Source organism: Escherichia sp. E14S1, from assembly GCF_004211995.1.
GTDB lineage: Bacteria > Pseudomonadota > Gammaproteobacteria > Enterobacterales > Enterobacteriaceae > Escherichia.
In genome coordinates this window covers 1-57671 of sequence record NZ_RHJQ01000029.1, presented here as the reverse complement: position 1 = coordinate 57671, position 57671 = coordinate 1, and the positions used below count along the sequence as shown (strand labels likewise).

The following is a 57671-nucleotide window of genomic DNA, read 5'->3' as shown; positions in this document are numbered from 1 at the left end:
TCCAGGCCTCGTTTCTCTGATAATCGGCAAACGCTTCTGCGGAAGTAACCAGCATTCCCGCCGCCCCGGACGGGCGTAGCCGTGCATCCACTTCGTACAAAATACCGGAAGACGTGCGCGTGCTGAACAAGTGCATAATGCGTTGCGCCAGACGCAGGTAAAACTGCCGCCCGTCGATTTCCCGCTCGCCGTCCGTCATTACATCCATCGGGCAATCATGGAGGAAGATCAGGTCAAGATCGGAACTGTAGCCTAACTCCCAACCGCCCAGCTTACCGTAGCCAACCACCGCAAAGCCTCGACCTTCACGTTCGTTCAGGTGGGTCGGTTTTCCGTAACGGGCGACCATTTGAACCCATGCCTGCTGAACGACGGCATCTATCATGGCTTCTGCCAACCAGGTTAAGTGATCGCTCACTTTCATTACCGGTAACGTACCGGCAATATCCGCAGCGGCAATGCGTAACAGCTGCGCCTGTTTGAACTGACGCAGCGCCTCAAGCTGTTGTTCTTCGTCATCTTCTGGCACGCGCAGCAAATACTGGCGCAATTCGTCGCGATAGGCATCCGTCGCTGTCGGCTGGTAGAGGGTGTTCGGATCGAGCAGTTCATCCAGCAATAATGGATAACGCGCCAGTTGACTGGCAATCATCGGCGATGCGGCACACAGAGAAATCAAATGCTTAAGCGCCGCGGGGAATTCACTGAGCAATTCTAAATAGGTGGTGCGGGTAACAATCCCCACCAGCAAGGCGGTAATGCGCGACAGCGTGACAGCAGCGTCTTCACGCGCACATACGTCACTTAACAAATGTGGCATGAGATGGTCGAGCACCTGACGCCCGCGCGGGCCAATGGTGCGCTTATCCAGCTCTTTGCGGAAATCGGCAATCAGCGTCAGCACCTGTTTGCGATCATCTTCGCTAAGATGCGCCAGCACTGGCGTGGTGTCATCTTCCTGCAATGCATCCTGCCACAGCTCACGCCACTGCTCCGACAGTGTCTCTTCCTGGGTTTCGCTTTCGTCGTCACCAATCAGATCGTTAAATACCCGACGCACATTAGCCATATGTCCGCCCAGCGCTCCGGTCAGTTGCTGCCAGTCAGCGAACTCCATCGCCCACGCCAGCCGCGCACGGTTAAGCTCATCTGCAGGAAGCGTCTGGGTTTGTTCGTCATTAATGCTTTGCAGCAGGTTTTCCAGGCGCCGCAGGAACAGATACGCCACTCGCAATTGTTCGGCATCTTTCTCAGAGAGCAGATGCAATGCCGCAATGGCGTTGAGGGTAGGCAATAATGAACGCGATTGCAGCGACGGCTCGCGCCCGCCGCGAATAAGCTGGAACACCTGGACGATAAATTCAATTTCGCGAATGCCGCCTGCGCCAAGTTTGATGTTGTCGGTCAAACCGCGGCGACGCACTTCACGGGCAATCATCCCTTTCATGTTGCGCAGAGACTGAATCACACTGAAATCGATGTAACGACGAAAAACAAACGGGCGCAGCATCGAACGCAATTCGTTAGCATAAGCGCCGTCGCTATCGCCCATAATCCGCGCCTTGACCATCGCGTAACGCTCCCAGTCACGCCCCTGCTCCTGGTAATAATCTTCCAGCGCCGCAAAGCTCAGCACCAGCGGGCCACTTTCGCCAAACGGACGCAGCCGCATATCTACGCGATAGACAAAGCCATCTTGCGTTGGTTGATCCAGCACTTTAATCAACCGCTGCCCCATGCGGGTAAAGAACTGAGCGTTGTCCAGTTCCCGGCGTCCGCCCTGCGTACAACCATGTTCAGGCCAGGCAAAAATCAGATCGATATCTGAGGAGAAATTCAGTTCCCCTCCACCCAGCTTACCCATGCCTAAAATCAGCAGCGGTTGCGCTTCGCCCTGCGCATTGCACGGCGTTCCCCACTCGCGGCAGCATGCGTCATACAACCAGTCACGCGCCGCAACAATCAGCGTCTCCGCCAGATGGCTGAGCTGCTGCAATATGCTCTCTTCAGTAACCAGTGCCAGCGTTTGCGCCCAGGCGATACGTACCATGATGCGCCGCCGGAATAGCCGCAGTTCACGCATTAACCCAGCCTCGTCACTCACGTTACTGAGCGCCTCCTGTAACCACTCGCCGTAATACTGCCATTCATCGGCTTGTGGCGGCTCGCTTTCCAGCTCCGTCAGCCACTCTGGATGCGCAATTACACTGTCCTGCACAAAATCACTAAAAGTAAGTACTGACTTCGCCTGTGCGCTAAGTGATTCCTTGGCTAAAGGCGCTGGCAGCCGCTCAACAACGGTCTGCCAGTACTGCTGTAACGGTGAAGAGAGCGGCTTCATAAGCGATTTTATCCTTGCCTGATTAACGTTTTCCGCTGTGCAACCAGAACGGTTCCTGATTGTTTGCTTCATTACGGAAATGTTCAATTTCAATGCGTTGCCCGGTCGCAATAGCGTGACGCAGCCCCTGCCAATTCTCCAGCCAGGCTTGCGCGACGACAGGATCGTAGTAACCCGCCAGTAACAGTATTGAGTCAATGTCACGTGTCAGGCGTGGCAACTGGTCACGGTAGCGATCGCCCAACGGCTGGCAAAAAACGCTTTTCAGTTCAGCGGCATGGCGGGAAAGATGGATATCGGCAAAGCGTTTGAAGGAATCGCTGATTTTGCCCTGTGCTTTGGCATCTAAAAACGGCTGCCAGGCTTTGCTTACCAGCCATTCGGTCAACGCCAGTTTCGCCATTGCCGTTTCGGTAGAATAGACCGCCGTCACGGCAGAAACCGCAGAAGCAATGGTCGCCTCGCATTGAGTCAGCAGATCACGTAAGTGAGTGCTCGCTTTACGCGGCACGATACCGCCGAACAGCATCAGAGTATGGCGAACCAGGCCGATTGCTGCCAGCACCTGCTCTTTCGCCGCCTCGTTGCCGCGTATCCACAACTCTTCATGGTACTGCCATTGTGCTAACGCCAGCTCGAGCGCCGCTTCCAGCCCCTGTTCCACATCGGCTTTTGCCGCAACATGCAAAATGGTGGTGGGTTTGATTTCACGCGCGGGATTTCCCTGCGCCAGATGATAGCCACGCGCCGCCTTGCTCAGGCTGCCCTGGCGTAAACCAGTTTGCGATACCAGTTGGTTTGCCAGTTTCAGCACCGCGCGCGTTTCGCCGCTAAGCAGTTCCAGTTCAAGCTCGCAGATAGGCTCAGCAAATTCCCCAGCTTTCACTTCCCCCTGGTCGAGGGCAATTTCAATCTGACTGCCATCGACCTCCACCAGCCATTTTTCGCGATAAAAATCGGTGCTGAACAGCGGTTGTACGCGGGAAGCGAGATCGGCAGGTAACTCGCCGTTCGGCCAGACTTCCGTCGGAAACTGCGCCAGGTCGAGCGTCGGTTCGCTCAACGCCACATTATATTCCGGGCGCTGGTGTAAACCGCCAGTCACTCGCCCGGCGACTTTCATCGTCATTTCATAGCGACCATTTTCGCCACGAATACGCAAGCCCATATCGTGCCCACGCAGCCAGTTATCCGACGTTTCGTAGTAAATATTCAGCAACTGCACGGGGTCATGGTGCTCGCCGCCCAGCGTATTGAGATGGTCACGCAACGCCTCAACGGCACTGTGATTAACAATAAACTTTAATTCGATTTCCTGAGCCATGGCCTTTACTTATCCGGTTATGTCACATTAGTGACGATGAACGGCGAACTTAATGCGATCTTTTTTGTCAGTAGATAGTATTTTGCGCCAAATTGCCATGCAACGGGCAATTTGACGGGCGTAAAAGATTGAAGCTGTGGCAAGACCTGACACAGAGGATTCCGATTGATAGCGAATGCTTTGCGTAGCGACACTGATGCCACTACTATCGTTCCACTTTTCCCAGACAATAACGACAGCCTGATGCCAAAATTACGCCTGATCGGATTAACTATACTTGCACTTAGCGCCACTGCCGTCTCGCACGCCGAAGAAAAGCGCTATGTTTCTGACGAACTGAACACTTGGGTCCGCAGTGGTCCGGGGGATAATTATCGCCTCGTGGGCACAGTTAACGCGGGCGAGGAAGTAACCTTATTACAAACTGACGCCAACACCAATTATGCCCAGGTGAAAGACAGCTCCGGCCGTACCGCCTGGATCCCGTTAAAAGAACTTAATACCGAGCCAAGCCTGCGCACTCGTGTACCGGTGCTGGAAAATCAGGTCAAAACGTTGACCGATAAGCTCACCAATATTGATAACACCTGGAATCAGCGCACTGCTGAAATGCAGCAAAAAGTGGCGCAGAGCGACAGCGTGATCAACGGGTTAAAAGAAGAAAATCAGAAGCTGAAAAACGAACTGATTGTCGCTCAGAAAAAGGTCGATGCCGCCAGCGTGCAGTTAGATGACAAACAGCGCACCATCATCATGCAATGGTTTATGTATGGCGGCGGTGTACTAGGTCTTGGCTTGCTGCTCGGACTGGTATTACCGCACCTGATCCCAACGCGCAAACGCAAAGATCGCTGGATGAACTAAATCGCCTTCTTCGTTGCACTGTCTTATTATTAGGAATTGTGTATTTGACGAAGGGAAGATGGCGTGAAGATTTATCTGGTCGGTGGTGCGGTACGGGATGCATTGTTAGGGCTACCGGTCAAAGACAGAGATTGGGTGGTGGTCGGCAGTACGCCACAGGAGATGCTCGACGCGGGCTACCAGCAGGTAGGCCGCGATTTTCCTGTTTTTCTGCATCCGCAGACGCATGAAGAGTATGCGCTGGCACGTACCGAACGGAAATCCGGCTCCGGTTACACCGGTTTTACCTGCTATGCCGCACCGGATGTCACGCTGGAAGATGATCTTAAGCGTCGTGATCTGACCATTAATGCGCTGGCCCAGGACGATGACGGCGAGATTATCGACCCGTACAACGGTCTGGGCGATCTGCAAAATCGTCTGTTACGCCATGTTTCCCCCGCTTTTGGCGAGGATCCGCTACGCGTGCTGCGCGTGGCACGTTTTGCTGCGCGTTATGCCCACCTCAGTTTTCGTATTGCTGATGAAACCCTGGCGCTGATGCGCGAGATGACCCACGCGGGCGAACTGGAACATCTTACGCCTGAACGGGTGTGGAAAGAGACGGAAAGCGCCCTCACCACCCGCAATCCACAAGTGTTCTTCCAGGTGCTACGCGATTGCGGCGCACTGCGCGTTTTATTCCCGGAAATTGACGCCCTGTTCGGCGTTCCGGCCCCCGCCAAATGGCATCCGGAAATCGACACCGGGATTCATACCTTAATGACGCTCTCCATGGCGGCGATGCTAAGTCCGCAGGTCGATGTCCGTTTCGCAACGTTATGCCATGATCTCGGTAAAGGACTGACGCCGCCAGAACTTTGGCCACGTCATCATGGACATGGCCCGGCAGGTGTTAAGTTGGTGGAACAACTATGTCAGCGTCTGCGCGTGCCAAATGAAATTCGCGATTTAGCCAAACTGGTGGCTGAGTTTCACGATCTCATTCACACCTTCCTCATGCTGAACCCGAAAACCATCGTCAAATTATTCGATTCCATCGATGCCTGGCGTAAACCGCAGCGTGTAGAGCAACTGGCGCTGACCAGCGAGGCAGACGTGCGCGGCAGAACCGGTTTTGAATCGGCGGACTACCCGCAAGGACGCTGGTTATGCGAAGCCTGGGAAGTGGCGCAGTCAGTGCCGACAAAAGCCGTCGTTGAAGCGGGATTTAAAGGTGTAGAGATTCGCGAAGAGCTGACCCGCCGCCGAATTGCAGCGGTAGCCAGCTGGAAGGAACAGCGTTGCCCAAAGCCTGAGTGAGTGTTGGGCACTTTGCCGGATGCGGCGTAAACGCCTTATCCGGCCTACGCAATCGTGGACAATTCCAGGCATCCGACACTATTCTTCACATCAAAAGAACACGACGTACACCGCAGCCGCCACAATAAAGCGATAAATGGCGAACGGGATAAACGAAATGCGCTTAATCAATTGCAGGAAGGTTTTAATCGCTATCAGCGCCACTACGAAGGCAGTGATAAACCCAACAGCAAACATCGGGATATCGCCGGTTGTCAGGAAGCCCCAGCTTTTGTAGAGATCAAGCGCCGTTGCGCCCATCATCATCGGCACCGCCAGCAGGAACGAGAACTCAGAAGCCGCGTAACGGCTCACCCCCATCAGCATCCCACCTGAAATGGTCGCCCCGGAGCGAGAGAATCCCGGCCACAGCGCCAGACACTGAAAGCAGCCAATCATAAACGCCTGGCGATAGGTCATATCATCCAGACCCGGCGCACGCGGCTCTTTCGGCTTCAGGCATTCGGCGGCAATCAGCAACAAACCGCCGACAACCAGCGCATACATGACATTTATCGGGTTAAACAATGATTTAATCATGTCGTGGAACAACAGTCCCAGCACCACCGCTGGGATCATCCCCAGCAAAATGTGGATCAGCGTTAAACGACCTTTGCTTTCTCCTTCGTGCTGCAACGGGCGTCCAAAGTGAATGCCAATCAGACCAAACAGACGCCGCCAGAACATCACTACTACCGCCAGAATTGATCCTAACTGGATCACGACTTCAAAGGTTTTCGCCGTGTCGCCCTCAAACCCCAACAAGTGACCGACAATAATCATATGGCCCGTGCTGGATACCGGCAGAAATTCTGTCAATCCTTCGACCACACCCAATATTGCCGCTATCAGCAGCGAGTGCATATCGCTCATCAATAAACCCCTAAATTATTAAAATGTACCGCTTGTCCGAACTACTGCAGTATGACCAGGTTATAACCGTTTGGTTTAACAGCTGTAAAATTAATTATTTTCTTTCAGATTATTGCCACGCTCAATGATTACGCCAACATTCGCCGCCCGCGCCACTGCGCCTGGCTTGCTAAGTTTGATGCGAACCCACGGCGAATTAAAGCGAGTTAACAGCAGTTCCGCCACCTCTTCCGCCACGCGTTCCACCAGTGCAAAACGCGCCCCCTCAACGTGGCTGACTATCGTTTCTGCAATGTCAGCGTAACTGAGGCAATCCGCCACATCATCACTTTTCGCCGCTTTACGGTTATCCCACGCCATTTCGATATCGAACACCAGCTTCTGTTCGATGATCTGTTCCCAGTCGTAAACACCAATAGTGGTGATTACCGAAAGTTGCTCTATAAATACAATATCCATCACGTCCTGCCTGCTTTTTGGCTAACCGGATACCACTTCCGGCGAAATGTGCGTATTATCCACAGATTCATCGTTGAACACGAATTTTCAAAACGGAACAGCTTATGAGTGCAATCGCGCCTGGAATGATCCTCATCGCGTACCTCTGCGGCTCCATTTCCAGTGCCATTCTGGTTTGCCGCCTTTGTGGCTTGCCCGACCCGCGAACCAGCGGCTCCGGTAATCCTGGCGCGACCAACGTTTTACGCATGGGTGGCAAAGGAGCAGCCGTAGCAGTGCTGATCTTTGACGTTCTAAAAGGTATGTTGCCTGTCTGGGGAGCATATGAATTAGGCGTCAGCCCATTTTGGCTGGGATTAATTGCGATTGCCGCCTGTCTTGGACACATCTGGCCCGTTTTCTTCGGTTTTAAAGGGGGAAAAGGCGTTGCCACCGCTTTTGGCGCTATTGCTCCGATCGGCTGGGATTTAACGGGCGTGATGGCGGGGACTTGGCTGCTTACCGTGCTATTGAGTGGATATTCGTCGCTGGGGGCGATTGTCAGCGCGCTGATTGCTCCGTTTTATGTCTGGTGGTTCAAGCCTCAATTCACCTTCCCGGTTTCGATGCTCTCTTGCCTGATCCTGCTGCGTCATCATGACAACATCCAGCGTCTGTGGCGTCACCAGGAGACAAAAATCTGGACGAAATTCAAAAGAAAGCGTGAAAAAGATCCCGAGTGATTTATGACGAGCCTACATAACCTGATAGCCCTCGTCAGGTTTACCCAGCCGTTGCTGGCACCACGCCGCCAAAAATTCCACGCAGACACGTAATTTCATGCTGCGATAGAGCGGCTCCCGGTAAACAGCCCAGATATTGGCGCTTTGTGCATACTCCGGCAATACTCGCACCAGTTTGCCACTCTCCAGAAACGGCAAAACATCCCACTCGGAACGCAGCATAATCCCTTTGCCCTCCAGCGCCCATTGCAGCACAATCTCGCCGCTGTTGGAGGAAAGATGCCCACTAACCTTCACCGACTTTTTCTCCTGACCGTTCCCTAACTCCCATATTCCGTGGGTCATGTCACGCTCTTTAGTCACCAGACAGTCATGGCGACTTAATTCCTGTAATGATTGTGGCGGGGAATATTTTTTCAGATACTCAGGTGCTGCGCATAATATTCTTCTATTTTTCGTTAACAGATGCGCAATATAATAATCAGGAATGTCATCATTAATACGAATATCAAGATCAATATTATCCTGCACTAAATCAATTTGCCGATCGAACAATTCAAAATACACCTGTAATTCAGGGTAATTGCGCATCAGTTCGGTAATGGCTGGCGCAATATAACTGCGCCCAAAGCCAAAGCTGCAACCAATACGAATCATCCCCTCCGGGCGCGTTTTGATTTGCGTGACGTCATCGACCAGTCGCTGATATTGGGTGAGGATTTCCAGCGCATGTTCGTAACAACGTTGGCCACTTTCAGTCAGTGCCACGCCTCGGGCAGAGCGGTTCAGCAGTGTGGTTGCCAGCGTATTTTCAAGGATTTGGATCCGCTTGGTGACAAATGCAGGCGTTTGCCCAAGCGTTGCCGCAGCGGCGCTAAAACTCCCGCTATGGACGATTTCCACCAGTACCTGCAAGTCTTTGGCTAAAGGCCAGCTATTTAGCATTGTTAAATATCCGCAGTTTTGATAAACGCAGTGTATTTCGCAAAACATTGCCATTCCCTGCTCTGGCGCAATATTCGTTCTTATTTTCGTGTTGATTAACGAACTGTTAATTACATATTCACGGCGGCAAAAAATATAAAACCACATTTTTAGTGGTAGTTTGTGACGGTGAATTTTTCCAGACAAATACAGAAACTGGAGTTGCCATGATGAGCGAAAGTAATAAGCAACAGGCAGTGAATAAGCTGACGGATATTGTCGCTAACTTTACCGCTATGATATCTACCCGGATGCCTGATGACGTGGTGGATAAACTAAAACAGCTAAAGGATGCCGAAACATCGTCGATGGGAAAAATCATCTACCACACGATGTTCGACAACATGCAAAAAGCGATCGACCTGAATCGTCCTGCCTGTCAGGACACCGGGGAGATTATGTTCTTCGTTAAAGTCGGTTCCCGTTTCCCGCTGCTTGGCGAGCTGCGAAGCATTCTTAAGCAAGCTGTGGAAGAAGCAACCGTCAAAGCGCCACTGCGCCACAACGCGGTGGAAATTTTTGACGAAGTGAACACCGGCAAAAATACCGGCAGCGGCGTACCGTGGGTTACCTGGGACATCATTCCCGACGGTGACGATGCGGAAATCGAAGTTTACATGGCTGGCGGCGGCTGCACACTGCCTGGTCGCTCGAAAGTATTAATGCCTTCGGAAGGCTACGAAGGCGTAGTGAAATTCGTCTTTGAAAATATCTCTACTCTCGCTGTAAACGCCTGTCCGCCAGTACTGGTAGGCGTGGGCATCGCCACCTCAGTGGAAACCGCCGCCGTGCTCTCGCGTAAAGCCATTTTGCGCCCGATTGGCAGCCGCCATCCTAATCCAAAAGCGGCAGAGCTGGAGGTACGCCTGGAAGAAGGACTCAACCGTCTGGGGATTGGTCCACAAGGGCTGACTGGCAACAGTTCAGTGATGGGCGTACATATCGAATCTGCCGCCCGCCATCCGTCAACCATCGGCGTTGCTGTTTCTACAGGCTGCTGGGCGCATCGTCGCGGCACACTGCTGGTTCATGCCGATCTCACCTTTGAAAATCTGTCTCACACCCGGAGCGCGTTATGAAAAAGATCCTGACAACCCCGATCAAAGCTGAAGATCTGCAAGATATTCGCGTCGGCGATGTGATCTACCTGACCGGTACACTGGTGACCTGCCGTGACGTTTGTCACCGCCGCTTGATCGAACTGAAACGTCCGATCCCTTACGATCTCAACGGCAAAGCGATTTTCCACGCTGGCCCCATCGTGCGCAAAAACGGCGACAAATGGGAGATGGTGTCCGTTGGCCCGACAACCAGTATGCGTATGGAAAGTTTTGAACGTGAGTTTATCGAGCAGACCGGCGTGAAACTGGTGGTTGGCAAAGGCGGAATGGGGCCGCTGACCGAAGAGGGCTGTCAGAAATTCAAGGCGCTGCATGTGATTTTCCCGGCTGGCTGCGCGGTGCTGGCAGCAACTCAGGTGGAAGAAATTGAAGAGGTGCACTGGACAGAACTCGGGATGCCGGAGTCGTTGTGGGTCTGCCGGGTCAAAGAGTTCGGCCCGCTGATTGTCTCTATAGATACCCACGGCAACAACCTGATAGCCGAAAACAAAAAGCTGTTCGCCGAACGCCGCGAGCCCATCGCGGAAGAGATCTGCGAGCACGTCCATTACATCAAATAACCCTCACGGAGAGGCTCGCCCCCTCTCCTTTTTCGCAGGCATAACACGATGAAACCTTCCACTGAATGGTGGCGATACCTTGCGCCGCTGGCGGTCATCGCCATTATTGCTCTAATTCCGGTTCCCGCAGGGCTGGAGAGTCATACCTGGCTCTACTTTGCCGTTTTTACTGGCGTGATCGTTGGGCTGATCCTCGAACCCGTGCCGGGTGCCGTGGTGGCGATGGTGGGTATCTCCATCATCGCCATTCTCTCCCCCTGGCTGCTGTTCAGCCCGGAGCAGCTCGCCCAGCCAGGTTTTAAATTCACCGCCAAATCTCTTTCCTGGGCGGTTTCTGGTTTTTCTAATTCGGTTATCTGGCTGATTTTCGCCGCCTTTATGTTTGGCACTGGCTATGAAAAAACCGGTCTTGGACGTCGCATCGCGCTGATTCTGGTGAAAAAGATGGGGCATCGCACACTGTTTCTCGGCTATGCGGTGATGTTCTCCGAGCTGATCCTGGCACCTGTAACACCGTCCAACTCGGCGCGCGGTGCGGGGATTATCTATCCCATCATCCGTAACCTGCCGCCGCTCTATCAATCACGGCCGAACGACAGCAGTTCGCGCAGTATTGGCTCGTACATCATGTGGATGGGGATTGTTGCCGACTGCGTGACCAGCGCCATTTTCCTGACGGCAATGGCACCAAACTTGCTGTTAATTGGACTGATGAAAAGCGCATCTCACGCCACGCTGAGTTGGGGCGACTGGTTCCTCGGGATGTTGCCGCTCAGTATTTTACTGGTTCTGCTGGTTCCCTGGCTGGCTTACGTACTGTACCCGCCGGTATTGAAGTCTGGCGATCAGGTGCCGCGCTGGGCAGAGACGGAACTGCAGGCAATGGGCCCGCTCTGTTCGCGTGAAAAACGGATGCTGGGGCTGATGGTGGGCGCGCTGGTGCTGTGGATTTTTGGCGGTGATTATATCGATGCCGCGATGGTCGGTTACAGCGTAGTGGCACTGATGCTGCTTCTGCGCATTATCTGCTGGGACGATATTGTCAGTAATAAAGCGGCGTGGAACGTTTTCTTCTGGCTGGCATCACTCATCACCCTTGCCACCGGACTCAACAACAACGGTTTTATTAGCTGGTTTGGCAAACTGTTAGCAGGCAGCTTAAGTGGTTATTCGTCGACGATAGTGATGGTGGCGTTGATTGTGGTCTTTTATCTGCTGCGCTACTTTTTTGCCAGCGCCACGGCGTATACCTCCGCCCTCGCACCGATGATGATTGCCGCCGCGCTGGCGATGCCGGGAATCCCGCTGCCGGTGTTCTGCCTGATGGTTGGCGCGGCAATTGGTCTGGGGAGCATTCTTACGCCATACGCCACCGGACCCAGCCCGATTTACTACGGTAGTGGTTATCTGCCAACGGTGGATTACTGGCGACTGGGGGCGATTTTTGGGCTGATATTCCTCGTGTTGCTAGTGATTACCGGCTTGCTGTGGATGCCCGTGGTGTTGCTTTAAGAAAGGAAGGTGCCGGAAGAGACTATCCGGCACCTGATAGTTTTACGCAGCCGGTAACTCCGCCAGCGGCCAGCGCGGGCGCACGCTAACGCCGAGATCCGCCGTCGCGCCTGCTTTAAACCGCACCATTCCGGCATAGGCGATCATCGCGCCGTTATCAGTACAAAATTCTGGACGCGCGTAGAACACTTCTCCACGGCGTTTTTTCATCATTTCCGCCAGTTTCGCCCGCAGCGTGCGGTTAGCACTCACGCCGCCTGCCATTACCAGTCGCTTAAAGCCCGTCTGATCCAGTGCTCGCTTACACTTAATCATCAGCGTATCGACCACCGCATCTTCAAAGGCGCGGGCGATATCAGCACGCGTCTGGTCGTCGGTGCCGTTGTCACGAATCGTGTTCGCGGCGAAGGTTTTCAGGCCAGAGAAGCTGAAATCCAGCCCCGGACGGTCGGTCATCGGGCGCGGGAAGACAAAGCGCCCGGCAGTACCCTGAGCCGCCATTTTCGACAGTAACGGCCCGCCTGGGTAATCCAGCCCCAGCAGCTTTGCGGTTTTGTCAAACGCTTCCCCGGCGGCATCATCGATAGACTCGCCGAGCAGCTCGTACTGACCAATGCCAGTCACGCTGATTAACTGCGTATGACCGCCGGAAACCAACAGCGCGACAAACGGAAATTCTGGCGGGTTATCTTCCAGCATCGGCGCTAACAGATGCCCTTCCATATGGTGTACCGGGATCGCCGGAACGTCCCAGGCAAACGCCAGAGAACGCCCCACGGTCGCGCCAACCAGCAGCGCGCCGACTAATCCAGGACCTGCGGTATAGGCCACAGCGTCAATGTCTTTTGCCGTTAAACCAGACTCCTTCAGCGCAGCCTGGATCAACGGTACGGTTTTACGCACGTGATCGCGGGAAGCCAGTTCAGGCACGACGCCGCCGTAGTCAGCGTGCAATTTCACCTGACTATACAATTGGTTGGCTAACAAACCTTTTTCATCGTCGTAAATGGCGATGCCAGTTTCATCGCAGGAAGTTTCAATACCCAGTACACGCATGACTTGTTTTACCTCGCTTTATTACCGCGCAGTGTAGGACCAATGCGGGTTGATGTAAAACTTTGTTCGCCCCTGGATAAAGCCTCGTGTATACTCCCCACCCTTATAAAAGTCCCTTTCAAAAGAGGCCGCGGTGCTTTACAAAGCAGCAGCAATTGCAGTAAAATTCCGCACCATTTTGAAATAAGCTGGCGTTGATGCCAGCGGCAAACCGAATTAATCAAAGGTGAGAGGCACATGCCGGTAATTAAAGTACGTGAAAACGAGCCGTTCGACGTAGCTCTGCGTCGCTTCAAGCGTTCCTGTGAAAAAGCAGGTGTTCTGGCGGAAGTTCGTCGTCGTGAGTTCTATGAAAAACCGACTACCGAACGTAAGCGCGCTAAAGCTTCTGCAGTGAAACGTCACGCGAAGAAACTGGCTCGCGAAAACGCACGCCGCACTCGTCTGTACTAATTCCTCGAGAGCGTTGCTCTCCGATCAGACCGAGTTGTAGTTGTAAGGCCGTGCTTCCGAAAGGAATGCGCGGCTTATTTTCGTTTATGAATTGCTAAAAATCGGGGCCTATGGCTGGACGAATCCCACGCGTATTCATTAATGATCTGCTGGCACGCACCGACATCGTCGATCTGATCGATGCCCGTGTGAAGCTGAAAAAGCAGGGCAAGAATTTCCACGCGTGTTGTCCATTCCACAACGAGAAAACCCCGTCATTCACCGTTAACGGTGAGAAACAGTTTTACCACTGCTTTGGATGTGGCGCGCACGGCAACGCGATCGACTTCCTGATGAACTACGACAAGCTCGAGTTCGTCGAAACGGTCGAAGAGCTGGCGGCAATGCACAATCTTGAAGTGCCATTTGAAGCAGGCAGCGGCCCCAGCCAGATCGAGCGCCATCAACGGCAAACGCTTTATCAGTTGATGGACGGTCTGAATACGTTTTACCAACAATCTTTACAGCAACCTGTTGCCACGTCTGCGCGCCAGTATCTGGAAAAACGCGGATTAAGCCACGAGGTTATCGCCCGCTTTGCGATTGGTTTTGCGCCCCCCGGCTGGGACAACGTCCTGAAACGGTTTGGTGGCAATCCAGAAAATCGTCAGTCATTGATTGATGCGGGTATGTTGGTCACTAACGATCAGGGTCGCAGTTACGATCGTTTCCGCGAGCGGGTGATGTTCCCTATTCGCGATAAACGCGGTCGGGTGATTGGTTTTGGCGGGCGCGTGCTGGGCAACGATACCCCCAAGTACCTGAACTCGCCGGAAACTGATATTTTCCATAAAGGCCGCCAGCTTTACGGTCTTTATGAAGCGCAGCAGGATAACGCTGAACCCAATCGTCTGCTTGTGGTCGAAGGCTATATGGACGTAGTTGCGCTGGCGCAATACGGCATTAATTACGCCGTTGCGTCGCTGGGTACGTCAACCACTGCCGATCACATACAGCTGTTGTTCCGCGCAACCAACAATGTCATTTGCTGTTATGACGGCGACCGCGCAGGTCGCGATGCCGCCTGGCGAGCGCTGGAAACGGCGCTGCCTTACATGACAGACGGTCGTCAGCTACGTTTTATGTTTTTGCCTGATGGCGAAGACCCTGACACGCTGGTGCGCAAAGAAGGTAAAGAGGCGTTTGAAGCGCGGATGGAGCAGGCGATGCCGCTCTCCGCATTTCTGTTTAACAGCCTGATGCCGCAAGTTGATCTGAGCACCCCAGACGGGCGCGCGCGTTTGAGTACGCTGGCACTGCCATTGATATCGCAGGTGCCGGGCGAAACGCTGCGAATATATCTTCGTCAGGAATTAGGCAATAAGTTAGGCATACTTGATGACAGCCAGCTTGAACGATTAATGCCAAAAGCGGCAGAGAGCGGCGTTTCTCGTCCTGTTCCGCAGCTAAAACGCACGACCATGCGTATACTTATAGGGTTGCTGGTGCAAAATCCAGAATTAGCGACGTTGGTCCCGCCGCTTGAGAATCTGGATGAAAATAAGCTCCCTGGACTTGGCTTATTCAGAGAACTGGTCAACACTTGTCTCTCTCAGCCAGGTCTGACCACCGGGCAACTTTTAGAGCACTATCGTGGTACAAATAATGCTGCCACCCTTGAAAAACTGTCGATGTGGGACGATATAGCAGATAAGAATATTGCTGAGCAAACCTTCACCGACTCACTCAACCATATGTTTGATTCGCTGCTTGAACTGCGTCAAGAAGAGTTAATCGCTCGTGAGCGCACGCATGGTTTAAGCAACGAAGAACGCCTGGAACTCTGGACATTGAACCAGGAACTGGCGAAAAAGTGATTTAACGGCTTAAGTGCCGAATAGCGATCGGGAAGCCCCCGACAGCCGCACTGAGAGGCAGCGGCAAATATATAAGTACGCCCTCGTAATTATCGTTGGCGGTAAACAGCCGTTGGATTTCAGCGTTAACACCTGAAGGACATCGGGTCAATCGCCCAACACCAACCTCATGAAATAAGTGTGGATACCGTCTTATGGAGCAAAACCCGCAGTCACAGCTGAAACTTCTTGTCACCCGTGGTAAGGAGCAAGGCTATCTGACCTATGCCGAGGTCAATGACCATCTGCCGGAAGATATCGTCGATTCAGATCAGATCGAAGACATCATCCAAATGATCAACGACATGGGCATTCAGGTGATGGAAGAAGCACCGGATGCCGATGATCTGATGCTGGCTGAAAACACCGCGGACGAAGATGCTGCCGAAGCCGCCGCGCAGGTGCTTTCCAGCGTGGAATCTGAAATCGGGCGCACGACTGACCCGGTACGCATGTACATGCGTGAAATGGGCACCGTTGAACTGTTGACCCGCGAAGGCGAAATTGACATCGCTAAACGTATTGAAGACGGGATCAACCAGGTTCAATGCTCCGTTGCTGAATACCCGGAAGCGATCACCTATCTGCTGGAACAGTACGATCGTGTGGAAGCAGAAGAAGCGCGTCTGTCCGATCTGATCACCGGCTTTGTTGACCCGAACGCAGAAGAAGATCTGGCACCAACCGCCACTCACGTCGGCTCTGAGCTTTCCCAGGAAGATCTGGACGATGACGAAGATGAAGACGAAGAAGATGGTGACGACGATACCGCCGACGATGACAACAGCATCGACCCGGAACTGGCTCGTGAAAAATTTGCGGAACTGCGCGCTCAGTACGTTGTAACGCGTGACACCATCAAAGCGAAAGGCCGTAGCCATGCAGCCGCTCAGGAAGAGATCCTGAAACTGTCTGAAGTGTTCAAACAGTTCCGCCTGGTGCCGAAGCAGTTTGACTACCTGGTCAACAGCATGCGCGTCATGATGGACCGCGTTCGTACGCAAGAACGTCTGATCATGAAGCTCTGCGTTGAGCAGTGCAAAATGCCGAAGAAAAACTTCATCACCCTGTTTACCGGCAATGAAACCAGCGATACCTGGTTCAATGCGGCAATTGCGATGAACAAGCCGTGGTCGGAAAAACTGCACGATGTCTCTGAAGAAGTACATCGCGCCCTGCAGAAACTGCAACAGATTGAAGAAGAAACCGGCCTGACCATTGAGCAGGTTAAAGATATCAACCGTCGCATGTCCATCGGTGAAGCGAAAGCCCGCCGTGCGAAGAAAGAGATGGTTGAAGCGAACTTACGTCTGGTTATTTCTATCGCCAAGAAATACACCAACCGTGGTTTGCAGTTCCTTGACCTGATTCAGGAAGGTAACATCGGCCTGATGAAAGCGGTTGATAAGTTCGAATACCGCCGTGGTTACAAGTTCTCCACCTACGCAACCTGGTGGATCCGTCAGGCGATCACCCGCTCTATCGCGGATCAGGCGCGCACCATTCGTATTCCGGTGCATATGATTGAGACTATCAACAAGCTCAACCGTATTTCTCGCCAGATGCTGCAAGAGATGGGCCGCGAGCCGACGCCGGAAGAACTGGCTGAACGTATGCTGATGCCGGAAGATAAGATCCGCAAAGTGCTGAAGATCGCCAAAGAGCCAATTTCCATGGAAACGCCGATCGGTGATGATGAAGATTCGCATCTGGGTGATTTCATCGAGGATACTACCCTCGAGCTGCCGCTGGATTCTGCGACCACCGAAAGTCTGCGTGCGGCAACACACGACGTGCTGGCTGGCCTGACCGCGCGTGAAGCGAAAGTTCTGCGTATGCGTTTTGGTATCGACATGAACACCGACCATACGCTGGAAGAAGTGGGTAAACAGTTCGACGTTACCCGCGAACGTATCCGTCAGATCGAAGCGAAGGCGCTGCGTAAACTGCGTCACCCGAGCCGTTCTGAAGTACTGCGTAGCTTCCTGGACGATTAATCGGTAGCCGGATAAGGCGTTTACGCCACATCCGGCACTTGTCCCTTTGCACAAACGCCACCTTTTCGGTGGCGTTTTTTATCGCCCACGCACCACCAGTGCCTGATCCAGTTCCCGATACGCCTCCACCAGCTTTTCCAGAGAAACTCGACTTAAACCGCTGGGATTTGGCAGTACCCAGATCTGCGTCGAACCAATAGTGAGCGTTTGTTTCCCCCACTGTGCGCCGCGCTGGCTGAATCCCTGCTCATAGGCCTGTTTGCCCAAAATCGCCAACGCCTGAGGCTGATAATCTTCAATTTTTTCAATCAACTTACGCCCGCCTGCGTGCAGCTCCTGCTTTGAAACTTCATTAGCTTGCACCGTTGGACGGTCAACCAGTTTGGTGACGCCACAACGATAATCCAGCAGATGCTGTGCCTCCTGCGGCTTCAACTGTCTTTCAGTAAACCCGGCCTGATAAATCACCTTCCAGAAACGGTTCGCCGGATGAGCAAAAGGAAAGCCAGTATCCGCAGATGAAAGCCCCGGATTGATGCCGCAAAACACCACGCGCAACCCTGGTGCAATAATATCTTCAACCATATTAACCCCTGAACAACACAACCTAGGGAAAGTATAACGAATTGAAAACACATTGTTTATAAAAACAGCAGGCGCGCGGTAATGGCTGGATTGCGACACGGAGTTACTTTATAATCCGCTACCATGGCCCCTTAGCTCAGTGGTTAGAGCAGGCGACTCATAATCGCTTGGTCGCTGGTTCAAGTCCAGCAGGGGCCACCAAATACAGTAAAGGCTGACGAGAAATCGTCAGCCTTTTTCTTTTCATATATCAGTTACTTCGCGTGCCAGTAAGCCGCTGCGCGTACCCGTTGAGGGTCATACTGTTCCGCTTCAAAGCAACGGCTTAAATTCTTCACCACCTTCCCTTCACCGGTTATCCAGATGAAGTAATCATCGGCAGGGATTTGCATCTGCGCCAGACGCGCATCTACCGCCTGCTCATCATGCGCCAACCATTCGATATTAAAACCATCAAGGTGCGCGAGATAATCCTGACAGGCGTTATCCCGCACGCTGACCAGCGCGGTAACGTGCGGTTTAGCAGCAAGTTTGCTCAACGTTTCCAGGCGGCGGCGTAGTGCGGGCATCCCGGACTCATCGCAAACATACAGCTGATACGCGTAATCTTCCGGCACCACCAGCGAACCGCGCGGTCCTGCCACCGTGAGTTTATCACCCGGTTGCGCCTGCATCGCCCAGCCGCTGGCGACCCCACCGTCGTGAATAAAGAAATCGATCGCCAGTTCATGGCGTTGTTCGTCATACAGCGGCGTATAGTCACGCGACGGTGCGCGTGGTCCTTCCGGCCAGACGATCCCCTCTTCCGTTACTGTTGGCGGCACAAAGTGAGCGTCAGATTGAGGAAAGAAGAGTTTGCTGTGATCGTCAAAGCCGCGCGACGTAAAGCCGTCCAGCGCCTCGCCGCCGAGGACAATGCGCTGAAAACCGGCGCTGATGCGCTCAACGCGTAACACAGTCAGTTCACGGAAGCGCAGATCATTGCGAACGCGCTGCGGGTAGCGGGGGGAGTTATTCATTGTTATCGCCTTCGTGATGGTAATCAGATATATCTAAATAAATTTCGTAAATGATAATGATTGCTAATCATGATAAATGCAAGCGATTTGTAGAACTGATATATCTGAAGTATGTGAAGGCATTCAGCGCCATAGCAAGGCTGCCGGATGCGGCGTGAACGCCTTATCCGGCCTGGATGTTGAGTACATCTGCGTTTAAAAATCATTTTTACACTTGCAAGAACTCTCACATCAGATATAAATTAGATATATCTAATTAAGCAAAAGGAGGCTGATATGAGCCATCATCACGAAGGGTGTTGTAAACATGAAGGCCAGCCACGCCATGAAGGCTGCTGCAAAGGTGAGAAGCCAGAACACGAGCACTGCGGACACGGTCACCAGCATGAACACGGTCAATGCTGCGGTGGTCGCCACGGTCGCGGTGGCGGTCGTCGGCAACGTTTCTTTGGTCACGGTGAATTGCGTCTGGTGATTCTGGATATTCTCTCGCGCGATGACAGCCACGGCTACGAGTTGATTAAAGCGATTGAGAATCTAACCCAGGGGAATTACACCCCAAGCCCGGGCGTCATCTACCCGACGCTGGATTTTCTGCAGGAGCAGTCGCTAATTACCATCCGCGAAGAGGAAGGCGGCAAAAAGCAGATTGCGTTGACCGAACAAGGCGCGCAGTGGCTGGAAGAAAACCGCGAACAGGTGGAGATGATTGAAGAACGCATCAAAGCGCGTTGCGTTGGCGCTGCGCTGCGCCAGAACCCGCAAATGAAGCGGGCGCTGGATAATTTTAAAGCGGTGCTGGATTTACGCATCAATCAGAGCGACATCAGCGACGCGCAGATAAAAAAGATCATTGCGGTGATCGACCGCGCCGCTTTTGATATTACGCAATTGGATTAATCACCGATTGCCGGATGCGGCGTGAACGCCTTATCCAGCCTACGCGCCCCGTAGGCCTGATAAGATGCGCCAGCATCGCATCAGGCATCGTGCTCCAACCGCCGGATGCGGCATACCGATTAATGCAGCACCGTCACCGCGTCTTCCAGTCGGCTGGCGCGGTGTTTCACCATCGCCGACACCTGCGCACTCTCTTCCACCAACTCGGCGTTTTTCTGCGTGATCAGGTTAAGTTCATCCACCGCACGGGTCAGGCTGGAAAGCCCATCGGCCTGTTCCAGCGTTGAATGGCTAATCTGGGCGATCAACTGCGTGACGTTTTTTACCTGCGCCACAATATCATCCATCGTCCGTCCGGCGGCGTGTACCTGCTGCGAACCGGATTGCACCTTATCAGCACTGGCATCAATTAGCTTGCGGATATCGTTGGCAGCATTGGCGCTGCGGCTGGCTAAATGACGCACTTCCCCTGCCACCACTGCAAAACCTTTGCCCTGTTCTCCGGCACGCGCCGCTTCCACCGCCGCATTCAGGGCGAGAATATTGGTCTGAAACGCAATATCGTTAATCAGCGAAGTAATGGTGCCAATGCGCTGGGTACTGTCGGCGATATCGTCCATCGTCTTGATCACCGTGGTCATCGCTTCCCCGCCCTGCACAGCCGCATTACTGGCGGTGATAGAAAGTTTATCGGCAGCCGATGCTGTGGCTGAGTTCTGTTTCACCGACGCCGCCATCTGGTTCATGGTCGCTACAGTTTGCTGGACATTATCTACCGTCTGCTGAGTATGCTCGTTCAGTTCATCAGTGCCTTTTGCCAGCGCCTCACTACCGTTTCTGACGCTAGAAACCTGGCTTGAGACATCATTAATCAACCAGCGACACATCAGGCCAAGCTGCCCTACCGCGCGTAATGTCAGCCCCAGCTCATCGCTGCGATTCAAATGCTCAACACTATTACGTTCTCCGGTAGCCACCTTCAGTGCCTGGCTGGCGACATTTTCTATCGGGCGTACAATTTGCCATTCAAAACAGGCATTTCCCAACAACATCACTAACGCACAGAGGAAATACGTCACCACCGGGGCAGCGGCAAACCAGAGCATGGCCGCCAGCACGATAAACATCAGTGTCATCACCCCACGCACTCGCCAGCGAAGCGGTAATGACGGCAGTTTTCCCAACCAACCGTTACGTACCACCAGCCCTTTATGCATACGTTTATTGGTACGTCCAGCGTTCAGCGCCTTATACAGCGGCTCTACCGCCGCGATCTCTTCATCCGTCGCCCGGGAGCGAATCGACATATAGCCACTGATTTTGCCCTCGCGCACCATCGGCACCGCATTGGCCCGCACCCAATAATGGTCGCCATTTTTGCGGCGATTTTTCACGATACCGCTCCAGGGTTCCCCTTTTTTCAGGGTGTACCACATATCAGCAAACGCCGCTTTTGGCATATCAGGGTGACGCACCATCTTGTGCGGCTGGCCCTGTAACTCCTGCAAGGTATAGCCGCTTACTTGTACAAAAGAATCATTGGCGTGGGTGATATAGCTTTGCAGATCGGTAGTGGACATCAGGGTAGTATCGTCAGCCAGCGGGGTATTTTGCTGGGTGACATACGGATGAGAAGACATAATCGCGTCCTGTGCAGGTTATATGGTTGTTAACTTCTTGTCGGAGGTTATGTCGGCCCCGGCGCGGTTATCTTTAGCACTTTAATTTGATTTAGATCGCAATTTGCAACTAAAGCACAAAACCTAATCCATTGATTTAAAATACTTTCACTCTGTTATTATCCGAAGCCGTTAATTATCTTGCCCAAAAATCAGGCATTTATTGCCCTGAAAGAGTGCATTTGCACAGCGATCGCAAAATTCCCCCCCGATAAAATCGGGCAAAATAACGGCAATAGTTAACATTTAGCATTAAATGTTACACAAATGATAATGTAATTTATGTTTATCCCGATTTTCGCGATCGCAGCCGGAGTGGCGCAATCCCTGCAATACTTAAATCGGTATCATGTGATACGCGAGCCTCCGGAGCATATTTTGAACAGGTTACCTTCGAGCGCATCGGCTTTAGCGTGCAGCGCCCACGCCCTGAATCTCATTGAGAAGCGAACGCTGGATCATGAGGAGATGAAAGCACTTAACCGAGAAGTGATTGAATACTTCAAAGAGCATGTCAATCCGGGGTTTTTAGAGTATCGCAAATCTGTTACCGCCGGCGGGGATTACGGAGCCGTAGAGTGGCAAGCGGGAGGTTTAAATACGCTTGTCGACACCCAGGGACAGGAGTTTATCGACTGCCTGGGAGGTTTTGGAATTTTCAACGTGGGGCACCGTAATCCAGTTGTGGTTTCCGCCGTACAGAATCAACTTGCGAAACAACCGCTGCACAGCCAAGAGCTGCTCGATCCGTTACGGGCGATGCTGGCGAAAACTCTCGCTGCGCTAACGCCCGGTAAACTGAAATACAGCTTCTTCTGTAATAGCGGCACCGAGTCCGTGGAAGCGGCGCTGAAACTGGCGAAGGCTTACCAGTCACCGCGCGGCAAGTTTACTTTTATTGCCACCAGCGGCGCGTTCCACGGTAAATCACTTGGCGCGCTGTCGGCCACGGCGAAATCGACCTTCCGCAAACCGTTTATGCCACTGCTGCCAGGGTTCCGTCATGTGCCGTTTGGCAATATCGAAGCCATGCGCACGGCTCTTAACGAGTGCAAAAAAACCGGTGATGATGTGGCTGCGGTGATCCTCGAACCGATTCAGGGCGAAGGTGGCGTAATTCTGCCGCCGCCAGGCTATCTCACCGCCGTGCGTAAGCTGTGCGATGAGTTCGGCGCACTGATGATCCTCGATGAAGTACAAACGGGCATGGGGCGTACGGGCAAGATGTTTGCCTGCGAACATGAGAACGTACAGCCGGACATCCTGTGTCTGGCAAAAGCCCTCGGCGGCGGCGTGATGCCGATTGGCGCAACCATCGCCACTGAAGAGGTGTTCTCTGTCCTGTTCGACAACCCGTTCCTGCATACCACCACCTTTGGCGGCAACCCGCTGGCCTGTGCGGCGGCGCTGGCGACCATCAATGTGTTGCTGGAGCAGAACTTACCGGCTCAGGCAGAACAAAAAGGCGATATGTTGCTGGATGGTTTCCGTCAACTGGCGCGGGAATATCCCGATCTGGTACAGGAAGCGCGTGGTAAAGGGATGTTGATGGCGATTGAGTTTGTTGATAACGAAATCGGCTATAACTTTGCCAGCGAGATGTTCCGCCAGCGCGTACTGGTGGCCGGAACGCTCAATAACGCCAAAACGATCCGCATTGAACCGCCACTGACACTGACCATTGAACAGTGTGAACTGGTGATCAAAGCGGCGCGTAAGGCGCTGGCGGCCATGCGAGTAAGTGTCGAAGAAGTGTAATATCAAATCGGATGGCGATACGACGTCGCCATCCGATCTATTTATACGATACGTACTCCCGCAGGCATCATCCGCTCCGGCGTTAACAGCACGCTTTCACTGCCGTCATCGGTTTCCGCACACAACAGCATGCATTCCGACGTTTCACCGCGCATTTTCGCTTTTTGCAGATTGCATAAGACCACCACCGTTTTCCCCATCAGCTCTTCTTCGCTGTAGTACGGCACCAGGCTGGTCACGGTTTGCAGTGTTTTTTCACCCACATCAACCTGTACGATGTACAGCTTGTCGGCGTTTTCATGGCGTTTCACTTCCACAATCTTTCCGACGCGCATTTCCAGACGTGCAAAATCAGCGTAAGCCACGGTTTCCATTGCTTCCTCCCTTCGAGTAAAATTTTACTAAACTATAGCAAAAGTTTTTCTCAATCCTGTAGGCTAAAAATGGAGAATGCAGGCGTGATCACATTCGTAAGCCGCTGTGTTACCGTTACAGCGTCAAAGAAACGCGCTTTATTTACTGAAAACAGGTGACCCGATAAGCACTTCCTCTACAATGGGGGCGCACATCAGGGAAAGTAAAAAAGGTAAACATGGCAACACTAAAAGACATCGCAATCGAAGCTGGCGTATCCCTGGCGACAGTATCCAGGGTCTTAAATGACGATCCGACATTGAATGTGAAAGAAGAGACGAAACATCGCATTCTCGAGATCGCCGAAAAGCTGGAGTACAAGACCAGTAGTGCCCGTAAACTCCAGACAGGTGCAGTCAACCAACACCATATTCTGGCTATCTACAGCTACCAGCAGGAGCTGGAGATCAACGATCCTTACTATCTGGCGATCCGCCACGGCATTGAAACCCAGTGCGAAAAGCTGGCGATCGAACTGACCAATTGTTATGAACACAGCGGCTTACCAGACATTAAAAACGTCACCGGTATTTTAATTGTCGGCAAACCCACGCCCGCCCTGCGCGCCGCTGCCAGCGCGTTGACCGACAATATCTGTTTTATCGACTTTCACGAACCCGGCAGTAATTACGATGCTGTAGATATCGATCTGGCACGCATCAGTAAAGAAATCATCGACTTCTATATCGATCAAGGCGTTAATCGCATTGGTTTTATTGGCGGCGAGGACTTGCCTGGCAAGGCGGATATTCGTGAGGTCGCCTTTGCGGAATATGGCCGACTGAAACAAGTGGTACGCGAAGAGGATATCTGGCGCGGCGGTTTTTCCAGTTCGTCGGGCTATGAACTGGCAAAACAGATGCTGGCGCGGGAAGACTATCCGAAGGCACTGTTTGTTGCTTCCGATTCCATTGCTATCGGCGTACTGCGGGCAATTCATGAACGTGGTCTGAACATCCCACAGGATATTTCGCTTATCAGCGTGAACGACATCCCCACCGCGCGATTTACCTTTCCGCCGCTCTCCACCGTGCGCATCCATTCCGAAATGATGGGAAGCCAGGGCGTTAACCTGGTGTATGAAAAAGCCCGCGATGGTCGCGCGCTGCCGCTATTAGTCTTCGTTCCCAGCAAATTAAAACTGCGCGGCACGACCCGTTAAATCCCCTTACACACTGTCCGGCAATCTTTTTTGCCGGACGGTGCTACCGTTTATTTTCGTGATCCAGTTAAAGTAAATGCATTTACCCGCAACATTTTAGTAAAAATTTTACTAAACTCCCCAGCAATTACACAAACTACCATCACCATGAATGGTTCCGATTTCTCTCTACCGGGAGGCCCTATGAATCGCTGGGAAAACATTCAGCTCACCCACGAAAACCGACTTGCGCCGCGTGCGTACTTTTTTTCATATGACTCTGTTGCGCAGGCGCGTACTTTTGCCCGTGAAACCAGCAGCCTGTTTCTGCCCTTAAGCGGTCAGTGGAATTTCCACTTTTTTGACCATCCGCTGCAAGTGCCAGAAGCCTTCACCTCTGAGTTAATGGCTAATTGGGGGCATATTACCGTCCCCGCCATGTGGCAAATGGAAGGTCACGGCAAACTGCAATATACCGACGAAGGTTTTCCGTTCCCCATCGATGTGCCGTTTGTCCCCAGCGATAACCCAACCGGTGCCTATCAACGTATTTTCACCCTCAGCGACGGCTGGCAGGGTAAACAGACCCTGATTAAATTTGACGGCGTCGAAACCTATTTTGAAGTCTACGTTAACGGTCAGTATGTTGGTTTCAGCAAGGGCAGTCGCCTGACCGCAGAGTTTGACATCAGCGCGATGGTTAAAACCGGCGACAACCTGTTGTGTGTGCGCGTGATGCAGTGGGCGGACTCTACCTACGTGGAAGACCAGGATATGTGGTGGTCGGCGGGGATTTTCCGCGATGTTTATCTGGTCGGTAAACAACTCACGCATATTAACGATTTCACCGTTCGTACCGACTTTGACGAAGCCTATTGCGATGCCACACTTTCCTGCGAAGTGGTGCTGGAAAATCTCGCCGTCTCCCCTGTCGTCACGACGCTGGAATATACCCTGTTCGACGGCGAACGCGTGGTGCACAGCAGCGCCATTGATCATCTGGCAATTGAAAAACTGACCAGCGCCCGCTTTGCTTTTACTGTCGAACAGCCGCAGCAATGGTCAGCAGAATCCCCTTATCTTTACCATCTGGTCATAACGCTGAAAGACGCCGACGGTAACGTTCTGGAAGTGGTGCCACAACGCGTTGGCTTCCGTGATATCAAAGTGCGCGACGGTCTGTTCTGGATCAATAACCGTTATGTGATGCTGCACGGCGTCAACCGCCACGACAATGATCATCGCAAAGGCCGCGCCGTTGGGATGGATCGCGTAGAAAAAGATCTCCAGTTGATGAAGCAGCACAACATCAACTCCGTGCGTACCGCTCACTACCCGAACGATCCTCGTTTTTACGAACTGTGTGATATCTACGGCCTGTTTGTGATGGCGGAAACCGATGTCGAATCGCACGGCTTTGCTAATGTCGGCGATATCAGCCGTATTACCGACGATCCGCAGTGGGAAAAAGTCTACGTCGAGCGCATTGTTCGCCATATTCACGCGCAGAAAAACCATCCGTCGATCATCATCTGGTCGCTGGGCAATGAATCCGGCTACGGCTGTAACATCCGCGCGATGTACCACGCAGCGAAGGCGCTGGATGACACGAGACTGGTGCACTACGAAGAAGATCGCGACGCTGAAGTGGTCGATATTATTTCCACCATGTACACCCGCGTGCCGCTGATGAATGAGTTTGGTGAATACCCGCATCCGAAGCCGCGCATCATCTGCGAATACGCTCATGCGATGGGGAACGGACCTGGTGGGCTGACGGAATACCAGAACGTTTTCTATAAGCACGATTGCATTCAGGGCCATTATGTCTGGGAATGGTGCGACCACGGGATCCAGGCGCAGGATGACAACGGCAATGTCTGGTATAAATTCGGCGGCGACTACGGCGACTATCCCAACAACTATAACTTCTGTCTTGATGGTTTGATCTATTCCGATCAGACGCCGGGACCGGGCCTGAAAGAGTACAAACAGGTTATCGCGCCGGTAAAAATCCACGCGCTGGATCTGACTCGCGGCGAGTTGAAAGTCGAAAATAAACTGTGGTTTACCACGCTTGATGACTACACCCTGCACGCAGAGGTGCGCGCCGAAGGTGAAACGCTCGCGACGCAGCAGATTAAACTGCGCGACGTTGCGCCGAACAGCGAGGCCCCCTTGCAGATCACGCTGCCGCAGCTGGACGCCCGCGAAGCGTTCCTCAACATTACGGTGACCAAAGATTCCCGCACCCGCTACAGCGAAGCCGGGCATTCTATCGCCACTTATCAGCTCCCGCTGAAGGAAAACACCGCGCAGCCTGTACCTTTCGCACCGAATAACGCCCGTCCGCTGACGCTGGAAGACGATCGTTTGAGCTGTACTGTTCGCGGCTACAACTTTGCGATCACCTTCTCAAAAACGAGTGGTAAACCGACATCCTGGCAAGTGAATGGCGAGTCGCTGCTGACCCGCGAGCCAAAGATCAACTTCTTCAAGCCAATGATCGACAACCACAAGCAGGAATACGAAGGGCTGTGGCAGCCGAATCATTTGCAGATCATGCAGGAACATCTGCGCGACTTTGCCGTAGAACAGAGCGATAGCGAGGTGTTGATCATCAGCCGCACGGTTATAGCCCCGCCGGTGTTTAACTTCGGAATGCGCTGCACCTACATCTGGCGCATCGCTGCCGATGGCCAGGTTAACGTGGCGCTTTCCGGCGAGCGTTACGGCGACTATCCGCACATCATTCCGTGCATCGGTTTCACCATGGGGATTAACGGCGAATACGACCAGGTGGCGTATTACGGTCGTGGACCGGGCGAAAACTACGCCGACAGCCAGCAGGCTAACATCATCGATATCTGGCGCAGCACCGTCGATGCCATGTTCGAGAACTATCCCTTCCCGCAGAACAACGGCAACCGTCAGCATGTCCGCTGGACAGCACTGACTAACCGCCACGGCAACGGTCTGCTGGTGGTTCCGCAGCGCCCAATTAACTTCAGCGCCTGGCACTATACCCAGGAAAACATCCACGCTGCCCAGCACTGTAACGAGCTGCAGCGCAGTGATGACATCACCCTGAATCTCGACCACCAGCTGCTTGGCCTCGGCTCTAACTCCTGGGGCAGCGAGGTGCTGGACTCCTGGCGCGTCTGGTTCCGTGACTTCAGCTACGGCTTTACGTTGCTGCCGGTTTCTGGCGGAGAAGCTACCGCGCAAAGCCTGGCGTCGTATGAGTTCGGCGCAGGGTTCTTTTCCACGAATTTGCACAGCGAGAATAAGCAATGAGGATCATCGATAACTTAGAACAGTTCCGCCAGATTTACGCCTCTGGCAAGAAGTGGCAACGATGCGTTGAAGCGATTGAAAATATCGACAACATTCAGCCTGGCGTCGCCCACTCCATCGGTGACTCATTGACTTACCGCGTGGAGACGGACTCCGCGACCGATGCGCTATTTACCGGGCATCGACGCTATTTTGAAGTGCATTACTACCTGCAAGGGCAGCAAAAAATTGAATATGCGCCGAAAGAGACATTACAGGTAGTGGAATATTATCGTGATGAAACTGACCGTGAATATTTAAAAGGCTGCGGAGAAACCGTAGAGGTCCACGAAGGGCAAATCGTTATTTTCGATATCCATGAAGCGTATCGGTTTATCTGCAATAACGCGGTCAAAAAAGTGGTTCTCAAAGTCACCATCGAAGATGGTTATTTCCATAACAAATAACAACTACGGCGGCAAAAGGAGTTTGCCGCCACCGCTACCCTACTCATTTTCGGAGATGTGTTATGTCTGATACCAAACGTAATACAATCGGCAAATTCGGCTTGCTCTCGCTGACTTTTGCCGCCGTTTACAGCTTTAATAACGTTATTAATAATAATATTGAGCTTGGACTGGCCTCGGCACCGATGTTTTTCCTCGCGACGATTTTTTATTTTATTCCCTTCTGTCTGATCATCGCAGAATTTGTTTCGTTAAATAAAAACTCAGAAGCTGGTGTTTACGCATGGGTAAAAAGTTCGCTGGGCGGACGTTGGGCATTTATTACTGCCTATACCTACTGGTTCGTAAATCTGTTCTTTTTCACCTCGCTGTTGCCGCGCGTTATTGCTTATGCTTCGTATGCCTTCCTCGGCTACGAATATATTATGACGCCGGTTGCCACCACCATTATCAGTATGGTGCTGTTCGCCTTCTCCACCTGGGTTTCTACCAATGGGGCGAAAATGCTGGGGCCAATTACCTCCGTCACTTCAACGCTGATGCTGCTGTTAACGCTCTCCTACATTTTACTGGCAGGTACGGCACTGGTTGGCGGCGTACAGCCTGCCGATCCGATCACCGTTGACGCGATGATCCCGAACTTCAACTGGGCGTTCCTCGGCGTTACCACCTGGATCTTTATGGCCGCAGGTGGCGCGGAGTCCGTCGCGGTGTACGTTAACGACGTCAAAGGCGGTTCGAAATCGTTCGTTAAAGTGATCATCCTCGCCGGGATTTTTATCGGCGTACTGTATTCCGTCTCCTCAGTGCTGATTAACGTCTTCGTCAGCAGCAAAGAGTTGAAATTTACCGGTGGATCGGTGCAGGTATTCCACGGCATGGCGGCGTATTTTGGTCTGCCGGAAGCGCTGATGAATCGCTTTGTCGGTCTGGTATCCTTTACCGCGATGTTCGGCTCCCTGCTAATGTGGACCGCAACACCGGTGAAAATTTTCTTCTCCGAAATCCCGGAAGGCATCTTTGGTAAGAAAACCGTCGAACTTAACGAAAACGGCGTTCCGGCGCGCGCGGCGTGGATCCAGTTCCTGATCGTCATCCCGCTGATGATTATCCCGATGCTCGGTTCCAATACCGTGCAGGATCTGATGAATACCATTATTAATATGACTGCCGCAGCGTCCATGCTTCCGCCGTTATTCATCATGCTGGCTTACCTGAATTTACGCGCCAAATTAGATCACCTGCCACGCGATTTCCGTATGGGCTCCCGCCGCACCGGTATTATCATTGTTTCAATGCTGATTGCGATATTTGCCGTAGGGTTTGTCGCTTCGACATTCCCGACTGGCGCGAATATTCTGACCATCATTTTTTATAACGTCGGCGGTATTGTTATCTTCCTCGGATTTGCGTGGTGGAAATACAGTAAATATATAAAGGGATTAACGGCTGAAGAGCGCCATATTGAAGCGACGCCAGCCAGCAATGTTGATTAAGCAGACTAATAAAAAATGAGCAGGCATTTTCCCTCTTCCTGGATGGGGAGAGGGAAAATAGTTTCTGCCTTTCTATTTTTATAATTACAACGATAAAAGGCTGTACTTTTTCTTTAGCTCATGGATTAACACAATGAAATTAATCACTGCACCATGCAGAGCATTACTTGCTCTGCCGTTTTGCTATGCCTTTTCTGCGATGGGCGAAGAAGTACGTCCGGCAGAACATGACGACACAAAAACACCCGCAATTACCTCAACATCTTCTCCTTCATTTCGTTTTTACGGCGAATTAGGGGTTGGTGGATATATGGATTTAGAGGGTGAGAATAAACATAAATACAGCGACGGCACCTATATTGAAGGAGGCCTGGAGATGAAGTACGGCTCCTGGTTCGGCCTGATTTACGGCGAAGGCTGGACCGTGCAGGCCGACCACGACGGTAATGCCTGGGTGCCTGACCATAGCTGGGGCGGTTTCGAAGGTGGGATTAACCGTTTTTATGGCGGTTATCGTACCAACGATGGCACCGAAATCATGCTCAGTCTGCGTCAGGATTCCTCGCTGGATGACCTGCAATGGTGGGGCGATTTCACGCCCGATCTGGGCTACGTCATTCCCAATACCCGCGACATTATGACCGCGCTGAAGGTACAGAACTTAAGCGGCAACTTTCGTTATAGCGTCACCGCCACACCTGCCGGACATCATGACGAAAGCAAAGCCTGGCTACATTTTGGCAAATACGATCGCTACGACGACAAATACACCTATCCGGCAATGATGAACGGTTACATCCAGTATGACCTTGCCGAAGGCATCACCTGGATGAACGGTCTGGAAATCACCGACGGCACCGGACAACTCTATCTGACGGGCCTGCTTACCCCTAACTTTGCCGCTCGCGCCTGGCACCATACCGGACGCGCCGACGGGCTGGACGTACCGGGAAGTGAAAGCGGGATGATGGTGAGCGCCATGTATGAAGCGTTAAAGGGCGTTTATCTCTCCACCGCTTACACCTACGCCAAACATCGCCCTGACCACGCTGATGATGAAACCACCTCTTTCATGCAGTTTGGTATCTGGTACGAATACGGCGGCGGACGTTTCGCAACGGCTTTTGATAGCCGCTTCTACATGAAAAATGCCTCTCACGATCCCAGCGACCAAATCTTCCTGATGCAATATTTCTACTGGTAATAAGGACAGTAATCTCATGAAAATCAAAACTATTTTAACACCAGTAGCCTGTGCCCTGCTGATGAGTTTTTCCGCCCATGCCGCCAACGCCGACAATTATAAAAACGTGATTAACCGTACCGGCGCGCCGCAGTACATGAAGGATTACGATTACGACGACCACCAGCGTTTTAATCCGTTTTTCGATCTCGGAGCCTGGCATGGTCACTTGTTGCCAGACGGCCCGAACACCATGGGCGGTTTTCCGGGCGTAGCGCTGCTGACGGAAGAATACATCAACTTTATGGCCAGCAATTTCGACCGCCTGACCGTCTGGCAGGACGGCAAGAAAGTCGACTTCACGCTGGAGGCATACAGTATTCCCGGCGCGCTGGTGCAAAAACTGACAGCAAAAGATGTGCAGGTCGAAATGACTCTGCGCTTCGCCACGCCGCGCACGTCACTACTGGAAACTAAAATCATCAGCAATAAACCGCTGGATCTGGTGTGGGACGGCGAACTGCTGGAAAAACTGGAAGCGAAAGAAGGGAAACCGCTTTCCGATAAAACCATTGCTGGCGAGTACCCTGACTATCAGCGCAAAATCAGCGCCACCCGTGATGGCCTGAAAGTCACCTTTGGCAAAGTGCGCGCCACCTGGGATCTGCTGACCTCCGGCGAATCGGAATATCAGGTGCATAAATCCCTGCCGGTGCAGACTGAAATCAACGGTAATCGCTTTACCAGTAAGGCACATATCAACGGTTCGACCACGTTCTATACCACCTATTCCCATCTGCTGACCGCCCAGGAAGTTAGCAAAGAGCAAATGCAGATCCGCGATATTCTGGCGCGTCCGGCGTTTTATCTCACCGCCTCGCAGCAACGCTGGGAAGAGTACCTGAAGAAAGGGTTAACCAATCCGGATGCGACGCCGGAACAGACGCGCGTCGCGGTAAAAGCAATCGAAACGCTCAACGGTAACTGGCGCTCACCGGGCGGCGCGGTGAAATATAACACCGTCACGCCGTCGGTGACCGGACGCTGGTTCTCCGGCAATCAGACCTGGCCGTGGGATACCTGGAAGCAGGCGTTTGCGATGGCGCATTTCAATCCGGACATCGCCAAAGAGAATATCCGCGCGGTCTTCTCCTGGCAGATCCAGCCCGGCGACACCGTGCGTCCACAGGATGTGGGCTTTGTCCCCGACCTGATAGCGTGGAACCTTAGCCCCGAGCGTGGCGGCGATGGTGGCAACTGGAACGAACGTAACACCAAACCCAGCCTTGCCGCCTGGTCGGTGATGGAAGTGTATAACGTCACCCAGGATAAAACCTGGCTGGCAGAGATGTACCCGAAACTGGTGGCCTATCACGACTGGTGGTTACGTAACCGCGATCATAACGGCAACGGCGTGCCGGAATATGGCGCGACCCGCGACAAAGCCCACAACACTGAGAATGGCGAGATGCTGTTTACGGTGAAAAAAGGTGACAAAGAAGAGACGCAGTCTGGGCTGAACAACTACGCCCACGTGGTGGAGAAAGGCCAGTACGACAGTCTGGAAATTCCGGCACAGGTCGCTGCGTCGTGGGAATCGGGCCGTGATGATGCCGCCGTCTTTGGTTTTATCGACAAAGAACAGCTGGATAAATATGTCGCTAATGGCGGCAAACGTAGCGACTGGACGGTGAAATTCGCCGAAAACCGCAGTCAGGACGGAACGTTGCTGGGCTACTCGCTATTGCAGGAGTCGGTGGATCAGGCCAGCTATATGTACAGCGATAATCATTATCTGGCGGAGATGGCAACCATCCTCGGTAAGTCGGAAGAGGCTAAGCACTATCGCCAGTTGGCACAGCAGCTCGCGGACTACATCAACACCTGTATGTTCGACCCGACTACACAGTTCTACTATGACGTGCGCATTGAAGATAAACCGCTGGCGAACGGCTGCGCGGGCAAACCGATTGTTGAGCGCGGTAAAGGGCCGGAAGGCTGGTCGCCGCTGTTTAACGGGGCGGCAACGCAGGCCAACGCCGACGCGGTGGTGAAGGTGATGCTCGATCCTAAAGAGTTCAACACCTTTGTTCCGCTGGGAACGGCGGCGTTAACCAACCCGGCCTTTGGCGCGGATATCTACTGGCGCGGGCGCGTATGGGTGGATCAGTTCTGGTTTGGTCTGAAAGGGATGGAGCGTTACGGTTATCGCGATGATGCCCTGAAGCTGGCGGATACGTTCTTCCGGCACGCCAAAGGGTTAACCGCCGATGGCCCGATTCAGGAAAATTACAACCCGCTGACCGGCGCACAGCAAGGCGCACCAAATTTCTCCTGGAGTGCCGCGCATTTGTATATGTTGTATAACGATTTTTTCCGTAAGCAGTAATTTGCAACGGCTGGCGGATGCGGCGTAAACGCCTTATCCGCCCTACATGTACGCTCCCGTAGGCCGGATAAGACGCGTCAAGCGTCGCATCCGGCGTTACCACCGGGCGTATTCTTTTTGAATCCCATCACAAACCCCGCACTCCCCTTTTCCCTTTTCTCCGGCGACGGCTAAATTAGAACTCATCCGACCACATAACAATTATTTTACATACTGGACAATTTTATGAGCTACCCGTCGCTGTTCGCCCCGCTTGATTTAGGTTTTACCACGTTAAAAAACCGCGTGCTGATGGGCTCAATGCACACCGGGCTGGAGGAATACCCGGACGGTGCCGAGCGGCTGGCAGCGTTTTATGCCGAACGCGCCCGTCACGGCGTGGCGCTGATCGTCAGCGGCGGCATTGCACCAGATTTAACAGGCGTTGGCATGGAAGGCGGCGCAATGCTCAACGACGCCAGCCAGATCCCACACCATCGCACCATTACCGAAGCGGTACATCAGGAAGGTGGCAAAATCGCCCTGCAAATTTTGCATACCGGGCGCTACAGCTACCAACCGCATCTGGTCGCTCCCTCCGCATTGCAGGCCCCCATCAACCGTTTCGTTCCTCACGAACTCACCCATGAAGAGATCCTGCAACTGATCGACGATTTCGCCAGCTGCGCACAACTGGCGCGGGAGGCCGGATACGACGGTGTAGAGGTAATGGGTTCCGAAGGGTATTTGATCAACGAATTTCTGACGCTGCGCACCAATCAGCGTAGTGACCAGTGGGGCGGCGATTACCGCAATCGGATGCGATTTGCCGTAGAAGTAGTGCGTGCGGTGCGCGAACTTGTTGGCAACGACTTCATTATTATCTACCGACTGTCGATGCTCGACCTGGTCGAAGGCGGCGGTACTTTTGCCGAAACGGTAGAGCTGGCGCAGGCCATTGAAGCGGCGGGCGCGACCATTATCAACACCGGCATTGGCTGGCATGAAGCGCGTATTCCGACCATCGCCACGCCCGTGCCGCGCGGTGCCTTTAGCTGGGTCACGCGCAAACTGAAAGGCCACGTCTCGCTGCCGCTGGTCACCACCAACCGGATTAACGATCCGCAGGTTGCCGACGATATTCTCTCGCGCGGTGATGCGGACATGGTGTCGATGGCGCGAGCGTTCCTTGCTGATGCCGAGCTGCTATCAAAAGCGCAATCGGGACGAGCCAATGAGATCAACACCTGTATTGGCTGCAATCAGGCCTGTCTCGATCAGATCTTCGTTGGCAAAGTCACCTCGTGCCTGGTGAATCCTCGCGCCTGCCACGAAACCAAAATGCCAATCCTTCCCGCCATGCAGAAAAAAAATCTGGCGGTAGTCGGTGCAGGTCCGGCAGGGCTGGCGTTTGCCATTAACGCGGCGGCGCGTGGTCATCAGGTAACGTTGTTTGACGCTCACAGCGAGATCGGCGGGCAATTTAATATCGCCAAACAGATCCCCGGCAAAGAGGAGTTTTACGAGACGCTGCGCTATTACCGCCGGATGATCGAAGTGACGGGCGTGACGCTAAAACTCAATCACACCGTGACGGCGGATCAGTTACAGGCGTTCGATGAAACGATCCTCGCTAGCGGGATCGTACCGCGAATTCCGCCCATTGACGGGATCAATCACCCGAATGTGTTGAGTTATCTCGATGTACTGCGCGACAAAGCGCCGGTGGGCAACAAAGTTGCCATCATCGGTTGTGGTGGGATTGGTTTTGATACGGCGATGTATTTAAGTCAGCCGGGCGAATCCACCAGCCAGAATATCGCCGAGTTCTGTAATGAATGGGGGATCGACAGTAGCCTGCAACAGGCCGGAGGTTTGAGTCAGCAAGGCATGCAGATCCCCCGTAGCCCACGGCAAATTGTGATGCTCCAGCGCAAAGCCAGCAAACCAGGACAAGGGTTGGGCAAAACTACGGGCTGGATCCATCGCACCACCCTGCTCTCGCGAGGCGTGAAAATGATCCCTGGCGTAAGTTATCAGAAGATCGACGATGACGGGCTGCATGTGGTGATAAATGGCGAAACGCAGGTGTTAGCAGTGGATCATGTGGTGATCTGCGCAGGGCAAGAGCCAAACCGCGCGCTGGCGCAACCGCTGATTGATAGCGGGAAAACTGTGCATTTAATCGGCGGCTGCGATGTGGCTATGGAGCTGGACGCGCGACGGGCAATTGCCCAGGGAACACGGCTGGCGCTGGAGATTTAAATCGTGCATTGAAGCGCCGGATGCGACGCTTGCCGCGTCTTATCCGGCCTCGGGGTAACGTGCTGAACGTAGGCCGGATAAGGCGTTTACGCCGCATCCGGCAGGCCGCGTTAATCAATAAACAATGCAGGGGAAATGCCGAATCGCGTTGCCAGTTTTTTAGCGTGTTCCAGCGTTAATTTTCTCTTTCCGTTCAAAACGCGTGACACCATCGATTTACTGCCAATTTCCGGCAGATCAGAAAGGGTTAAACCGTATTGATCCATCAGTGTACGAATCACAGCAACACCGCCAGGCATGGCTTGAGCCATGGCATTAAATTCAGCAAATTCAGGCGCTGATTCTTCCCACGCGGTTATTTTGGCACACACCAGAGCCAGCAAGGGGTTTTCAGGATCGTTGAGCAGCAGATGATCGACCAGTTCCAGCGCCTGGGCGTATTGTTCTTCGTTCTGGATACCCGCCAGAAAAGGTGCCACAGCGGTTAGCTTTTCTCCTGCTTGCAAGATGTCGGCAATCGCAATCATTTTTTCCCCTTAGTACGATGAACGGCGGTAAAGAAATCGTATTCTTTGTGCGTCATAACTTCACGTATGTAGCACTTTTGCGATTCAAAAAAGACCATTGCTACAACACGTAATTCATTGCCCCCGACATTGAAAACATAATGCTTATCCAGATATTTGAAGTTATCCAGAGATGGGAATACTGCTTTTAATGACTCAGGTTTTTTGAAATATCCCTTAGCAATCGTGTTCCCCAGAGCCACCAACTCCGTTTTATGTTGCGGGTATTTTTCCGCAGCATCTTTCAATGCTTTTTGAGTTATCAGGTGCATTCTTCATCACATCCGTTGACAAATTGGCAATATGATAACACCCGTTGACAGATTGGCAACGGATGATTTTATCTGCGTGACGGAAGAATAAACGTTGAACAACGCTAAACAAGAGAATGCAGAGGATGTGACTGGGATTTTTTGTTTTATGGAAGCGCGATTCCAGAACTGGGCAGACATTGCCGGATGCGACGCTTGCCGCGTCTTATCCGGCCTGGGGGTAATGTGCTGAACGTAGGCCGGATAAGGCGTTTACGCCGCATCCGGCAGGTAACTCCCAATCTTATCGACGACGCCCCAGCTTCACTGCTTTCAGCACCACAAATTTATTATTCGTCGCAATAGTGGTGCAGTTGCCAAAAATTTTCTTCAGTTTATGGAAGTAATCCAGGTGACGGTTGGCAACGATATACAGCTCGCCGTTGATTTTCAGGCAGCGGCGGGCGTGGTGGAACATTTCCCAGGCGACGTTATCGGTTAGCGCATGTTGCTGATGAAACGGCGGGTTGCAGAGCACAGCATTAAAGCGGAAAGGCTCCACGCCGGAGAGCGCGTTGTTGATCATAAACTCGCAGCGATCCAACGCCTCTGGCATGTTGGTTTCGACGTTCAAACGGCTGGAAGCAACCGCCATCGGTGATTCATCGACAAACACCACTTTCGCCTGCGGGTTTTTATCAAGCAGCGTCAGGCCAATAACGCCGTTACCACAGCCGAGATCGACAATCTCCCCTTCGAGATTTTCCGGCAGATGTTGCATAAAGAAGCGCGCGCCAATATCCAGCCCGGTGCGGGAGAAGACATTCGCATGGTTGTGGATAGTCCAGTCAGTACCTTCCAGCTTCCAGCTAACGGTCTGCGGCGCATCGGCCAGCGGCGGTTCATTGAAAGTGCAATTAATCAGGCGCGCTTTTTTCCATGCCAGCGTGGTGGTGGTCGGGCCGAGCACTTTTTCGAACAGTTCCAGCGTGGAGGTGTGAATGTCACGGGCTTTGGCCCCGGCAATAATGCGTGTTTCCGGCGTGACCACTTTGCGCAGCGCACGCAGTTGCTGCTCAAGCAATGCCAGTGTTTTCGGTATTTTGATCAGCACCACGCCCGGCTGTTGCGGGTAGTCAGCGGTGCTGTCAAGAAACTTCACGCTCGACTCATCAATCCCGTTGAGGCGTAAATTCTCGCGTGTCGCCAGTTCGCTGATGTATGAGTCGCCGATGCTGTACGGCTTATGTTCCGCCAGCGCACAGCTTAACGCGCCAAAAGCATCATTCAGGATTAACACCGGGCCGCGGATTTCTGTATCGTCCAACTGTTGCAGCAAATATTCATCCGCCGCTTCCCACGCCTGTAGCGGGTTAACGTCATCCGTCGCCGGAAAACGTTGTAGTGTCAGTGAACGGAAACCGTTGTCTAAGTGGCTCATCGGCCCTCCTGAATGATAAAATTTCGACGTTGCCCCTGAAAAGGGTGCGTGAGTATACCCTTTTTCTCTTTTTCGTGGGCGGTTATGAGCAATCTTACTTATCTTCAGGGTTATCCCGAGCAGCTGCTTTCCCAGGTGCGCACGCTGATTAATGAACAGCGTCTGGGCGATGTGCTGGCAAAACGCTATCCGGGAACGCACGACTACGCCACCGATAAAGCCCTCTGGCAATATACCCAGGATCTAAAACATCAGTTTCTGCGCAATGCCCCGCCGATCAATAAAGTGATGTATGACAATAAGATCCACGTGCTGAAAAACGCGCTCGGGTTACATACCGCTGTTTCACGTGTGCAGGGCGGCAAGCTGAAAGCGAAGGCGGAGATCCGCGTCGCCACCGTGTTTCGCAACGCGCCAGAACCGTTTTTGCGCATGATTGTGGTGCACGAGCTGGCGCATCTGAAGGAGAAAGAGCACAACAAAGCGTTTTACCAGTTGTGCTGCCATATGGAACCGCAGTACCACCAGCTTGAGTTCGACACTCGCCTGTGGCTGACGCAACTGTCACTGGGACAAGACAAAATCTGAAAATGATCTCAGGCGCTATCTTTTCCTCCTTTAGCGCCTAAAATCGACCTCCCCTCTATCGTTAAGGATAACGACCATGCTGCGCGCATTCGCTCGCCTTCTTCGCCGCATTTGTTTTTCTCGCCGGACTCTCAAAATTGCCTGTTTTCTGTTGCTTGTGGCAGGCGCGACGATTTTTATCGCCGATCGGGCAATGGTCAACGCCAGCCAACAACTCACCTGGAGTGACGTCAACGCTATTCCGGCACGTAACGTGGGTTTATTGTTGGGAGCAAGGCCAGGTAATCGCTACTTTACCCGACGTATTGATACCGCCGCAGAGTTGTACCACGCAGGAAAAGTGAAATGGTTGCTGGTCAGTGGCGACAACGGACGTAAAAATTACGATGAAGCGTCAGGCATGCAGCAGGCTTTGATCGCTAAGGGCGTACCGGCAAAAGTGATCTTCTGTGACTATGCCGGATTCTCAACGCTTGATTCAGTGGTACGTGCCAATAAAGTGTTTGGGGAGAACCATATCACCATTATCTCGCAGGAATTTCATAACCAACGCGCCATCTGGCTGGCAAAACAGTACGGTATCGATGCTATCGGGTTTAACGCGCCAGACCTGAATATGAAGCACGGTTTGTATACTCAGCTGCGGGAGAAACTCGCCAGGGTTAGAGCGGTGATAGACGCAAAAATCCTCCATCGTCAGCCAAAATATCTCGGGCCGTCGGTCATGATTGGTCCGTTTAGTGAGCATGGTTGTCCGGCGCAGAAATAATGCGTATCCGCGCACGTCGAAGATGAAAAAGGCGTGCTACATTGACGGCAGAATCCCTTTATGGAGTATCCACGCGTTATGATACGTTTCGCTGTGATTGGTACGAACTGGATCACTCACCAGTTCGTGGAGGCCGCACATGAGAGCGGTAAATATAAGTTAACCGCCGTCTATTCCCGCAGCCTTGAACAGGCCCAGCACTTCGCCAATGAGTTTTCTGTCGAGCATCTGTTTACGTCGCTGGAAGCGATGGCGGAAAGCGATGCCATTGACGCGGTGTATATTGCCAGCCCGAATGCCCTGCATTTTGCCCAGACGCAGCTTTTCCTTAGCCACAAAATTCATGTGATTTGCGAGAAACCGCTGGCGTCGAATCTGGCGGAAGTGGATGCCGCCATTGCCTGTGCGCGGGAAAATCAGGTGGTGCTGTTTGAAGCATTTAAAACGGCCTGCCTGCCTAACTTTCATCTGTTACGCCAGGCGCTGCCAAAAGTCGGCAAACTGCGGAAAGTCTTTTTCAACTACTGCCAGTATTCCTCGCGTTATCAACGTTACCTGGATGGTGAGAATCCCAACACCTTTAATCCGGCATTCTCTAACGGTTCAATTATGGATATCGGCTTTTACTGCCTGGCGTCGGCGGTGGCGTTATTTGGTGAACCGAAAAGCGTGCAGGCAACCGCCAGTTTGCTGGCAAGTGGCGTGGATGCCCACGGCGTGGTGGTGATGGATTACGGTGATTTCAGCGTTACGTTGCAGCACTCAAAAGTCAGTGATTCTGTCCTGGCGAGCGAGATTCAGGGCGAAGCGGGATCGCTGGTGATTGAAAAACTCTCTGAATGCCAGAAAGTCTGCTTTGTGCCGCGCGGCAGCCAGATGCAGGATCTCACTCAGCCACAGCATATTAATACCATGCTCTACGAAGCAGAACTGTTTGCTGAACTGGTGGATGAGCATCTGATTAATCATCCGGGGCTGGCGGTTAGTCGCATCACTGCCAAACTGCTGACCGAGATCCGCCGCCAGACTGGGGTGATTTTTCCGGCAGATAGCGTAAAACAATAATGGTTACCGTAAAGCAGTGTAAAAGGCATGTAACAGACCATTGACTGGATGAATGGTCTGTCATACTTTGTTACCTGCAAAGGGGAGTAACTTCATTGCCGGTCGATCGTCATTACGATGTGTGAAAAAACACATCCGGTCACCGGGCAACCCGAAAGGAATACGCAGACGTATTCCTTTTTTGTTGTAAGTGAGACCTTGCCGGAAGGCGAGGTCTATGCATAAAAAGCAGCGGCTGACGTCTTCCGACGTTGGCCGTTTTTTTATGTGTAAGGAACTTCTATGAATACTGTCGGCACGCCGTTGCTATGGGGCGGATTCGCTGTTGTTGTCGCCATTATGCTGGCTATCGACCTGTTACTGCAGGGGCGTCGTGGCGCGCATGCCATGACCATGAAACAGGCTGCGGCCTGGTCGCTGGTGTGGGTGACCCTTTCGTTACTGTTTAACGCCGCTTTCTGGTGGTATTTAGTCCAGACGCAGGGGCGCGAAGTCGCGGACCCGCAGGCACTGGCCTTCCTCACCGGTTATCTGATTGAGAAATCGCTGGCGGTTGATAACGTCTTTGTCTGGCTGATGTTGTTCAGCTATTTCTCTGTTCCGGCGGCATTACAACGCCGCGTGCTGGTATATGGCGTGCTCGGGGCGATTGTTCTGCGTACCATCATGATCTTCACCGGTAGTTGGCTGATTTCTCAGTTCGACTGGATCCTGTATATCTTCGGCGCCTTCCTGCTGTTTACTGGCGTGAAGATGGCGCTCGCCCATGAAGATGAATCAGGGATTGGCGACAAGCCGTTGGTGCGCTGGCTGCGTGGTCATTTGCGTATGACTGACACCATCGACAACGAGCATTTCTTTGTGCGTAAGAATGGCTTGTTGTATGCCACGCCGCTGATGCTGGTGCTGATTCTGGTGGAGTTGAGCGACGTGATTTTCGCCGTGGATAGCATTCCGGCTATCTTCGCCGTGACTACCGACCCGTTTATTGTGCTGACCTCGAACTTGTTTGCGATCCTCGGCCTGCGTGCGATGTATTTCCTGCTGGCGGGCGTAGCAGAGCGTTTCTCGATGCTCAAATATGGTCTGGCAGTGATTCTGGTGTTTATCGGTATCAAGATGCTGATTGTCGACTTCTACCATATTCCGATCGCCGTTTCGCTGGGCGTGGTGTTTGGCATTCTGGTGATGACGTTTATTATCAACGCGTGGGTGAATTATCGGCATGATAAGCAGCGGGGAGAATGATTCGCTGTATATTAAGCCATTACTGGAGATAACTCATTCCAGACAAAGATGAGCTACTAATTATATAATCGGCTTATAGCTCTTTACAAAAAGACCGCACTGGTGCAGGGGGCGGTAGCGATTGGCCGCCCCCTGCGCGCTCCCCGCGCCAGTGACTTTATATGGCATTGCACATTAAAGGAGCGCAACCGTTCTCATATTCCAAATTGTTTTGCCCATATGTCATCTAATCAGCCTTAGTAGCCAGTCCTTCCCTCTGCTTATGTCAAATAAATGTAACCATTAAGTTGCAAAACATGACCTCTCTTTAAAATCCAGCATTTTTCGCTTCCCGAAGCTGTAACTTTCCTTATACTCGACTTGGCAAACACTTTGTTACATCCTGAAAGATGCGTCGACAGAACGCACCAGGGATGTGCGACAACACAACGAAAGGATCGAAAAATGACTACGCAACGTTCACCGGGGCTATTCCGGCGTCTGGCTCAGGGCAGCCTGGTAAAACAAATCCTGGTCGGCCTTGTTCTGGGGATTCTCCTGGCATGGATCTCAAAACCGGCCGCTGAAGCTGTCGGTCTGTTAGGCACTTTGTTCGTCGGTGCATTGAAAGCTGTAGCGCCAATTCTGGTGCTGATGCTGGTAATGGCTTCCATCGCTAACCACCAGCACGGGCAGAAAACCAATATCCGCCCTATTCTGTTCCTCTATCTGCTGGGTACTTTCTCTGCCGCGCTGGCTGCAGTTGTCTTCAGCTTCGCCTTCCCTTCGACCCTGCATTTGTCCAGTAGCGCGAGCGATATTTCCCCGCCGTCAGGCATTGTGGAAGTGATGCGAGGGCTGGTGTTGAGCATGGTTTCCAACCCCATCGACGCCCTGTTGAAAGGTAACTACATCGGGATTCTGGTGTGGGCCATTGGCCTTGGTTTCGCTCTGCGTCACGGTAACGAAACCACCAAAAACCTGGTCAACGATATGTCGAATGCCGTTACCTTTATGGTGAAACTGGTGATTCGTTTCGCACCAATCGGTATTTTTGGTCTGGTAGCTTCAACGCTGGCAACCACCGGTTTCTCCACCCTGTGGGGCTATGCGCAACTGCTGGTGGTGCTGGTTGGCTGTATGTTGCTGGTGGCGCTGGTGGTTAACCCGCTGCTGGTATGGTGGAAAATTCGTCGTAACCCATTCCCGCTGGTGCTGCTGTGCCTGCGCGAAAGCGGTGTATACGCCTTCTTCACCCGTAGCTCGGCGGCGAATATTCCGGTAAACATGGCGTTGTGTGAAAAGCTAAATCTGGACCGCGATACCTATTCCGTTTCTATTCCGCTAGGGGCGACGATCAATATGGCAGGCGCAGCCATTACCATTACCGTGTTGACGCTGGCTGCGGTCCATACGCTGGGTATTCCGGTGGATCTGCCCACGGCGCTGCTGTTGAGCGTAGTTGCATCACTTTGTGCCTGTGGTGCATCAGGCGTGGCAGGTGGTTCTCTGCTGCTGATCCCGCTGGCCTGTAATATGTTCGGTATTCCGAACGATATCGCCATGCAGGTGGTTGCCGTCGGCTTTATCATCGGCGTGTTGCAGGACTCCTGCGAAACCGCGCTGAACTCTTCAACTGACGTGCTGTTCACCGCAGCGGCTTGCCAGGCGGAAGATGCACGTCTGGCAAATAGCGCCCTGCGAAACTAATGCTTAGCCCCTTTCGTCTACGGCGGAAGGGGTTTTCTCCACTTTAAACGGATCAATTCCCCTTCTCTGCATACGCCAGAAACGAATGATGTTCAGGCCATTCATTAGCAGAAAACTACCCTCAATCATCGTGCCACCAATCGACCCGGCCCAAATGTTGTGAGTTAACCAGCAACAAGTAGAAAACCACATCACGCAGCGCATGGTCAGTCCTTTAAAGCGAAATAGCGCCCAGGTACTGACAATCGTGCCAATGACTGGCAGCAGCTCCATCGGATGATGGAACTTCGCCAGACCAACTCCTCCCGTCAGCACGATGAAGATCGCCATTATCCATAAACTACGGGTACGCAGAGTAATTAACGTACGGATAGCATTGAGGATTGAGCTGGCCCCCGCCGGGAAGACACCCATCAGGAAAAAATGTATGCCAATAAATACGCTATAGATGGAAAGCTGAATTTTGAAGCGACGTTCATCGCGGTTGAAGAATGTTGTAATACCAATCAGAAAGGCGATGACACCCACGCCCTGGGCCAGCCAATACGCGGTCATGATAAATCCTTAGCAGGTATGGAAAAGCAAACGGCGCTTCGAGTTAGAAACGCCGCTTCAGATTGCTGACAAAGTGCATCTCATTTCTTGCCGGATGCGGCGTAAACGCCTTATCCGGCCTACAAGATCGTGCAACTTTACTATATTGCGAAGCGCATCAGGCAATTATGCGTTTATCAACAATCTTAAACGACGCTTCATATTATGAAACGCCGTTTTTTATTCACAACTTATTTCGACTTTACAGCGTTACGCCGCTTTTAAAGATCGCCAGTTCGCGGAAGTCGTTACGCTCGTTGCAGGTTTGCTTACCGTTGGCAAACTCAACGATGGTATCGATAAATTCTTCCAGCAACTGCGGCATCGCTTTACCGTGGATCAGCTGACCCGCGTCAAAGTCGATCCAGTGTTTTTTCTTCGCTGCCAGTTCGCTGTTGGTAGCGATTTTCACCGTCGGTACAAATCCGCCGTACGGCGTGCCGCGACCGGTACTAAACAGCACCATGTGGCAGCCCGCACCCGCCAGGGCGCTGGTCGCTACGGCATCGTTACCCGGTGCACTTAACAGGTTCAGCCCTGGTGTTTTCAAACGTTCGCCGTAGCGCAGCACGTCTACCACCTGGCTGGAGCCTGCTTTCTGCGTACAGCCGAGTGATTTATCTTCCAGCGTGGTGATACCACCCGCTTTGTTCCCCGGCGATGGGTTTTCGTAGATCGGCTGGTCATGGGCAATAAAGTACTGTTTGAAGTCGTTGACCATAGTGACCAGTTTTTCAAACGTCGCTTCATCGCGACAATGGTCCATCAGTAACTGCTCTGCACCGAACATCTCCGGTACTTCGGTCAGCACGGTAGTGCCGCCGTTAGCGATGACGTAATCAGAGAAACGCCCCAGCATTGGGTTAGCAGTAATACCGGAAAGGCCGTCAGAACCGCCGCACTCCAGACCAAACTTCAGTTCGCTGAGTTTACCCGGCTCGCGCTTGTCATTGCGCATGACGTTATACAGCTGATGCAAATGCTCGATCCCGGCTTCAATCTCATCATCCTGCTGTTGGCAGATCATGAAATGAACGCGTTCAGGATCGATATCGCCCAGCGTTTCACGGAAAGCATCAACCTGGTTGTTTTCACAGCCCAGACCAATGACCAACACGGCGCCTGCGTTCGGATGACGCACCATGTTTTGCAGCATGGTGCGGGTATTAATGTGATCGTCGCCCAGCTGCGAGCAGCCATAGGTGTGGCTGAAGAGGAACACACCGTCAGTACCTTCAGCGTTGTTCGTCTCTTTCAAAAAACGGTTCTGGATCTGTCGCGCGATGCCGTTAACGCAGCCCACGGTCGGCAGGATCCACAACTCGTTACGCACCCCGACATCACCGTTAGCGCGACGATAGATCTGCACTTCACGATCTGCCGCTTGCGCAGGCAGATCCTGAAAATCAGGTTGATAGCGATACTGATCCAGATCGCTCAGATTCGTGCGCGTATTGTGGGCGTGAACGTGTTCCCCCGCCGCAATATCCGCCAATGCATAACCAATCGGTAGGCCATATTTAATGACGTTGGCCCCTTTTTCGATATCTGTTAACGCAAATTTATGTCCACGAGCAACATCCTGGCGCAGCGTTACGGTCTGGTTATCGACACTGATTTCAGTGCCTTCCGCCAAATCCACTAACGCGACCGCGACGTTATCCAGCGCATGGATCTTGATGTATTGCATATCAACCCCAGACCTTAGTTCAGTTCAATGGCGAAGTAGTCACGCGCATTGTTAAAGCAAATATTTCTCACCATCTCGCCCAGCAGGTTGATGTCCGCCGGTGCTTCGCCCGCTTCCACCCAGCGGCCAATCATCTGGCACAGAATGCGGCGGAAGTATTCGTGACGGGTGTACGACAGGAAGCTACGGCTGTCAGTCAGCATCCCAACAAAACGGCTCAGCAGACCGAGCTGTGCCAGTTGAGTCATCTGACGTTCCATACCGTCTTTCTGATCGTTAAACCACCAGCCAGAACCGAACTGCATTTTGCCTGGCATACCTTCGCCCTGGAAGTTACCGATCATGGTGCCCAGCACTTCGTTATCGCGCGGATTCAGGCAGTAGAGAATGGTTTTCGGCAGCAGGTTTTCTTCGTTCTGTTTGCTCAGCAGCTTAGACAGTTCTTCCGCCATCGGACGGTCGTTGATGGAGTCAAAGCCAACATCCGGCCCCAGCAGTTTGAACTGACGCAGGTTATTATTACGCAGCGCGCCAATGTGGTACTGCTGTACCCAGCCGCGACGTGCGTATTCGGCGCCCAGGAATACCAGCACCGCAGTTTTGAACTGTGCGACTTCATGCTCACTCAGGGTTTCGCCTGCCAGACGACGTGCCAGGATGCTATCCAGTTCCGCTTCGTTCGCTTCGGCAAACATCACCACGTCCAGCGCGTGGTCAGACACTTTACAACCGTGAGCGGCGAAGTGATCCAGACGTTTGGTCAGAGCAGTTTGCAGGTCTGCAAAGCGGCGAATGTCGGTATCGGAAACTTCGCCCAGCTTCGCCATGTAGTCGTTAAAGGTCGCCTGTTCAATGTTGAAGGCTTTATCCGGACGCCAGCTCGGCAGCACTTTGATGTTGAAAGAGCCGTCTTTGGCGATCTCTGCGTGATGTTCCAGAGAGTCGATCGGGTCGTCGGTGGTGCCGACCATTTTCACGTTCATCTGCTGCATGATGCCGCGCGCGGAGAATTTGTCCTGCGCCAGCAGTTCGTTACATTCGTTCCAGATTTCATCTGCAGTAGACGGAGACAGCAGTTTGCCAGTGATGCCAAACGGACGACGCAGTTCGAGGTGCGTCCAGTGGTATAACGGGTTACCGATCGTGTGCGGAACGGTCGCCGCCCAGGCATCAAACTTCTCACGGTCAGATGCATCACCAGTACACAGGCGCTCAGCAACACCATTGGTACGCATTGCACGCCATTTGTAGTGGTCGCCTTTCAGCCAGATGTCATACAGATTCTTAAAGCGATAGTCTTCTGCGATTTGCTGCGGCGGTAAATGGCAGTGGTAGTCGAAAATCGGCTGGTCTTTTGCGTAGTCGTGATACAGACGGCGGGCAAATTCAGTATCTAACAGGAAATCTTCAGTCATAAACGGAGTCATTATCGTCTTCCTCTCAACGAGTGAGCTAGCTTGCTTAGGGTGCGATGCTGACAAAGTTATCACACCAATTTCCAGAGCCCGAAGATATTTTCGTGAGTTAGATCAATAAACGTAGTTAAAAAAATTACTCTCAAAGTGGTAAATCCCTCTGCAAGCCGCGCCAGTTCTGGCTTCGCTCTCATCCAGTAATGCCCCTACAAATATTCCCACATTTGTGATGGCTCTCACCTTTTAAAGTTGTATGACAAGTTATCTTTCTGCCGTCGCGAATCATAAGTCGACGGAATGCAAATTGCCGATTCATTCATTTGTTAGATGAATTGGGTTGACCGGTACGGAAGCCGAATTAGCACGAAACTTTCATGGCAGCGTTCGGGGTGTACCGGTTTTTTTTTCGGTCATCCGGTCGTAACTAACATCCTCTGCCCAGGCAGGATGATGACCGCGCTTATTGCGGATATAACAAAACGATGAGGTTTTACATGCGTAAAATTAAAGGGTTACGTTGGTACATGATCGCATTGGTGACGCTCGGCACCGTGCTCGGTTACCTGACGCGTAACACTGTGGCGGCAGCTGCACCAACTCTGATGGAAGAGTTAAACATCTCCACCCAACAGTATTCCTACATCATCGCAGCCTATTCTGCTGCATATACGGTCATGCAACCTGTAGCGGGTTATGTACTGGATGTTCTGGGGACGAAAATCGGTTACGCAATGTTTGCCGTGCTGTGGGCGGTATTCTGTGGCGCAACCGCACTGGCTGGTAGCTGGGGCGGTCTGGCGATTGCCCGTGGTGCGGTAGGTGCGGCAGAAGCAGCGATGATCCCTGCAGGTCTGAAAGCCAGTTCTGAATGGTTCCCGGCGAAAGAACGCTCCATCGCAGTAGGTTACTTTAACGTTGGTTCCTCAATTGGTGCGATGATTGCGCCGCCGCTGGTGGTATGGGCAATCGTCATGCACAGCTGGCAGATGGCATTTATTATCTCCGGTGCGTTGAGCTTTATCTGGGCGATGGCATGGCTGATTTTCTATAAACATCCACGCGACCAGAAACATCTGACCGATGAAGAACGTGACTACATTATTAATGGTCAGGAGGCCCAGCACCAGGTTGGCGCGGCGAAGAAAATGTCCGTTGCTCAGATCCTGCGTAACCGTCAGTTCTGGGGTATCGCATTACCGCGCTTCCTGGCTGAACCGGCCTGGGGTACTTTCAACGCGTGGATCCCGCTGTTCATGTTTAAAGTTTACGGCTTTAACCTGAAAGAGATCGCGATGTTCGCCTGGATGCCAATGCTGTTTGCTGACCTTGGTTGTATCCTCGGTGGTTACCTGCCGCCACTGTTCCAGCGTTGGTTTGGTGTGAACCTGATTGTTTCCCGTAAGATGGTGGTAACACTGGGTGCGGTACTGATGATTGGCCCAGGTATGATCGGTCTGTTCACCAACCCGTATGTCGCGATTATGCTGCTGTGTATCGGTGGTTTTGCTCACCAGGCGCTGTCTGGCGCGCTGATTACCCTCTCTTCTGACGTGTTTGGTCGTAACGAAGTGGCAACGGCAAACGGTCTGACTGGGATGTCTGCGTGGCTGGCAAGTACGCTGTTTGCGCTGGTTGTGGGTGCACTGGCTGACACCATCGGCTTCAGCCCGCTGTTCGCAGTACTGGCGGTATTCGACTTGCTGGGCGCGCTGGTTATCTGGACCGTGTTGCAGAACAAACCGGCAATTGAGGTAGCGCAGGAATCACATAACGACCCCGCACCGCAACATTAACGCTAAATGTAAGTTTTAGTTTCCCTTCAAAGCCGCCTTCTCAGGCGGCTTTTTCACCACTGCGAGTAGAGCTAAGCTCGCAAAAGTGGTATAACAAATATAGTCTGCCGTATCATGCCTGGAGCGCATATGGAAATCACTGAACCACGCCGTTTGTACCAACAGCTCGCCGCTGACCTGAAAGAACGCATCGAGCAGGGCGTCTATCTGGTGGGTGATAAACTGCCCGCCGAACGTTTTATTTCTGATGAAAAAAACGTCAGCCGCACCGTGGTTCGTGAAGCCATCATCATGCTTGAAGTCGAGGGCTATGTAGAAGTACGCAAAGGCTCGGGAATTCATGTGGTTTCCAACCAGCCTCGCCATCAGCAGGCGGCGGACGCGAATATGGAATTTGCCAATTACGGTCCGTTTGAACTGCTCCAGGCACGTCAACTTATCGAAAGCAATATTGCCGAGTTTGCTGCAACCCAGGTAACGAAACAGGACATCATGAAACTGATGGCCATCCAGGAGCAGGCGCGCGGCGAACAATGCTTCCGTGATTCCGAGTGGGATTTGCAGTTTCATATTCAGGTCGCATTAGCGACGCAGAACTCTGCACTGGCTGCCATCGTAGAGAAAATGTGGACCCAGCGTAGCCATAACCCGTACTGGAAAAAGCTGCACGAGCACATTGATTCCCGTACCGTCGATAACTGGTGTGATGACCACGATCAGATCCTCAAAGCGTTGATACGCAAAGATCCTCATGCCGCCAAACTTGCAATGTGGCAGCATCTGGAAAATACCAAAATTATGTTGTTTAACGAAACCAGTGACGATTTCGAGTTCAATGCCGACCGCTATTTGTTCGCCGAGAATCCAGTCGTTCATCTGGATACTGTGGCCAACAGCAGCAAATAAACTCCCATTTCTGACAGGCGCAGCAACGCGCCTGTTCGCTTTATCAGTAAGCGAAAAGTATAAAGTGTCAGCCTGTGTAAATCCTCTCGCCACCCTCCTCTGCAATCAGCAAAATCAGACTCCACGGACATGTAATTTTGATAACGAACAACGTTGACCTTTGTTACAATTAGATTCAATTTGAATTTATGCTATTAAATGTTTTCTTATCTCACGTTTTAACAGGGAATAGTTCAGGCCGTATTGGTGTCTCGACCCGCAATATATACAACAACAGCAATAACCTGACGGGTGTGCATCATTTAAAACCGGCGTGGCGTTAACCGATTCACCAGGAATAATGAATGGAACTTTTGACCCAATTGCTGCAAGCCCTGTGGGCGCAGGATTTTGAAACCCTGGCCAATCCGTCGATGATTGGCATGTTGTATTTTGTCTTGTTTGTGATTTTGTTCCTCGAAAACGGCTTGCTTCCAGCGGCCTTTTTACCAGGCGACAGCTTGCTGGTGTTGGTCGGTGTATTGATTGCCAAAGGCGCAATGGGTTACCCGCAGACTATTATGCTGCTCACTGTTGCGGCCAGCCTCGGTTGCTGGGTCAGCTACATACAGGGGCGATGGCTGGGAAACACCCGCACCGTACAAAACTGGCTATCCCATTTACCTGCGCACTACCACCAACGCGCACACCATCTTTTTCATAAACACGGTTTATCTGCGCTGTTAATTGGTCGCTTTATCGCATTTGTCAGAACATTACTGCCGACCATTGCCGGATTGTCAGGGCTGAATAACGCCCGCTTTCAGTTCTTCAACTGGATGAGTGGCCTGCTGTGGGTGTTGATTCTGACAACCTTAGGTTACATGCTCGGCAAGACGCCGGTATTTTTGAAGTATGAGGACCAGCTGATGTCATGCCTGATGCTGCTCCCGGTGGTACTGCTGGTGTTCGGCCTGGCAGGTTCTCTGGTTGTGTTATGGAAAAAGAAATATGGAAATCGGGGGTAAAGGATGCAAATACCTCGCATGTCGCTTCGCCAGCTAGCCTGGTTCGGCGCTGCTATATTGCTGGCTGGCACGCTGCTGCTGGCCTGGTCTGCGGTTCGTCAACAAGAATCCACGCTGGCGATCCGCGCCATTCATCAAGGGACGACGATGCCGGACGGTTTTTCCATCTGGCATCACCTTGACGCTCATGGAATTCCTTTCAAAAGCATCACCCCTAAGAATGACACTCTGTTGATTACGTTTGATTCCAGCGATCAAAGCGCCGCCGCCAAAGCGGTCCTCGATAGAACATTGCCTCATGGCTACATCATTGCGCAGCAGGACGATAATAATCAGGCCATGCAATGGCTGACCCGGCTGCGAGACAATTCTCATCGCTTCGGATAACTTCCTGTTATCCGAAACATATCACTCACTTTGGTGATTTCACCGTTACTGTCTATGATTAATAAGGCGGTGGTTAATACCACCGCCTCGTTGTCTGGACAATCGTTCCTCTGTAATGGGTCCGAGTCACAATGGAAGGTTCAAGAATGAAATACCGCATCGCTTTAGCTGTTTCTCTTTTTGCTCTTAGTGTCAGTAGTTATGCCACTACCCTTTGTCAGGAAAAGGAGCAAAATATCCTTAAGGAGATCAGCTATGCCGAAAAACATCAAAACCAGAATCGTATCAACGGCCTGAACAAAGCCCTTAGTGAAGTGCGGGCGAATTGTTCAGATAACCAGTTGCGTGCCGATCATCAAAAGAAAATCGCGAAGCAGAAAGATGAAGTGGCAGAACGCAAGCATGATTTAGCCGAGGCGAAACAAAAAGGCGATGCCGATAAGATTGCTAAACGCGAACGGAAACTGGCAGAAGCGCAGGAAGAGCTGAAAAAGCTGGAAGCGCGCGACTACTAATCCCCAATAGTTAATACTTACTCACCTGGAGAAAACTATGTCGAAAGAACACACTACGGAACACCTGCGTGCTGAGTTGAAATCCCTGTCCGATACGCTGGAAGAGGTGCTTAGCTCCTCTGGCGAAAAGTCAAAAGAAGAGCTGAGTAAGATTCGTAGCAAAGCGGAACAGGCACTGAAGCAGAGTCGCTATCGTCTGGGTGAAACCGGTGATGCGATTGCTAAACAAACCCGCGAAGCGGCGGCGCGTGCCGATGAGTATGTGCGTGAAAATCCGTGGGCGGGAGTTGGTATTGGCGCAGCCATCGGCGTGGTGCTGGGCGTTCTGCTGTCGCGTCGTTAATTATGGCGGACACTCATCACGCGCAAGGGCCCGGTAAAAGCGTTCTGGGAATCGGGCAGCGAATTGTCACCATCATGGTCGAAATGGTGGAGACGCGTCTGCGGCTGGCGGTGGTTGAGCTGGAAGAAGAAAAAGCCAATATCTTTCAGCTTTTACTGATGCTCGGCCTGACGATGCTTTTCGCTGCATTTGGTCTTATGAGCCTGATGGTGCTGATTATCTGGGCAGTTGATCCGCAATATCGCCTGAATGCAATGATTGCCACCACTGTGGTGTTGCTGCTTCTGGCACTCATCGGCGGTATCTGGACATTACGCAAGTCGCGCAAATCCACCTTGCTGCGCCATACGCGTCACGAACTGGCAAACGATCGACAACTTCTCGAGGAGGAATCCCGTGAGCGGTAAAGTCGAACGTGAACAACGTAAGGCACAGCTGCTTCGTCAGATCCAGCAGCAACGGTTGGATCTTTCCGCCAGTCGGCGTGACTGGCTGGAGGCGACAGGCGCCTACGATCGTCGTTGGAATATGCTGTTGAGCCTGCGTTCCTGGGCGCTGGTCGGCAGCAGCGTGATGGCTATCTGGACGATTCGCCATCCGAATATGCTGGTCCGCTGGGCCAGGCGCGGTTTTGGCGTCTGGAGTGCGTGGCGTCTGGTTAAAACCACCCTCAATCAGCAACAGCTTCGCGGTTAAATTCCTCTCTGGCCGGAACTATTCCGGCCTTATCCCTCAAATTTTTTGAAAATTTTTGACAGTTTTCCTTGCTAACAATCACCATTCACTACGTTTATGCTTCTCTCCATCGACAGCAATGACGCTAATACCGCGCCCTTGCACAAAAAAACAATCAGCAGCCTGAGTGGCGCAGTGGAGAGTATGATGAAAAAATTAGAAGATGTTGGTGTACTGGTAGCGCGTATTTTAATGCCGATTCTGTTCATTAGCGCAGGTTGGGGGAAAATTACCGGTTATGCAGGTACTCAACAATACATGGAAGCAATGGGCGTCCCGGGCTTTATGCTGCCGCTGGTGATCCTGCTTGAGTTCGGTGGCGGTTTGGCAATCCTGTTCGGTTTCCTGACTCGCACCACCGCGCTGTTTACCGCTGGCTTTACACTGTTGACGGCGTTTTTATTTCACAGCAACTTTGCTGAAGGCGTCAACTCGCTGATGTTCATGAAAAACCTGACAATTTCTGGCGGATTCCTGCTGCTGGCGATTACCGGACCGGGCGCGTATAGCATCGACCGTCTGCTGAATAAAAAGTGGTAAGCACGCGCTATACTTAACGATAAAAAACGAGGGGGAAACTCCTCGTTTCAGATTGTTGACAAAGTACGCGTTGTTCATGCCGGATGCGGCGTGAACGCCTTATCCTGCCTACAAAAACATGCAAATTCAATATATTGCAAGAACCTCGTAGGCCTGATAAGCATAGCGCATCAGGCAGTTTTGCGTTTGCCATCAGTCTCAAACGAGGAGAAACGCTCCTCGTTTTTGCTATTGGAGGAGAGAAAAATGGGTCAACTGATTGACGGCGTCTGGCATGACACCTGGTACGACACCAAATCCACTGGCGGTAAATTTCAACGTTCAGCTTCCGCATTTCGTAACTGGCTCACTGCCGATGGCGCACCAGGCCCCACTGGCAAAGGTGGATTTGCCGCAGAGAAAGATCGTTATCATCTCTATGTCTCACTCGCCTGCCCGTGGGCGCACCGCACGCTGATCATGCGTAAACTCAAAGGACTGGAACCGTTTATTTCCGTATCCGTGGTGAACCCGCTGATGCTGGAAAACGGCTGGACCTTTGATGACAGTTTCCCGGGTGCAACCGGCGATACGCTCTATCAACATGAATTCCTGTACCAGCTTTATCTCCACGCTGATCCACACTACAGCGGACGAGTTACTGTCCCCGTGCTGTGGGACAAAAAAAATCACACCATTGTCAGCAACGAATCAGCGGAAATCATCCGCATGTTCAATACCGCGTTTGACGCACTGGGCGCAAAAGCGGGTGATTATTACCCCCCTGCTCTGCAAACTAAAATTGACGAACTTAACGGCTGGATATACGACACCGTAAATAATGGCGTCTATAAAGCTGGTTTTGCCACCAGCCAGGAAGCGTACGACGAAGCGGTGGTGAAAGTGTTTGAATCGCTGGCGCGACTGGAACAGATATTAGGGCAGCATCGCTTCCTGACGGGTAACCAGTTAACCGAAGCCGATATTCGCCTGTGGACCACGCTGGTTCGTTTTGATCCGGTGTATGTCACCCACTTCAAGTGCGATAAGCACCGTATCAGCGATTACCTGAATTTGTATGGCTTCCTGCGCGATATCTATCAGATGCCGGGAATAGCTGAAACCGTCAATTTCGACCATATCCGTAATCACTACTTCCGCAGCCATAAGACCATCAACCCAACAGGAATTATTTCGATTGGCCCGTGGCAGGATCTCGATGAACCGCACGGGCGGGATGTTCGCTTCGGTTAAACAAAGGCACCCTTCGTGGTGCCTCTGGTTGTTGGCTAAGTGCGTGTTGTTCATGTCGGATGTGGCGGGAACGCCTTATCTGACCTACAAAACATTGTACATTCAATATATTGCAGAACCCGCCCAAGCCAGATAAGCGTAGCGCATCTGGCGATTTTGCGCTTGCCCTTATCCTTCACAGCGCCTTATTAATTCATCGCGATAATATTTACTGCAAATTCATTCATGTCTATTCTTAATTTGCTGCTTTAAAAACAAGTGATTGAGCAAAATTGAGGCAAAAATGGACTGGTATCTGAAAGTACTAAAAAATTATGTCGGTTTCCGGGGACGTGCACGGCGCAAAGAGTACTGGATGTTTATTCTGGTCAACATCATCTTTACGCTCGTGCTGGGGCTGCTGGATAAAATGCTGGGCTGGCAACGTGCCGGTGGCGAAGGCATCCTGACGACTATCTACGGCATTCTGGTATTTTTGCCGTGGTGGGCTGTACAGTTCCGTCGCCTGCATGACACCGACCGTTCAGCATGGTGGGTGCTACTGTTCTTAATTCCGTTTATCGGTTGGCTGATTATCATCATCTTTAACTGCCAGCCGGGGACACCAGGCGAAAACCGGTTTGGACCTAATCCAAAACTGGAACAGGAATAATAATTAAGCACCTTGTGAAAGGTGCTTCAGATTGTTGACAAAGTGCGCTTTGTTTATGCCGGATGCGGCGAAAACGCCTTATCCAGCCTACAAAATCGCAAAAAAAATCAATATGTTGCAGTAACTGCGTAGGCCTGATAAGCGTAGCGCATCAGGCAGTTTTTCGTTTGTCAGCAGTCAGAAGCACCTTGTGAAAGGTGCTTTATAGATTATTTTCCAGCGAACAACTTTGGAATTTCCCGCAGACACCAGGATTTTGCTTCTCCCATACTGTCGCGACGCCAGGCCATAATAATATCGATTTCGCTGGTCGATTCCGGACTAACTACACGCAACCGCCCTTCAGCGATATCTTTTTCTACCATCGGGTACGGCATCGTTGCGACGCCAAGCCCTGCCAACAATGCCTGACGTTTATCTTCAATGGTGCTGACCGTCAGGCGCGGTTGTTTATCCAGTAACTGTACGGTCAATACCGGGCGTTCACGAGCAGTATCTGCCACTGCAATTCCGCGATATTTCACGCGCGTAACTTCAGAAAGCGGTTCCGGCTCCTGATGAATCGGGTGATCAGGCGCTGCCACGTAGACGTTCATCAAGGTGTAAAGCTTACGAGAGTTGATCTCCGACGAGGAACGAAAATGCATATCCGGCGCGATTACAATATCTGCTCGCCCCTGTTCCAGCCGCTCCCACGCCCCCGCCAGCACTTCGGTGATGATTGCCAGTTGGGTATTGGCTTTAGCCGCCAGTTTGTCGATCAACGGGAAAAAGGCAGGCGTGGGCACCAGCGCCTCGGTCACGATGGTGAGATGCGTTTCCCAACCACGCGCGAGGGCTTCGGCATCGGTGGTCAGTTTATCTGCGGCTTCCAGCAGAACACGTCCTCGCTCCAACAACATCCGCCCGACATTGGTGAATTTGGTGCGATGGCCCGAGCGGTCAAACAGCACCACATCGAGCTCTTCTTCCAGTTTTTGCATGGTGTAGCTAAGCGCGGAAGGCACGCGTCCCAGCTCATCGGCCGCCGCCGCAAAACTACCACGGCGATCGATCGCATCCATAACCCTTAGTGCTTCCAGCGTTAGTGCCCTTTCTTTGGCCATTTCGTTCTCATTCAGGAAATTTGAACATACCGGGCAGAATATCTGGCTAACAATGTAGCGTCCAGCCCCTTACCATAAAAGGAAGTAAAGAGAGGTCAAGAATTATGATTACTACCCGAACTGCCAGGCAGTGTGGACAAGCAGACTACGGATGGTTGCAGGCCCGGTATACTTTTTCCTTTGGACACTACTTCGACCCTAAATTGTTAGGCTATGCCTCCCTGCGCGTGCTTAACCAGGAAGTGTTGGCCCCTGGAGCCGCCTTCCAGCCACGTACCTACCCAAAAGTTGATATTTTGAATGTGATTCTCGACGGAGAAGCAGAGTATCGGGACAGCGAAGGTAATCATGTTCAGGCCCACGCCGGTGAAGCCTTATTGCTTTCTACTCAGCCGGGCGTGAGTTATAGCGAACATAATATCAGCAAGGACAAACCGTTAACGCGAATGCAGCTCTGGCTGGATGCCTGCCCGCAACGGGAGAATCCGCTGATTCAAAAACTGGCGCTGAATATGGACAAGCAGCAATTAATCGCCTCGCCAGATGGCGCGAAAGGTAGCCTGCAACTGCGCCAGCAGGTGTGGCTGCATCATATTGTGCTCGCCGAGGGAGAAAGCGCGAACTTTCAACTGCACGGTCCGCGTGCTTATTTGCAATCGATCCACGGTCAATTTCATGCGATTACGCATCACGAAGAGAAAGCTGCGCTGACCTGCGGTGATGGCGCATTTATTCGTGACGAGGCTAACATTACACTCGTTGCTGATTCCCCGCTGCGTGCTTTGCTGATAGATTTACCTGTCTAGTTTTTTTACAGGGAGAAGATGATGAGTAAAAAATCGGCGAAGAAACGTCAGCCAGTAAAGTCCGTTGCAGCGAAAGAAACCACCCGCGCTACCAAAAGTTTTGGCTATGAAGAGATGTTGAGTGAGTTGGAGGCGATAGTAGCCGACGCCGAAATACGGTTAGCCGAGGATGAAGCTACCGCATAAAAACAGATTGCCGGATGCGGCGTAAACGCCTTATCCGGCCTACAAAACCAACAAATTGCACAATCCGTAGGTCGGATAAGATGCGCCAGCATC

Annotated in this window: 53 protein-coding genes and 1 tRNA gene (1 of these 54 running past the window's edge); 37 read left to right on the top strand and 17 right to left on the bottom strand. The window is 52.3% G+C overall.

The window, feature by feature from the left end; genetic code table 11:
• Together glnE and ygiF are read right to left on the bottom strand one after the other, a co-directional pair.
• On the bottom strand, positions 1-2341 hold the 5' portion of the coding sequence (glnE, locus tag D9734_RS21585; protein WP_130210452.1) for a bifunctional [glutamate--ammonia ligase]-adenylyl-L-tyrosine phosphorylase/[glutamate--ammonia-ligase] adenylyltransferase. 500 nt of this gene lie to the left of the window's left edge; 2341 of the gene's 2841 nt are visible here — the first part of the coding sequence; it begins with the start codon at positions 2339-2341; its stop codon lies off the left edge, out of view.
• A 22-nt stretch (positions 2342-2363) separates the two neighbouring features.
• Complete coding sequence (gene ygiF / locus D9734_RS21580; RefSeq protein WP_130210450.1) at positions 2364-3665, bottom strand: inorganic triphosphatase; 1302 nt, start codon at positions 3663-3665, stop codon at positions 2364-2366.
• Between the two features lie 243 nt (positions 3666-3908).
• Between ygiF and D9734_RS21575 the strand changes: the two genes are divergently transcribed.
• Positions 3909-4529, top strand: coding sequence for a TIGR04211 family SH3 domain-containing protein (locus tag D9734_RS21575; RefSeq protein ID WP_130210468.1), 621 nt, complete (start codon positions 3909-3911; stop codon positions 4527-4529).
• 63 nt (positions 4530-4592) lie between these two features.
• Positions 4593-5831 (top strand): fused tRNA nucleotidyltransferase/2',3'-cyclic phosphodiesterase/2' nucleotidase/phosphatase Cca, encoded by a 1239-nt coding sequence (cca, locus tag D9734_RS21570; RefSeq protein ID WP_130210448.1) that lies wholly within the window; start codon positions 4593-4595, stop codon positions 5829-5831.
• 90 nt (positions 5832-5921) lie between these two features.
• On the opposite strand, the gene bacA is transcribed toward cca, so the two are convergent.
• Both bacA and folB read right to left on the bottom strand, forming a co-directional pair.
• The gene (gene bacA / locus D9734_RS21565; RefSeq protein ID WP_130210446.1) at positions 5922-6743 is read right to left on the bottom strand and encodes an undecaprenyl-diphosphate phosphatase; all 822 of its coding nucleotides are present in this window, start codon (positions 6741-6743) and stop codon (positions 5922-5924) included.
• Between the two features lie 90 nt (positions 6744-6833).
• A complete protein-coding gene (folB, locus tag D9734_RS21560; RefSeq protein WP_130210444.1) occupies positions 6834-7202 on the bottom strand; it encodes a bifunctional dihydroneopterin aldolase/7,8-dihydroneopterin epimerase in 369 nt (122 codons plus the stop codon).
• Positions 7203-7306: 104 nt separating this feature from the next.
• Here folB and plsY point away from each other — a divergent pair, with 104 nt between their 5' ends.
• On the top strand, positions 7307-7924 hold the full coding sequence (gene plsY / locus D9734_RS21555) for a glycerol-3-phosphate 1-O-acyltransferase PlsY (protein ID WP_130210442.1): 618 nt from the start codon (positions 7307-7309) through the stop codon (positions 7922-7924).
• Positions 7925-7936: 12 nt separating this feature from the next.
• Here the strand turns inward: plsY and ttdR are convergent, their stop codons facing one another.
• The gene (ttdR, locus tag D9734_RS21550) at positions 7937-8869 is read right to left on the bottom strand and encodes an L-tartrate utilization transcriptional activator TtdR (RefSeq protein WP_130210440.1); all 933 of its coding nucleotides are present in this window, start codon (positions 8867-8869) and stop codon (positions 7937-7939) included.
• Between the two features lie 206 nt (positions 8870-9075).
• Between ttdR and ttdA the strand changes: the two genes are divergently transcribed.
• From ttdA to ttdT, 3 genes are read left to right on the top strand one after another with little or no spacing between them, the layout of a single operon-like run.
• Entirely contained in the window at positions 9076-9987 is a 912-nt protein-coding gene (gene ttdA, locus D9734_RS21545) for a L(+)-tartrate dehydratase subunit alpha (protein WP_130210438.1), read from the top strand.
• The gene (gene ttdB, locus D9734_RS21540) at positions 9984-10589 is read left to right on the top strand and encodes a L(+)-tartrate dehydratase subunit beta (protein WP_130210436.1); all 606 of its coding nucleotides are present in this window, start codon (positions 9984-9986) and stop codon (positions 10587-10589) included. The genes ttdA and ttdB overlap by 4 nt, the downstream gene beginning before the upstream one ends.
• A gap of 48 nt (positions 10590-10637) precedes the next feature.
• Positions 10638-12101: an L-tartrate/succinate antiporter gene (ttdT, locus tag D9734_RS21535; protein ID WP_130210434.1), complete on the top strand. Its 1464-nt coding sequence runs from the start codon at positions 10638-10640 to the stop codon at positions 12099-12101.
• A gap of 42 nt (positions 12102-12143) precedes the next feature.
• On the opposite strand, the gene tsaD is transcribed toward ttdT, so the two are convergent.
• Entirely contained in the window at positions 12144-13157 is a 1014-nt protein-coding gene (tsaD, locus tag D9734_RS21530) for a tRNA (adenosine(37)-N6)-threonylcarbamoyltransferase complex transferase subunit TsaD (RefSeq protein WP_001264352.1), read from the bottom strand.
• Positions 13158-13394: 237 nt separating this feature from the next.
• On the opposite strand from tsaD, the gene rpsU reads away from it, so the two are divergent.
• The 3 genes from rpsU to rpoD all read left to right on the top strand — a co-directional run bounded on the left by rpsU (position 13395) and on the right by rpoD (position 17502).
• Positions 13395-13610 carry a 30S ribosomal protein S21 gene (gene rpsU / locus D9734_RS21525; RefSeq protein ID WP_001144069.1) on the top strand — a complete coding sequence of 72 codons (216 nt, stop codon included), beginning with the start codon at positions 13395-13397 and terminating at the stop codon, positions 13608-13610.
• A 110-nt stretch (positions 13611-13720) separates the two neighbouring features.
• Positions 13721-15466, top strand: a complete 1746-nt coding sequence (gene dnaG / locus D9734_RS21520) for a DNA primase (protein ID WP_000918827.1) — start codon at positions 13721-13723, stop codon at positions 15464-15466.
• A gap of 194 nt (positions 15467-15660) precedes the next feature.
• Positions 15661-17502 (top strand): RNA polymerase sigma factor RpoD, encoded by a 1842-nt coding sequence (gene rpoD, locus D9734_RS21515; RefSeq protein ID WP_064529606.1) that lies wholly within the window; start codon positions 15661-15663, stop codon positions 17500-17502.
• Between the two features lie 78 nt (positions 17503-17580).
• Here rpoD and mug read toward each other — a convergent pair whose 3' ends face one another.
• A complete protein-coding gene (gene mug / locus D9734_RS21510; RefSeq protein WP_130210432.1) occupies positions 17581-18087 on the bottom strand; it encodes a G/U mismatch-specific DNA glycosylase in 507 nt (168 codons plus the stop codon).
• A 125-nt stretch (positions 18088-18212) separates the two neighbouring features.
• On the opposite strand from mug, the gene D9734_RS21505 reads away from it, so the two are divergent.
• A tRNA-Ile gene (locus D9734_RS21505) sits at positions 18213-18288 on the top strand.
• Positions 18289-18341: 53 nt separating this feature from the next.
• Here D9734_RS21505 and nfeF read toward each other — a convergent pair.
• Positions 18342-19106, bottom strand: coding sequence for an NADPH-dependent ferric chelate reductase NfeF (nfeF, locus tag D9734_RS21500; RefSeq protein WP_130210430.1), 765 nt, complete (start codon positions 19104-19106; stop codon positions 18342-18344).
• A gap of 276 nt (positions 19107-19382) precedes the next feature.
• On the opposite strand from nfeF, the gene nfeR reads away from it, so the two are divergent.
• A complete protein-coding gene (nfeR, locus tag D9734_RS21490; RefSeq protein WP_130210426.1) occupies positions 19383-20006 on the top strand; it encodes a DNA-binding transcriptional regulator NfeR in 624 nt (207 codons plus the stop codon).
• A gap of 119 nt (positions 20007-20125) precedes the next feature.
• Here the strand turns inward: nfeR and aer are convergent, their stop codons facing one another.
• On the bottom strand, positions 20126-21646 hold the full coding sequence (gene aer, locus D9734_RS21485; RefSeq protein ID WP_130210424.1) for an aerotaxis sensor receptor Aer: 1521 nt from the start codon (positions 21644-21646) through the stop codon (positions 20126-20128).
• 417 nt (positions 21647-22063) lie between these two features.
• On the opposite strand from aer, the gene ygjG reads away from it, so the two are divergent.
• On the top strand, positions 22064-23443 hold the full coding sequence (gene ygjG, locus D9734_RS21480; RefSeq protein WP_130210422.1) for a putrescine aminotransferase: 1380 nt from the start codon (positions 22064-22066) through the stop codon (positions 23441-23443).
• A 41-nt stretch (positions 23444-23484) separates the two neighbouring features.
• Here the strand turns inward: ygjG and D9734_RS21475 are convergent, their stop codons facing one another.
• Positions 23485-23817 carry a tRNA-binding protein gene (locus D9734_RS21475; protein WP_000450588.1) on the bottom strand — a complete coding sequence of 111 codons (333 nt, stop codon included), beginning with the start codon at positions 23815-23817 and terminating at the stop codon, positions 23485-23487.
• 218 nt (positions 23818-24035) lie between these two features.
• On the opposite strand from D9734_RS21475, the gene ebgR reads away from it, so the two are divergent.
• The 7 genes from ebgR to fadH all read left to right on the top strand — a co-directional run bounded on the left by ebgR (position 24036) and on the right by fadH (position 36053).
• Positions 24036-25019, top strand: a complete 984-nt coding sequence (gene ebgR, locus D9734_RS21470; RefSeq protein ID WP_130210420.1) for a transcriptional regulator EbgR — start codon at positions 24036-24038, stop codon at positions 25017-25019.
• A 183-nt stretch (positions 25020-25202) separates the two neighbouring features.
• On the top strand, positions 25203-28295 hold the full coding sequence (ebgA, locus tag D9734_RS21465) for a beta-galactosidase subunit alpha (protein ID WP_130210418.1): 3093 nt from the start codon (positions 25203-25205) through the stop codon (positions 28293-28295).
• Complete coding sequence (locus D9734_RS21460; RefSeq protein WP_001474646.1) at positions 28292-28741, top strand: beta-galactosidase subunit beta; 450 nt, start codon at positions 28292-28294, stop codon at positions 28739-28741. Before ebgA ends, D9734_RS21460 begins: the two co-directional genes overlap by 4 nt.
• Before the next feature lie 62 nt (positions 28742-28803).
• The gene (locus tag D9734_RS21455) at positions 28804-30237 is read left to right on the top strand and encodes an amino acid permease (RefSeq protein ID WP_086218899.1); all 1434 of its coding nucleotides are present in this window, start codon (positions 28804-28806) and stop codon (positions 30235-30237) included.
• 133 nt (positions 30238-30370) lie between these two features.
• A complete protein-coding gene (gene ygjJ / locus D9734_RS21450) occupies positions 30371-31441 on the top strand; it encodes a protein YgjJ (RefSeq protein WP_130210416.1) in 1071 nt (356 codons plus the stop codon).
• A gap of 16 nt (positions 31442-31457) precedes the next feature.
• The gene (gene ygjK / locus D9734_RS21445) at positions 31458-33809 is read left to right on the top strand and encodes an alpha-glucosidase (RefSeq protein WP_130210414.1); all 2352 of its coding nucleotides are present in this window, start codon (positions 31458-31460) and stop codon (positions 33807-33809) included.
• Positions 33810-34034: 225 nt separating this feature from the next.
• A complete protein-coding gene (fadH, locus tag D9734_RS21440) occupies positions 34035-36053 on the top strand; it encodes an NADPH-dependent 2,4-dienoyl-CoA reductase (RefSeq protein WP_130210412.1) in 2019 nt (672 codons plus the stop codon).
• A gap of 110 nt (positions 36054-36163) precedes the next feature.
• On the opposite strand, the gene higA is transcribed toward fadH, so the two are convergent.
• From higA to rlmG, 3 genes are all read right to left on the bottom strand, one after another.
• Entirely contained in the window at positions 36164-36580 is a 417-nt protein-coding gene (gene higA / locus D9734_RS21435; protein ID WP_130210410.1) for a type II toxin-antitoxin system antitoxin HigA, read from the bottom strand.
• Positions 36577-36891 carry a type II toxin-antitoxin system toxin HigB gene (gene higB, locus D9734_RS21430; protein WP_000550189.1) on the bottom strand — a complete coding sequence of 105 codons (315 nt, stop codon included), beginning with the start codon at positions 36889-36891 and terminating at the stop codon, positions 36577-36579. Before higB ends, higA begins: the two co-directional genes overlap by 4 nt.
• Positions 36892-37174: 283 nt before the next feature.
• A complete protein-coding gene (rlmG, locus tag D9734_RS21425; RefSeq protein WP_130210408.1) occupies positions 37175-38311 on the bottom strand; it encodes a 23S rRNA (guanine(1835)-N(2))-methyltransferase RlmG in 1137 nt (378 codons plus the stop codon).
• 84 nt (positions 38312-38395) lie between these two features.
• Here rlmG and D9734_RS21420 point away from each other — a divergent pair, with 84 nt between their 5' ends.
• From D9734_RS21420 to sstT, 5 genes are all read left to right on the top strand, one after another.
• Positions 38396-38899 (top strand): M48 family metallopeptidase, encoded by a 504-nt coding sequence (locus D9734_RS21420; protein ID WP_130210406.1) that lies wholly within the window; start codon positions 38396-38398, stop codon positions 38897-38899.
• A 76-nt stretch (positions 38900-38975) separates the two neighbouring features.
• Complete coding sequence (locus D9734_RS21415) at positions 38976-39668, top strand: vancomycin high temperature exclusion protein (RefSeq protein ID WP_130210404.1); 693 nt, start codon at positions 38976-38978, stop codon at positions 39666-39668.
• A gap of 78 nt (positions 39669-39746) precedes the next feature.
• A complete protein-coding gene (locus D9734_RS21410) occupies positions 39747-40733 on the top strand; it encodes a Gfo/Idh/MocA family oxidoreductase (protein ID WP_130210402.1) in 987 nt (328 codons plus the stop codon).
• A gap of 282 nt (positions 40734-41015) precedes the next feature.
• A complete protein-coding gene (gene alx, locus D9734_RS21405; RefSeq protein ID WP_001098819.1) occupies positions 41016-41981 on the top strand; it encodes a TerC family membrane protein Alx in 966 nt (321 codons plus the stop codon).
• A 444-nt stretch (positions 41982-42425) separates the two neighbouring features.
• The gene (sstT, locus tag D9734_RS21400; protein ID WP_130210400.1) at positions 42426-43670 is read left to right on the top strand and encodes a serine/threonine transporter SstT; all 1245 of its coding nucleotides are present in this window, start codon (positions 42426-42428) and stop codon (positions 43668-43670) included.
• A gap of 3 nt (positions 43671-43673) precedes the next feature.
• Here the strand turns inward: sstT and D9734_RS21395 are convergent, their stop codons facing one another.
• The 3 genes from D9734_RS21395 to uxaC all read right to left on the bottom strand — a co-directional run bounded on the left by D9734_RS21395 (position 43674) and on the right by uxaC (position 47381).
• Positions 43674-44225, bottom strand: a complete 552-nt coding sequence (locus tag D9734_RS21395) for a YgjV family protein (protein ID WP_130210398.1) — start codon at positions 44223-44225, stop codon at positions 43674-43676.
• 241 nt (positions 44226-44466) lie between these two features.
• On the bottom strand, positions 44467-45954 hold the full coding sequence (uxaA, locus tag D9734_RS21390) for an altronate dehydratase (protein WP_130210396.1): 1488 nt from the start codon (positions 45952-45954) through the stop codon (positions 44467-44469).
• 14 nt (positions 45955-45968) lie between these two features.
• Positions 45969-47381, bottom strand: coding sequence for a glucuronate isomerase (gene uxaC, locus D9734_RS21385; RefSeq protein WP_130210394.1), 1413 nt, complete (start codon positions 47379-47381; stop codon positions 45969-45971).
• Between the two features lie 482 nt (positions 47382-47863).
• On the opposite strand from uxaC, the gene exuT reads away from it, so the two are divergent.
• From exuT to D9734_RS21330, 11 genes are all read left to right on the top strand, one after another.
• Positions 47864-49162, top strand: coding sequence for a hexuronate transporter ExuT (exuT, locus tag D9734_RS21380; protein WP_130210392.1), 1299 nt, complete (start codon positions 47864-47866; stop codon positions 49160-49162).
• Positions 49163-49291: 129 nt separating this feature from the next.
• Positions 49292-50068, top strand: a complete 777-nt coding sequence (gene exuR, locus D9734_RS21375) for a transcriptional regulator ExuR (protein ID WP_064529587.1) — start codon at positions 49292-49294, stop codon at positions 50066-50068.
• A gap of 344 nt (positions 50069-50412) precedes the next feature.
• Positions 50413-51075, top strand: coding sequence for a DedA family general envelope maintenance protein YqjA (gene yqjA / locus D9734_RS21370; protein ID WP_064529586.1), 663 nt, complete (start codon positions 50413-50415; stop codon positions 51073-51075).
• Positions 51076-51078: 3 nt separating this feature from the next.
• Complete coding sequence (gene mzrA / locus D9734_RS21365) at positions 51079-51462, top strand: EnvZ/OmpR regulon moderator MzrA (protein WP_130210390.1); 384 nt, start codon at positions 51079-51081, stop codon at positions 51460-51462.
• A gap of 146 nt (positions 51463-51608) precedes the next feature.
• Entirely contained in the window at positions 51609-51977 is a 369-nt protein-coding gene (yqjC, locus tag D9734_RS21360; protein WP_130210388.1) for a DUF1090 family protein YqjC, read from the top strand.
• A gap of 37 nt (positions 51978-52014) precedes the next feature.
• Positions 52015-52320: a YqjD family protein gene (locus tag D9734_RS21355; protein WP_130210386.1), complete on the top strand. Its 306-nt coding sequence runs from the start codon at positions 52015-52017 to the stop codon at positions 52318-52320.
• Positions 52321-52322: 2 nt separating this feature from the next.
• Positions 52323-52727, top strand: a complete 405-nt coding sequence (locus tag D9734_RS21350) for a phage holin family protein (RefSeq protein WP_130210384.1) — start codon at positions 52323-52325, stop codon at positions 52725-52727.
• Entirely contained in the window at positions 52717-53016 is a 300-nt protein-coding gene (locus D9734_RS21345; protein ID WP_130210382.1) for a YqjK-like family protein, read from the top strand. Before D9734_RS21350 ends, D9734_RS21345 begins: the two co-directional genes overlap by 11 nt.
• 186 nt (positions 53017-53202) lie before the next feature.
• Positions 53203-53595: a DoxX family protein gene (locus D9734_RS21340; protein WP_063100739.1), complete on the top strand. Its 393-nt coding sequence runs from the start codon at positions 53203-53205 to the stop codon at positions 53593-53595.
• A 246-nt stretch (positions 53596-53841) separates the two neighbouring features.
• Positions 53842-54828 carry a glutathionyl-hydroquinone reductase YqjG gene (yqjG, locus tag D9734_RS21335; protein WP_130210378.1) on the top strand — a complete coding sequence of 329 codons (987 nt, stop codon included), beginning with the start codon at positions 53842-53844 and terminating at the stop codon, positions 54826-54828.
• Between the two features lie 283 nt (positions 54829-55111).
• A complete protein-coding gene (locus D9734_RS21330) occupies positions 55112-55480 on the top strand; it encodes a DUF805 domain-containing protein (protein ID WP_130210376.1) in 369 nt (122 codons plus the stop codon).
• 209 nt (positions 55481-55689) lie between these two features.
• On the opposite strand, the gene yhaJ is transcribed toward D9734_RS21330, so the two are convergent.
• On the bottom strand, positions 55690-56586 hold the full coding sequence (gene yhaJ / locus D9734_RS21325; protein WP_001041008.1) for a DNA-binding transcriptional regulator YhaJ: 897 nt from the start codon (positions 56584-56586) through the stop codon (positions 55690-55692).
• Positions 56587-56690: 104 nt separating this feature from the next.
• Here yhaJ and D9734_RS21320 point away from each other — a divergent pair, with 104 nt between their 5' ends.
• Together D9734_RS21320 and yhaL are read left to right on the top strand one after the other, a co-directional pair.
• Positions 56691-57392 (top strand): pirin family protein, encoded by a 702-nt coding sequence (locus D9734_RS21320; protein ID WP_130210374.1) that lies wholly within the window; start codon positions 56691-56693, stop codon positions 57390-57392.
• Between the two features lie 21 nt (positions 57393-57413).
• A complete protein-coding gene (gene yhaL / locus D9734_RS21315) occupies positions 57414-57578 on the top strand; it encodes a protein YhaL (RefSeq protein ID WP_130210466.1) in 165 nt (54 codons plus the stop codon).
• Positions 57579-57671 lie beyond the last annotated feature (93 nt).

What these genes read in the sequence shown, in the direction of transcription:
- ygiF (WP_130210450.1), bottom strand. Translation starts at nt 3,665, where the DNA reads ATGGCTCAGGAAATCGAATTAAAGTTTATTGTTAATCACAGTGCCGTT.
- D9734_RS21575 (WP_130210468.1), top strand. Translation starts at nt 3,909, where the DNA reads ATGCCAAAATTACGCCTGATCGGATTAACTATACTTGCACTTAGCGCC.
- bacA (WP_130210446.1), bottom strand. Translation starts at nt 6,743, where the DNA reads ATGAGCGATATGCACTCGCTGCTGATAGCGGCAATATTGGGTGTGGTC.
- folB (WP_130210444.1), bottom strand. Translation starts at nt 7,202, where the DNA reads ATGGATATTGTATTTATAGAGCAACTTTCGGTAATCACCACTATTGGT.
- plsY (WP_130210442.1), top strand. Translation starts at nt 7,307, where the DNA reads ATGAGTGCAATCGCGCCTGGAATGATCCTCATCGCGTACCTCTGCGGC.
- ttdR (WP_130210440.1), bottom strand. Translation starts at nt 8,869, where the DNA reads ATGCTAAATAGCTGGCCTTTAGCCAAAGACTTGCAGGTACTGGTGGAA.
- ttdA (WP_130210438.1), top strand. Translation starts at nt 9,076, where the DNA reads ATGATGAGCGAAAGTAATAAGCAACAGGCAGTGAATAAGCTGACGGAT.
- ttdB (WP_130210436.1), top strand. Translation starts at nt 9,984, where the DNA reads ATGAAAAAGATCCTGACAACCCCGATCAAAGCTGAAGATCTGCAAGAT.
- ttdT (WP_130210434.1), top strand. Translation starts at nt 10,638, where the DNA reads ATGAAACCTTCCACTGAATGGTGGCGATACCTTGCGCCGCTGGCGGTC.
- tsaD (WP_001264352.1), bottom strand. Translation starts at nt 13,157, where the DNA reads ATGCGTGTACTGGGTATTGAAACTTCCTGCGATGAAACTGGCATCGCC.
- rpsU (WP_001144069.1), top strand. Translation starts at nt 13,395, where the DNA reads ATGCCGGTAATTAAAGTACGTGAAAACGAGCCGTTCGACGTAGCTCTG.
- dnaG (WP_000918827.1), top strand. Translation starts at nt 13,721, where the DNA reads ATGGCTGGACGAATCCCACGCGTATTCATTAATGATCTGCTGGCACGC.
- rpoD (WP_064529606.1), top strand. Translation starts at nt 15,661, where the DNA reads ATGGAGCAAAACCCGCAGTCACAGCTGAAACTTCTTGTCACCCGTGGT.
- mug (WP_130210432.1), bottom strand. Translation starts at nt 18,087, where the DNA reads ATGGTTGAAGATATTATTGCACCAGGGTTGCGCGTGGTGTTTTGCGGC.
- nfeF (WP_130210430.1), bottom strand. Translation starts at nt 19,106, where the DNA reads ATGAATAACTCCCCCCGCTACCCGCAGCGCGTTCGCAATGATCTGCGC.
- nfeR (WP_130210426.1), top strand. Translation starts at nt 19,383, where the DNA reads ATGAGCCATCATCACGAAGGGTGTTGTAAACATGAAGGCCAGCCACGC.
- aer (WP_130210424.1), bottom strand. Translation starts at nt 21,646, where the DNA reads ATGTCTTCTCATCCGTATGTCACCCAGCAAAATACCCCGCTGGCTGAC.
- D9734_RS21475 (WP_000450588.1), bottom strand. Translation starts at nt 23,817, where the DNA reads ATGGAAACCGTGGCTTACGCTGATTTTGCACGTCTGGAAATGCGCGTC.
- ebgR (WP_130210420.1), top strand. Translation starts at nt 24,036, where the DNA reads ATGGCAACACTAAAAGACATCGCAATCGAAGCTGGCGTATCCCTGGCG.
- ebgA (WP_130210418.1), top strand. Translation starts at nt 25,203, where the DNA reads ATGAATCGCTGGGAAAACATTCAGCTCACCCACGAAAACCGACTTGCG.
- D9734_RS21460 (WP_001474646.1), top strand. Translation starts at nt 28,292, where the DNA reads ATGAGGATCATCGATAACTTAGAACAGTTCCGCCAGATTTACGCCTCT.
- D9734_RS21455 (WP_086218899.1), top strand. Translation starts at nt 28,804, where the DNA reads ATGTCTGATACCAAACGTAATACAATCGGCAAATTCGGCTTGCTCTCG.
- ygjJ (WP_130210416.1), top strand. Translation starts at nt 30,371, where the DNA reads ATGAAATTAATCACTGCACCATGCAGAGCATTACTTGCTCTGCCGTTT.
- ygjK (WP_130210414.1), top strand. Translation starts at nt 31,458, where the DNA reads ATGAAAATCAAAACTATTTTAACACCAGTAGCCTGTGCCCTGCTGATG.
- fadH (WP_130210412.1), top strand. Translation starts at nt 34,035, where the DNA reads ATGAGCTACCCGTCGCTGTTCGCCCCGCTTGATTTAGGTTTTACCACG.
- higA (WP_130210410.1), bottom strand. Translation starts at nt 36,580, where the DNA reads ATGATTGCGATTGCCGACATCTTGCAAGCAGGAGAAAAGCTAACCGCT.
- higB (WP_000550189.1), bottom strand. Translation starts at nt 36,891, where the DNA reads ATGCACCTGATAACTCAAAAAGCATTGAAAGATGCTGCGGAAAAATAC.
- rlmG (WP_130210408.1), bottom strand. Translation starts at nt 38,311, where the DNA reads ATGAGCCACTTAGACAACGGTTTCCGTTCACTGACACTACAACGTTTT.
- D9734_RS21420 (WP_130210406.1), top strand. Translation starts at nt 38,396, where the DNA reads ATGAGCAATCTTACTTATCTTCAGGGTTATCCCGAGCAGCTGCTTTCC.
- D9734_RS21415 (WP_130210404.1), top strand. Translation starts at nt 38,976, where the DNA reads ATGCTGCGCGCATTCGCTCGCCTTCTTCGCCGCATTTGTTTTTCTCGC.
- D9734_RS21410 (WP_130210402.1), top strand. Translation starts at nt 39,747, where the DNA reads ATGATACGTTTCGCTGTGATTGGTACGAACTGGATCACTCACCAGTTC.
- alx (WP_001098819.1), top strand. Translation starts at nt 41,016, where the DNA reads ATGAATACTGTCGGCACGCCGTTGCTATGGGGCGGATTCGCTGTTGTT.
- sstT (WP_130210400.1), top strand. Translation starts at nt 42,426, where the DNA reads ATGACTACGCAACGTTCACCGGGGCTATTCCGGCGTCTGGCTCAGGGC.
- D9734_RS21395 (WP_130210398.1), bottom strand. Translation starts at nt 44,225, where the DNA reads ATGACCGCGTATTGGCTGGCCCAGGGCGTGGGTGTCATCGCCTTTCTG.
- uxaA (WP_130210396.1), bottom strand. Translation starts at nt 45,954, where the DNA reads ATGCAATACATCAAGATCCATGCGCTGGATAACGTCGCGGTCGCGTTA.
- uxaC (WP_130210394.1), bottom strand. Translation starts at nt 47,381, where the DNA reads ATGACTCCGTTTATGACTGAAGATTTCCTGTTAGATACTGAATTTGCC.
- exuT (WP_130210392.1), top strand. Translation starts at nt 47,864, where the DNA reads ATGCGTAAAATTAAAGGGTTACGTTGGTACATGATCGCATTGGTGACG.
- exuR (WP_064529587.1), top strand. Translation starts at nt 49,292, where the DNA reads ATGGAAATCACTGAACCACGCCGTTTGTACCAACAGCTCGCCGCTGAC.
- yqjA (WP_064529586.1), top strand. Translation starts at nt 50,413, where the DNA reads ATGGAACTTTTGACCCAATTGCTGCAAGCCCTGTGGGCGCAGGATTTT.
- mzrA (WP_130210390.1), top strand. Translation starts at nt 51,079, where the DNA reads ATGCAAATACCTCGCATGTCGCTTCGCCAGCTAGCCTGGTTCGGCGCT.
- yqjC (WP_130210388.1), top strand. Translation starts at nt 51,609, where the DNA reads ATGAAATACCGCATCGCTTTAGCTGTTTCTCTTTTTGCTCTTAGTGTC.
- D9734_RS21355 (WP_130210386.1), top strand. Translation starts at nt 52,015, where the DNA reads ATGTCGAAAGAACACACTACGGAACACCTGCGTGCTGAGTTGAAATCC.
- D9734_RS21350 (WP_130210384.1), top strand. Translation starts at nt 52,323, where the DNA reads ATGGCGGACACTCATCACGCGCAAGGGCCCGGTAAAAGCGTTCTGGGA.
- D9734_RS21340 (WP_063100739.1), top strand. Translation starts at nt 53,203, where the DNA reads ATGAAAAAATTAGAAGATGTTGGTGTACTGGTAGCGCGTATTTTAATG.
- yqjG (WP_130210378.1), top strand. Translation starts at nt 53,842, where the DNA reads ATGGGTCAACTGATTGACGGCGTCTGGCATGACACCTGGTACGACACC.
- D9734_RS21330 (WP_130210376.1), top strand. Translation starts at nt 55,112, where the DNA reads ATGGACTGGTATCTGAAAGTACTAAAAAATTATGTCGGTTTCCGGGGA.
- yhaJ (WP_001041008.1), bottom strand. Translation starts at nt 56,586, where the DNA reads ATGGCCAAAGAAAGGGCACTAACGCTGGAAGCACTAAGGGTTATGGAT.
- D9734_RS21320 (WP_130210374.1), top strand. Translation starts at nt 56,691, where the DNA reads ATGATTACTACCCGAACTGCCAGGCAGTGTGGACAAGCAGACTACGGA.
- yhaL (WP_130210466.1), top strand. Translation starts at nt 57,414, where the DNA reads ATGAGTAAAAAATCGGCGAAGAAACGTCAGCCAGTAAAGTCCGTTGCA.